Genomic DNA, 57,671 nt, shown 5'->3' with positions numbered 1-57,671 from the left:
CTTTCAGGCTGAGTTGACGGCGCGAAGGGTACGGGGATTTTATCCGTTGGTGTTTGGTTTGTTGGCAGCTGCGTTGCAGTTGGATAAAGCTGCTACTCTACAGGCATATTATTACAATGCCGTTGTCGGCTTGATTACCAATGGTGTCAAATTGATTCCTCTCAGCCAGATGGCTGGGCAGGAAATTTTGATCGAACTGCATGCCACAATAGCTCACACCGTTGCAGCCAGTTTGCAGCCATCTCAAAAACATTTGGGAGCAACCACGCTGGCTACCGATATTAGAGCCATGCAACATGAACGATTATATACTCGTTTGTATATGAGTTAGATTCATCATTATGGAGAATGCCATGAAAAAAATATTAGCTCTATCCTTATTTACCCCAGCATTGGCTTTTGCCCATCCCGGTCATTTATCCGAAGGCTGGTTAGCAGGAATTCTACATCCGCTCAGTGGCTGGGATCATCTGCTGGCGATGCTGGCGGTTGGGTTGTGGGCCGCCACTTTTCAAGGTAAAGCGCGTTGGCTGATCCCAGTAACCTTTGTTGCTGTAATGATTGTCGGCTTTATCGCTGGCTCCCAAGGGATAGAGATACCGATGATGGAACAGGGAATAGCTGCTTCGGTTCTGGTATTAGGATTGGCTGCCGCATGGCTAAAAAAAGTACCGGTGTCTGCTTCTATGATTTTGGTCGGACTGTTTGCATGGTTTCATGGCGAAGCACATGGCGCAGAAATGGGGGCACATGGTGCATTTAGTTATGCATTTGGCTTTATTTTGGCTACCATTGCGCTGCATGCTTCTGGTTTTATTTTGGGCACAATGATGAACAAACAGCAATGGTTATTACGTTTATCAGGTAGCTTAATTGGTCTGATTGGTCTGGGCATGTTGTTGACTGCCTGAACGATTTACTGAATCAAATTTTCTACTCCAAAACGGGCAATAAGTTTTTATTAACATTTACCAACAGCGATTAGATTCCACCGTATATTTGGATTTAAAAAAACCTAAATCTGTAGCTGATTGCCTAAGTGCACAGCTTCATGGGAAATACCATGCGTCAATACATTAAAATCGGCGTCGCCGGTCCGGTAGGTTCCGGTAAAACTGCCCTGATTGAAAAGCTTACCCGCCAAATGGCTCAGCACTACAGCATTGCTGTGATTACCAACGATATCTATACACAGGAAGATGCAGAATTTCTGACTAAAAATAGTTTGCTGCCACCTGAGCGCATTATGGGAGTGGAAACCGGTGGTTGCCCACATACCGCCATCCGCGAAGACGCCAGCATGAATCTGGAGGCAGTAGATGAAATGATCGCGCGGTTTCCGGACGTCCAGATTGTCTTTATCGAAAGTGGTGGCGATAATCTTGCTGCCACCTTTAGCCCAGATTTAGCCGACGTAACGCTGTTCGTTATCGATGTGGCTCAAGGCGAAAAAATTCCGCGTAAGGGTGGTCCAGGGATTACCCGTTCTGATTTACTGGTGATTAATAAAACCGATTTAGCTCCATATGTTGGTGCCAGCCTTGAAGTCATGCAGCTTGATGCGCAGCGGATGCGGCAAGGACAACCCTTTGTTTTTACCAATCTGATGGCTGAAGAAGGAGTAGCAACCGTAATCGAATGGATCAGAAAATACGCCTTACTGGAAAATGTGCTCGAACCAATAGGCCTTATCCGTTGATGCATAGCCAATTACAGCTTACTACTCAGCTTAATCAGAGCGGACAGACTATCTTAGCCAGCTGTTTTTACACCCCGCCTCTGAAAATCCTGACCTTGCCGCGCATGACAACACCAGTGTGGCCGCAGGCATTGCCGGCGATTCAGATGAGTTCCTCACCTGGTTTGTTGGCGGGAGATCACATAGATATTGCCATCGAGTTGGCACAGCAAACTCAGTTATACTTGTTTACGCAAGCCTTCACCCGCGTGCAATCTATGCCGGCCGCAACTGAAGCGCAGCAACATACACATATCTGCCTGCATGAACACAGCCGCCTGTGTTATCTGCCTCATCCATTAGTTTTACATCGCGATGCTGCCTTAACCCAAACTATGCATATCAATCTGGCGGATAACTGCCAGCTAATTTTGGGCGAAATCATCGCCTGCGGTCGCGTACTGAATCAAGAACGATGGGACTTTCATTACTTATCGTCAACATTAACCCTTGATTATCAGCAACAGCCACTGCTCCGTGACACTATTTACTGGCAGCCGTCGTTACAACCGCTGAATGTATTAGGGCAGATGGAGCACTACACCCATCAGGCCAGTCTGTATTATGTGAATACCGGCGCCAGCAAAGCAGAAATACAGCAACTCATTAACCAGATATACACTGCCTTGTTGCCAAACTGGCCTTTTGAAAACAAGGCTTGCCTGTGGGGGATTACTCAAGCTGCCGATGGTGCTTTATGTGTGCGTGCTGTGGGAATGAGTGCGGAAAATTTGCAACGACTTTTATTAAATATTGTAAGTCATCTGTCATAAATAAAGATGATAACAATTTTGTAACAGTCTTGTTTACCAAACAAATGTTAATTTAAAAAATATATTTTATAATAAAAGCATAATTCAACTTTGCCCAAAAAATCTTCATCAAAATACTTCAGTGTTGAATTAGGTTTAAAGGCGACTAAGGAGATGGAAGAGGGTTTATGGATATCTTCAAATGGCAACTTGATACACTTTTTTCTTCAGAAAAATAAAACGTATGGCTTTCTATCTCAATCTTTTTACAACAGAAACATATCAGGCTTTTTCTCATTCAGATAGAACAATTCCTGCGTTCCCAATTCGACAAGAAAGAGCAGCAAAACGGCTCAAAGCAGATGATATGCTGATTTGCTATATTACTCGTCTATCTCGCTGATGTGGCCTACTTAAAATCATCGATAATTCATTTTTGGATAACAAACCCATTTTTGTGGAAAACGATGATCCCTATATAGTGCGCTTCAGCGTTCAGGCTAAGGTATGGTTGCCTTTAACTGAAGCACTGCCTATTCATCGTGATGAAAATTTGGCAACATCTTTCGTTTACCCAATCATTGAATAAAAATGAACAGGGTTGGACAGGCATGTTACGTCAAGGTTTGAATAAGTTTAATCATAAAGATGGTCTATTCCTAGCAGATGCTTTATTAAAACTATCAAAACATTGTGTGAGTTATCCTTTAAATGAAAAGGAGCAGAAAAAACTAAAAACGCATACGGTTAATCGGATTGATAAAGTCGTTGAAGTTTCAATACCTGACAATGTCGATGAAACTTTAACAGCTAATGAGCAACTTCAAACACAGAAAGTCCGTGAGTCGATTAAAATGCAGGCATTACTGGCGCAGATAGGTGCTTGTATGGGGCTAAGTGTCTGGCTGTCAGGAAACAGTATTTCATGAAATCCGCACAGCGGTTTTTTCTCTTCTAGATAAAGGTACTTTATCAGAAAGCTAAAGTTATATTTCTGACAAAATATAATTTAATTACTTATGAACTTCATGGAAAATTATGATTTCAAATGCATGATCATTTTGGTTTAGATTATCTGGACTTTAACAATATAATTAGGATATTTCATTACTTAGTTTATTTGACAACTTTTTATAGGCTATAAATCTTTATAACAAAAATATCATTTACCAGCGAATTTAATTTATGAAAGCTTTTTTTTATCTACTTACCAAGAGGAATTTATTAGAACTGTTAATTATCCTGATCATTTCCTTTATGCTGTTTATGTTATATTTGGGTGGATTTCCTTCCGGAGAATGGATTGCTTTAAATCTATATCCTATTATGGCAGGGATAAGTTCCTGGATAATTGTTCAATTAATAGCTTTTATATTTAAAATAAAGATTACTTTAAAATATCATTTATTGATGTTTTTAGTTAATATTCTATTAAGTATGGTTTTTATATATATTTTAATAAAATTATAAATTTTACTAAACCATTTGAAAGAGTTAAGCAAACAGAAACATTTGGATAGGATGACTGATGCAGTAGTTGATGATTATGCTGAATATGCAGAATTATAGTGTTTTTATGGAACATAAAAAAATAATTAAGAATGCTCAATAGCAGCACTAATTTTAAAACTTGAATCATTGAAAAAATGTTTAAACACTCATGCATACAAAATTAAGTCTGATTTAACGTTTATTTATTTTATTATTTTAAAAATATTAATTTAAGCTTCTGCTGAGCAAATTGTGAGTGCCATCAATGATTAGGCCCGCTTTATCTTGGGTAAATGGCTAGGCTAACTCATAATTACTTTGTACTACTAATCCATCATAAGCCGGCTCACAGTTTTTAGGGCAGCGCTGCTTTAGGTGATGATATTCCTGCATATGGGTCATGTGAATAAAATAGGTCTGTTTTGCTTGTATGCGTTCGGCGTAATGAAAAGCTTGTTCAGTACTGAGATGGCTTGGATAGGGCGTGTCCATCAGACAGTCGAGAAACAAGTAGTCTAGACCGTGTAAATGCGGAAAAATGGTTTCGTCGATATGATTGAGGTCGGTAAACCAAGCGATGTTGCCAATGCGATAGGCACTACTCATCCAGTTACCATGCGGAACGGTAAAATGCCACACTGGAACATCTTCAATATTGAGCACACTGCATTCACCCTGATTAAGCGGTAATTCCTGTGCAGTTAATACCGGTCGATTCCAGTGACTATTCTGGGGCAAAAATGCGTAGTCAAAACGTGTACATATATTGTTAATGGTTTGATGATGTCCATAAATCGGGATGGCAGCCTGCTGTTGATAACAAAATGCGCGTAAATCATCAATGCCGTTTAAATGGTCAGCATGAGCATGGGTGTAAAGCACCCCATCGATGCGAGGTAGTTGATGGTGTAAAGCCTGATGATAAAAATCCGTGCCGGTATCAATCTGCCAATGCTCTGCACCAATTTGGATATGCGCACTGCAACGTGTGCGCCGATTTTTGGGGTCATGGTTGCTACAAGTAGAGCAATGACAACCGATTACTGGTGCGCCAGATGAGCTGCCACAGCCGAGTACAGTCAAGGTAATTTGCGTCATGATTGGCTGATCAGCACTGGAAGTTTGCTGAATAGGCGATAGGTATTGGCAGTCGTGGCTTCTTCTATTGTAGCCATACTGTCGCCACGCAGTTGGGCAACAAATTCGGCGGTATAACGGACATAAGCTGGCTCATTTTGTTTGCCTCGTTTTGGTACCGGCGCCAGATAAGGGGCATCAGTCTCGACCAGTAGGCGGTCTAAAGGAACGTATTTGCAGGCTTCTTGTATCTGCTGAGCATTCTTGAAGGTGACAATACCGGAAAAGGAGATGTAAAAGCCTAGATCAAGTACCGCTTTGGCAAAGGCTTTATCTTCGGTAAAGCAATGAATGACGCCTTGCTGTGCATGATTTTCCCGTAACAGGCGCAAAGTATCATGACCGGCATCACGAGTATGGATAATCAAAGGCAAACCGGTGTGATTAGAAGCCAGTATGTGGGTGGTAAAACGTGCATGCTGCCAAGCCAGATCACCACTGCACCAATGATAGTCAAGACCGGTTTCACCGATACCCACCACTTTAGGATGTTGTGATGCTTCGATCAGTTCATCCACACTCATTTCTGCAGTGTCTGGATTTTCAGGATGAATGCCGACGCTGGCATACAGGTTGGGATGCTGCTCAGCTAATTTTAGCACTTCAGCAGCACTGTCACGGTCGACGCTGATCGCGATAGCCTGTCCGATATCCGCCTGAGACATATGCGCCAAAATGTCAGATAAGCGTCCAGCCAGTTCAGGCATATTCAGATGGCAATGGGAATCAATCAGCATGATTAAAGAGTATAGGTGGTACGTTCGCTCAAAAGTAAACCGGGTAAAAGCTCCTCTATCGCCTGTTTGATGGCGACACTTTCTTCATCCTTTCCGAAAGCCAATCCAACACCTTTTGGCTGACCGGTGGATGTGGGTGCAGAGTTGATCCAGACAACATTGGTACGCAGGAATTTAGGTTCGTTAAATTCTGGTAAATTGGCGGCCAATAAAACCTCATCACCCATTTGAAATTTATCATTGGTTGGGGCAAACAGTCCACCATGTTGCAGAAAGCCCATGTAGCTGCGATAAAGTGCTGGTTTATCAGGAATAATTAAATTGAGCATTTTGCCCGGAATGTTATTAGGTGTTTCAGCCATGAATTTCTTTCTTTATTGGTTGTTATGGTGTTGCCACAATTGCAGATAGTCAATAAATAAATCTTCTAGCTGCATTTTAACATTGAGGGTATGTCTACCGTAAGGGGTCAAGGCGGTTAGTTTATCAATTAATGCAAACAGTGCCAACGGATCCAGCGACGCGCTGATTTCAGCCAAGGTTTGTTGCCATTGAGGGTAAAACTTTACTGGAATTTTTTGTTGCGCTAATGTCATATCTATTAGCCATTTGCTCATCCAGTCTAAAAAGGTAGCCAACGCCAGCTTCTGCTTATCAAATGAGGCGGCATAATCCATTAAAGCCAATAACCGTGGTTTGGCCAGTAACGGTAGTAACTCCTGTCGCAGTTGGTTATGCGCTGTTTCTTCCTCAAATAACGGAGCCCCACCATGAAAAGCAAGTAGATCCGCAGCCTGATCGCCATGGTGCTGTTCAACATAGGCTAACGCCTGTTGGTGATTGGGTTTAAGTAGTGCCACTTGGCGACAGCGACTTTTAATAGTGGGTAATAAGCGATCTTTATGATGGCTGACCAGAATGAAGGTCATGCCAGCAGGGGGTTCTTCCAATATCTTTAATAAAGCATTGGCTGCCTGCGTATTCATACTTTCCGCAGGATAAATTAAAGCAACGCGTCGGCCACCTCGATGGGCACTCAGATGGGCAAAATCAAGTACTTTACGCACCGTCTCAACCTTGATTAACGCCAGCTTACGTTCGCTTTTGCTTTCATCCGCTTCTTCCGGACTTACGAGTAAAAAATCTGGATGGCTATGTTGATTGAACAAGTGACAAGAAGGGCAGTGACCACAAGGCTGATGCCCAGACTGAAGCGATTCACATAATAAAGCTTGAGCCAAGTGCTCGGCAAAAGCCAGCTTGCCGATACCTGGCGGACCATACAGCAGCCAGGCATGTGGCTGTTGCTGCCAGTAGCGATCGATTTGTTGCCAGATAGGGGTTAGCCATGGATAAATCATGAATGGTATCCAAAAAGTTGGCTTAAAGAATGACTGATCTGAGCGGCAACATCGGTTAATGGTTGATCACTTTGAATAACGCGATAACGTTCTGGAGCTGATGCCGCACGATTCAGATAAGTTTGTCGTGTGCGTTCAAAGAAATCATTATCAAGCTGTTCAAACCGGTCTGGATGTTCATTCTGGGCTAAGCGCTGTTGTGCAACCGTCAATGGGATGTCGAGCAATAAAGTTAAGTCAGGATGCAGCCCTTGTTGCACCCAATTTTCCAACACAGCTATGTCGCTCAATGGAATATCTCTACCGCCACCCTGATAGGCAAAAGTGGCATCAGTAAAACGGTCACTGACAACATGTGTTCCGGCAGCCAGTGCTGGTTTAATCACACTATCCAGATGTTGCTGACGCGCAGCAAACATCAACAATGTTTCTGTACGGGCATTCACTTCGGTGTGAGGATCAAGCAGTATCTGGCGTAAAGCTTCACCTACTGCCGTACCACCGGGTTCGCGGGTGAATAAAACCGGCAACTGATGTTGTTCAAACCATAGACGAATGGTGTTCAGATTAGTGGATTTGCCGGCACCATCAATGCCATCTAAGGTGATAAATTTTGCTTTCATGACGATATAAACAACTTTAAAATCGGATTATTTTTTCAATATATACTGGCGTACCGCAGCATTGTGTTCCTGTAAGTTCTGACTAAACTGGCTGCGACCGCTACCGTCATTTCGGGCTACAAAATAAAGGTAACTGTTACTGGCCGGATGAGCCGCGGCTTGTAAGGCAGCCTTGCCGGGTAGAGCAATAGGAGTTGGCGGTAAGCCATTTCGAGTATAGGTATTATACGGGGTATCACGCCGCAGATCAGCTTTGCTGATTTTGCCTTGATAGGCGCTACCCATGCCATAGATAACCGTAGGGTCGGTTTGCAAACGCATGTTTATTCTTAGTCGATTGACAAATACTGCAGATACATTGGTTCGGTCCTCAACGTGACCTGTTTCTTTTTCAATCAGACTAGCCATAATGAGCAGTTCATAAGGAGATTGATAGGGTAGATTTTTTTGGCGCTGATCCCATGCAGTTTGTAACTGATTTTGCATGGTTTGATAGGCTTGTTTATAAAAGTTTAAATCACTGCTTTCAGCACTGATGTCGTAAGTTGCCGGAAAGAATAAACCCTCTGGGTTGGTATAAGGCGTATCGGCAGCGATGGCTTGTAATAATTGTTTGTCTGACCAATCCCGCGTGATGTGTTCGATATCAGGCGTACTGTTCACAATTTTGCGCATCTGAGCAAACGTATAGCCTTCGATCACTTGAATACTGATACTGTCCGGCTTTCCCTCGCGCAGACGCTGGAGTATATCCCAGCTGGATAAAGAGCTCGGCAAGCGGTAGTTTCCGCGGTGAATTTTATCACTCATGCCCAGCATATAGGCTGTTCCCACAAATACCCAGCGGTTATAAATGATGTTATCCGCCGCCAAAGTTCGACTCACGCCACTGATGCCGTAACCAGCCGGTACTTTAAGCCGGTATGGCTTGATACTGCGAGGCATAAATAATAAAGCTGTCCATACCATAATCAGAAGTAATACCATTGCAATAATTATAAAAGGTAACTTCCGTCGTTTAGTACGCGGCATAAATGTTCCTTGCTTGCAGACTAGATGTATATTAGAAAAGCGTAAGTATAAATTCAATTAGTCGCAGCGACCACTCATCATTTACATTAAATTTTTTTTCGCGCTACGGGAAAGATTTTAGAATCAGCAACAGTGGATAAATTTAGCAAGTCGATGTAATAGGCTTGCAAAAATTTTTAATTCAGGTAGAATGCCCAGCCTGTCTGCTAAAAAAGCAAGGCAATTATGGGGGTATAGCTCAGTTGGTAGAGCGCTTGCATGGCATGCAAGAGGTCAGCGGTTCGATCCCGCTTACCTCCACCAATTTATCACACAGATTCAAAGATTTAAGTCGCATTGCCCTGCGGCTTTTTTTATTGGGTTTGTGTTGGTGTCAATATGGTGTCAAATTGTGAAGAATTTCCAATGCATGACGACATATGTACTCTACGAGTGGTTTGTTTGGCGTGCTGGTGAAATTTTATTGACTCCAGCTGTGTGCTAAATACCCTGTTCAATAATCCATTTAAGATTAAGCATCTATGCTTTGAAAGACTTTCATCAATAAACCAATGATGATTGATAAACTTGAAGGGATAAAATCAACTGTTGCGTTGAAATTCGAAATCGTCGTCTGCATACATTTTGCTGATCTCTTTTTGGTAAACCCATGTCGCTAGGATCTCGTCATTCTCCCATCCTCTTTCCACTCAATGTTCTTTGATGTCAATATTTAATAGCTAGGGTTCATGGACGTCTTTAAAGTATAAAAAAACTGTAGGTGAAAATACATTCCAAATCCGGTTGCTTATTTTGCTATGCCTTTATACTCATCACAAATAAATGCAGCCAGTCTTGAATGATAAAATGGATGCGCTCAGGGTAGCTGTGACATGGCAAAATCGGTTGTTGCGCCTTTCAGAGTAGGCAACTCGTCGATAACGGGAAGATTGGCTGCGCATAAACCAAATGCTGAAAAAAGCAACTTTAATGTGGACGCCGCAACTGAATTTCATAGCTAAATCATCCATTAAAAAAAAATTCTGCAGCAAACTATTAAAATGTAGAGCAGATTATTCTATATCATGATAAATGGATATCATTACCTTTAAAGCATCTGTATTACAGCAAAGATGAATCATTTTTGTTGCCATAGCCGATAAACATCATCCATGGCTATAGCAAAATGATATTTTGCCTTAATCATTCTTTCATTTGATAAGTATAAAATGCTTTTCAATTTTCAATAGCAAATCATGCTTTTATGCTCAATTTAATTCTAGAAAATTTCCATGAATCTGCATTTATTCGTTTTTGACCATCATATTGCGTGAATAAATCAGCAATATATGTTTCATTAATAGATAATTTGCTATCGGCTATTTTTATCCAACCATAACTTATCAATGTTATCTAAAAGATAACATTTTGCAATATTGTCTATATCTTTCTTAGATCAAATTAGCACCTTGATTGATGTTTAGCTGTAAATGATTCATGTTTGCATTGAAAACGCCCCAAGCATGGTTGAGGCGAACGGATCAATTTTGCAGCGGATGCAATAGGGTCAGGCCAATACTGACCACCAAAAAACGCGACCGATAATATTAATTTCCTCCAAGCTTGCCTCTTCATCAGCATATTCAGCTGAATTAAAACTTTGAATAAGAAGCTTATTGCCTGGTCTTTTTTTCAGAATTTTAATCCGCAAAAGACCGTCATGATTAATCGCATAAATTTTGCCATCTCTGATTAGAGTATCGTCTGTATTGATACCAATGGTGCTGCCATCAGGTATAACGGGGCTCATGCTGTCTCCATCTGCCGTGACACAAACCACATGAGCTGGATTAATGCTGTGTTTTTTTAGGGTTGAGCGGGCAAAACGTAATCTGAAACCATTGTAGTCTTCAATATTGTCAGCAAAACCAGTGCCAGCCGATAAGCAGATATCTTTATAAAACGGTACTTCTACTTCATCCTCTTCTATTGGTGTCGAGTTATCCCATACTTCCATTGTGCCCAAAAAAACCGCATTAGCTTCGGTGAGTTTTTTGTGTTCCTGATCCATCCAGCCCTTGGGTTTATTCATGGCAGTTTCAAGCTTTGCAGCCATAATAGCACCAATATTTTTGGCCTTGCCGTTTTGAACGGGGGTGCGATTAATGATTTGATATAAGTAACTTGGTTGCTTATAGCCAGCCTTTTTGGATAGCTCAGTGACCCCACCAGCTTCAGTAACCAATAATTTCAAATTTTCGAGCCTGATTTCGGAAGTGAGTTTCATATAAGTACTCTTTTGTGCAATTAGGTAATACTGTACCGCAAAAAGAATACAAAAACAATTGCCAAAAGATAATAAATTAGATACAATAAAGTTATCTAATAGGAAATATATAGTTTTATAGATAATTAAAGGTTCTTAAATTGTTATTTAGATAAAGTTTTGGAGAAATGGAGGGAAAACTTTATTAGCTCAAATTGTTGCTTTCATCGTCCAGCATCTGATTATCTTTGCAAAAAATGATGAGTGGAATTTAAAAGTTACTTTGAGCAAGGCGTGGATTGTTTATACAAAACTATAAATGTGAACGTTACCAGCTTAGGTGGTTAGGACTGGTATGTCATAGAAAGGTGAAAAAATGTCTGTAGATATATTAGAAGAGTTAATTGAGACCAATAAAATAGATCAGGAAGAAGCTTGTAAACATTTATGGGTAATGGTGATTATCCACGCCTTACAGGAAGCAAATGAGGCGATTATTCAATCGCAAAATAAAGAACAGACTATTGCAAGAGAAATGGCGTATTTCCGCAGTCGGGATTTTCAGCTTGTTTGTGCTCTGGCGGATATTTATATAGACCTGAACCTAATCGAAGAAAAATTACGTTTAGGTAAAAAATGGGGAACATCTAAAGCCGAGTGCCATGAAGAATTAAGTCAAGCCACTCTTTTAGATTGAAATAGTGGGTTATATAAATGCTTATATCATAATTTAACCATGAGTAAAAGCTCGAGCAGTAGCAGTTTTAAAGCAATGATCACCCTAGTTAATTATGCTTAATACATATCAATTAATAGATTAACAAAATGCCATAATATGCTAATGAGATTTTTATTGAGAAGTTGCCACTATCTGCAATATCAATGTTGTTTCTGACCATGGTAGAAAGATGAACATATAAAGCGTGATAAAGCAGATATCCAACTTAAATCAGCAAATTCAGAATGTTCAGTAGTTATCGAATGATCATACAAATCAATAATGCTGCTGCAAGTGAGAAAGCGTCCAGTCTGGCGGCAAAGGGTAGGCCGGACTATGAAGACAATTTTAATTAGAAAGAGTGAAGAGAATGAGCACAGTTTATCCATCTAATTTTATTGATACCGCTGAAGATGTGTTAAAGACATATGAAAGGGCGATGCGTGACCGAAAACGGCAAGGACATTGTTTGAGTGCAGAATGGCGCTATAAGCATGATAAACAAGTCAAACCAAGAGCGTTTGTGCTGCGCTATCGCGCCGAAGTCTTCGATATGGTAAAAGATGTGCTCAGCATCATGGCAACAAGTGATCGAGAAATATTCGCTATTTTACGCGTGGAATATGCTTATACCAGTCCATATTTTAAAAAATCCAGTCGCGCAGCCACCCAGAAAAATCAGCGGGCACGACGCAACAGTGCAAATTGGTATCGCGAAGTGGAACGCGCATTGATGATTTTCTGGCGATACATGCAGCAACACCAAGATTTTGAAAAATATTTTAAAAATATAGCTTGACAGGCCTTTTTTGTATATTAAACTAATATTAACACTACAGGTATGCTTCCCTTTAAAAGCACCAGTTATTTGCCTTTCATAAATTGGCAGCGTTGTGCTGACCATAAGAAAGGCAAAATAAAATTAGCGACATCAGTGCATAATTTTTAAAACTCATTATTTATATTTTAGTAATAAATTTCTTTAACCCGTCAGATAATTGGCGGGTTTTTTTGTATCCACTGCCAGAACATATGCCAAAAATCTCAAAATTGTTAGTCTGACATTTAAATGACATTGTTTGACGAGAATGATTTTATGTATCTGTCAATGTTACTTTGTTAAGCATGAGAAAGGAAAAAATATGACATAAACATCTTATAACCTGAATTGGTAATATTAATGACTCTATTGATATGAATAATTTAACCCGTCCTTAACTGGCGGGATTTTTTTTGGGTAGGGTAAATGACTAAGGCTAAATTAATGTGTCTAGCATGATATCAAAGTCATATAGATACGTTCTGGGATGGTTTTCAAGGCAATAGGGAATAGTAGTGTCATGCAATCATTTATTGTCTTTTGTAGGCCTTTGATCTTACCTGATGCATTTTTACATTAGTGGTAACACAAGGAGTCTAAATGAAATATAAAAAAGCACAAGGACGCTTTAAAAAGACGCTGTTAAGTTTATGCACAGCGGCAATACTTGCCAGTCCATTGGCATTTGCAGATAGTTTTACGGTGGACAGGTTAAGTCTTTTTATCAATGATGGCACATCCACATACGAGGATCGTCGCTTAAATCAAGAAAAAATTAATCTTCCTTCTAATTTAAGTTCTACTTTTAGCCAAAGCACAGGAGCTCATGGAGAATCTATTTGGCGCTGGCAAATCAAAAACACCGGTAGATCAACTTTTAACAATTTGCGTCTCACTGGTCTGATTGATTTGGATATTGATGCTCAAAACAATACTTTTTTTAATGAGCATGGTGAATTACTTAGTCTTGATGTACCACAAGGTTATCTTGCTCCAGACCGTTGGGAGGTAGGTGAACCTGGTTATTTTAAAGGCGATCTGGTCCATCGTGCAGCTAAAGGAAACTTACAAAATCGTTCAGACCTCACGTCTAATAACCCTGATGACCCTTCTATGGCTTTATCCCTTCCTCTGGATCGTCTCTATGCAGGTGAAGCAGTGGAAGTGACTGCGGTTTTAGGCGATAAAAATTTAAAGAATGGTCTGTTGCAAACTGATGGGATGAGTTTAAAAGACTATCCGAATGTATTTCAGTTTTATGCAAAAAAAATATTTGATCCATATGGTGTTATCGGTATTTCCCAAAACTCTTTAATCACAACCGGTACTCTAGTTAATGATGCTGGTGAAGTGTGGATGTGGGGCTTTAGAAATTCGGGACAACAGGGTAATGGATCCCGTTCCTGGGCCAGTAACGCTGCTCCAGAAAAGGTAAAAGGACTGCAAAACATTAAGTTTGTTACCGGTGGAGCTTATCACCTTTTAGCTTTGTCTCGATATGGTGATCTTTATGGCTGGGGACAAAGTGGTTATGGCGAAACAGGCTGTCAGCCTACAACCAGTATTTATGTTGCCTCACCCTGTAAAGTGCTTGGCGATATTACCCAAGTAGGCGTTGGAGAATACTTTTCGGTCGCTCTAGATAACCAAGGACAAGTATGGACCTTTGGACATAATTTGTATGGTCAGTTAGGTAATGGAGAACGCAAAAACAGTCAAAAACCGGTGGCAGTCAATCTAAATGGTGAAAAAGCCCGTTTGATTGGTGGCGCCTATGAAGGTGCTTTTGCTGTAACGGAAGAAGGACATGTTTGGGCATGGGGAGACAACGAAGCCAGCGGTTTAGGTTTTCAGGGATCAAAATATGGTGTGCAGAGCATTGTTCGTACGCCCACACGTGTACCTAATCTAGAGCCTTACGCCAAACAAATCGTGTATATCGCCGGAGGTAATGGTTGGGGTGAAGCGTTATTGGATGATGGAACGGTAATCGGTTGGGGATTACATGCCTCTTTGGGGATTGGAGTGCGCAAAACGAATATCTCATCTCCTGAACCTGTGGTCATCATGAAAAACGTCAAACAGTTATTTGCTCGTTATGTGGGTTCTTTTGCCTTAACTCACGATGGTGAAATTTATACATGGGGACAAACTGGTGGCAGTGCATTTCCAATGATTTACGGCGATAAAGCAACGCTGCGTGCGAATACACATGGCAAAGTAGTGGCCATTGGTGGTGGCAAAGAGCATCTGTTTTATCGAAGTGATGATGGCAATCTTTATGGGGTTGGTTATAACGACCTTTATAAAATTAACCAGTCTAAATGCTGTGCGCCGGTGGTTGATTGGCCTGGTGTGAAAATCACAGTTGATAAGTAATTAACAGGAAAAATAAAAGCGAGAATCATGAAACGATACGATAAAAAATACGATCATCTCTCACAGCCGAAGCCCAAAAAAAATCGGATGTTGATGAAAGATAGATTTAAAAAAAGCGTTTGTTCCTTCGTCGTGGCTTCGATCACTATGTCATCAATGGTGCCTACGGCCAATGCCATTTATTTGAATGGTGACTTTGAGAATGGTGACTTTAGCCACTGGACAGAAGGGTTTGGTTATAACCCAGGATTAAAGGGCTCTCCTCCGTTTACCCATAAAGATATTAAAATAAATCGTGGTGGAAAGAGAATTCTAAATATGGTAGGTGCCACATCTGATCCTAGAGCACCGCATTTAACTTTACCGCGGCAAGGGAATTATACAGCTAAGGTTAACGATGAATTTAATGGAGCACATCTTAACCATATCAGCCAAAAAGCGAGTATTACTGAGGAAGACCGCGACCCATCTGATGGCAAATTACATGTGCGTTTTAATTATGCTGCGGTATTGGAAGATCCTGGCCACATTGCCAATAACCAACCTTATTTCCATGTACAACTCAAAGATTTAACTACTGATGAAATTCTCTATGAAGATTTTGCCTATTCCAACCAGCCTGGCAGAGAATTCTACACCACCATCACTTATGGAAACGATGGATCAAACAGTATTTGGCGATCAACACCATTTATTGATGTGGATATAGAAGTACCTGATACCAAGGTTGGACACGAACTTGAAGTACGCGTAATTGGCGCTCAATGCGCTCAAACTGGACATGGTGGTTATGTGTATGTCGATGCGTTTGGTGCCCATAAAATATCACCACAAACATCTTGTATCACCAACCTTGAAGCGCGTCCTAAGCCAGGCAAAGTTCAGCTTACATGGGATGATATTGGGGTAGAAAAATACCGTGTCTATCGCTCAACCGCCTACGACGGACCTTATGTACTTCTAGGTGAAACCAAGTCTAATTATTCAACTTGGCTGGATGACACAGTAAGCAATGAACAAAGTTATTTTTATACGATTCATCCTGTTGATGCAGAAGGTGTAGAAATTTGTTCGTCAGGTAAAGTGATTTCCGTTGTTCCAGAACACTTAGATCCTGATAAAGAACTGAATCGCCCTCCTTACTTTACTACTAAGCCTAAATTGGGTGGGGATATTAGGGCGCCTTATAGTTACCAACCTGTGGTTGAAGATGCAGATGGTGATGTACTTAAATACCGTTTGCTGGAAGCACCTACCTCAATGACCATTGATGAAAACACAGGTGAAATTAAGTGGGCACCTAAGAATATAGGCGTTTACAGTGTCAATATCGAGGTAGAAGATACCGCTGGTCATAAGGTGACACAACCTTATCATATTACGGTTGTGGATGGAAATTTACCGCCAAAAATTACCAATCAAATTCCGCAGCGAATTCCAGCAGAAACTTATTTTTCCCATCAAATCGCCGTAACGGATCCTGAAGGGGAAGCCATCACCTATAGTTTGCAAAGCCAAGCATCGGGTATGAAAATAACTGCTGGCGGAAGAATTTACTGGTCTAAACCTTTACCTGGACGCTATCCTGTAACGGTTGTGGTATCAGATCCACATGGCGCTAAAGATAAACAAAGTCTGGTGTTGGTGGTAACCAGCAAACCTGAGTTTGTGAGTACACCAGTAATCAACGCAACAGTCAATAGCCCTTATCAATACCAAGCTAAGGCTTTTGATGTGGATGGTGATGCACTGACCTATGCGTTGTTAAAAGCGCCTAGCGGCATGAGCATTGATGCAAAAACCGGAGTCATTACCTGGACACCAGCCGCAGAAGGCATCGAGCAGGTAATCGTGGAAGTGACCGATGCAGATAATAATAAAGTTAAGCAAACCTATCAGGTTAAAGTAAGTGCTGAAGCTAACCATATTCCTGTCATCACCAGTTCACCGGTTACTTATAGCCCTATTAATGCAAAATATCAGTATAACCTAACGGCAACCGATGCTGATGGCGATTATCTGGAGTGGTCATTGCTGGATGCGCCAGACCATATGGAAATCAATGCTGGCACAGGGGCATTAATATGGAAAAATACCGAAGCCGGTGCCCATAAAGTTGTAGTACAAGTCAGTGATCGCCGCGGCGGGCTAGCCAAACAAGAGTTTACCCTACGTGTGGGCGAGGATGCCAATCATGCGCCACAAATCACCAGCATTCCCAATACCATCAGTAATCTGGGTGCAGCTTATAGCTACCAGCTCATTGCTAAAGATGAAGATGGTGATGCATTAAAATTCAGTCTGACTGAAGGACCAAAAGGTTCAAGTGTTGACGCCAATGGTTTATTTAGTTGGGCTAAACCAGTGCTTGGTGAACATCAGATCAAACTGAGAGTCAATGATGGCTTGGCTTGGGTAGAACAGCATTACACCTTGCACATTGTGGATGCTGATACACCGATACTAAATAATCCTCCAAGCATCACCAGTACACCAACCACATTAGGTGTGGTCAACGAAGCTTATCAGTATCAGATGGTGGCAACCGATCCTGATGGCGATCACTTAACCTATACCTTGGTTAAAGGACCAAAAGGGGCTAGCCTCGATGCCAATGGTTTGTTTACTTGGGCTAAGCCTAGTCTTGGCGAACATATTGTCAAACTAGCGGTCAGCGATGGCAAAGCACAAATGGAGCAAAGCTTTACTTTAGTGATCACCGACAAACCAGTCATCAATATGCCACCACAGATCGTGAGCGATCCAGCTAAAGATGCAGTGATTGATCAATCCTTCAATTATCAGCTTGTGGCTACTGATCCTGATGGAGACTTACTGATCTATGGCATGGAAGAAGGTCCAAAAGGGGCGAGCATAGATTCTAGTGGATTGTTTGTGTGGGACAAACCAGTACAGGGTTCACATCCAGTGAAACTGATAGTGAGTGATGGTTTTCATCAGGTTACTCAAAGCTTCACCATCAATGTGACTTCCACCCCTCCAAGTAATTTAGCCCCTAGTATTACCAGCGTACCCAAATCACGTACCACAGTAGGAGAAAAATATACCTATCAGATACAGGCAACCGACCCTGAAAACGATGTGCTCACCTACAAATTAGTAGAAGGACCAGCTGGTGTAACTATAGATGCCAATGGTTTACTGGTTTGGGAAAAACCTGCCTTAGGCGAATATACCATCAAACTGGAAGTGAGTGATGGAAGCAACCTGGTTTATCAAAGCTACCAACTGCAAGTGGTGCAAAGTGCAGTCAATAACCAGCCACCCAAAATCACCAGTATCCCTGTTACCCAATGGACTGAAAATCAGCCCTACAGCTACCCAGTGCTTGCCGTTGATCCGGATGGTGACAAACTTACCTATACCTTAGTAAAAGGTCCGGCTGGAATGGCTTTTGATCGCGATGGTATTTTAAACTGGCAAAAACCTGTTTTGGGTAACCACGAAATTGTTATACAGGTCGAAGACGGCAGATCCTACTATCAGCAACAATATAAACTGAATGTAAATAAACCAACCGCCATCGGTACCGGCACATTCAGCATAGATATGTCTGCCGATCCGCATATAGTGGCTCCTGGTGAAAATGTTTCAGTCAATATCGTTTTAGAGGGAGGCAAAAAACCTTATACGGTCAAATCTCTAACTTTAGATGGTAAGACTGTAGTCGTAAGCGGGCAAACCGCAAAGGTTAGCAGTACAGACATTGGATTGCATACCTTAGTTGCAACTGTGGAAGATGCTAACGGGGTAAAATTAACCAAAGAAGCATCATTCATCGTTAAAGATGTGGCGGATACCATACCGCCAGTAGTGGAAATTTCTGCTCCAGCGAGTTCCAATAATATCGGAGTAGCCGAAGTAACGACCATTACAGATATTGTGGGTACTGCTTCAGATGCCAATATAGCAGAATATCAGCTGTTTATTTCACCTGCTTCAGAAAACAACTGGACATCCATAGCCAAAGGGACCAGCTCAGTAGTGAATGCCAAATTAGGCAACATCAATCCACAAATCATGGCAAATGGATTGTATGATTTATTACTGGTTGCAACTGATAATGGCGGTAATAAGTCTAGTGCCGAAATCAGCGTGATAATCTCAGGTGAACAAAAAGTTGGGCAGTTCTCCTTAAGCTTTTTGGATCTGGATATTGATATAGGCAACTTACCCTTACGCCTAACCCGAACCTATGATACCCGCCGTCAACATGAAAAGCTGGACTTTGGTCATGGCTGGAGCGTGGATTATCAGGACGTCAAAATTCAGACCAATGGTGTACCCGGACGAGATTGGGATCTTGAACAAACAGGTTCAGGTTTGAATCAAAAATTCTGCCCACGTCCTGTTGGTTCCCGTATAGCAACCATACGTTTACCTGATGGCAAAATGGAACGCTTCAAAATTGGCGTTACTCCAGATTGTAATACCTGGATGCTACAACTGAAAGGTAACTTCTTCCAGATTAAATTTGAACCGATGGAGGGCACCACTTCAACATTGGAAGCGACAGATGTAGGCGATTTGCGCGTCCATGGTGGCAATTTGTTCGATTACTGGAATCTGGATAAAGTCGATCCACAGTCTTTCAAACTGACCACGCGAGACGGCACCGTATACCATCTGGATAAATCCTTTGGTATTAAACAGATTCAGGATCGCTTTGGTAACACCTTGAACTATACCAAAAACGGTATAACCCACTCAAATGGTGCTAGCCTGATCTTTACCAGAGATTCCATGGGTCGCATCACCCAGGTTGAGAGCCCAGATAAACGCGTATTGCATTATTCCTATGATAATGATGGCAATTTGGCTGTCAGTACAGATACACAAGGAGGTAATACCAAATTCACCTACCATCAAGCACCGTCGCAACGTCATCAACTGGACGAGATCATCGCACCTAATGGCAAGCGGGTCTTTAAGGCTGAGTTTGATGATAAAGGGTATTTGATTGGTCAAACCGATGGAGAAGGCTTTAAAGTTAATCTGGAGCATGACATTGACAACAAAACCGATTCCGTCACAGACCGTAATGGCAATACCACCGTGTATATCTATGATGACACAGGTAATATCATCGAAGAAAAAGATGCCTTGGGTAACACCACCAAGTACACCTATGACCAACATGGTAATGAACTCACCGTAACTGATGCCTTGGGTAACACAACCACACGCGAATACAATCGTTATGGTGAAGTGACTAAAGAAACCAATGCGCTAGGCTTCTCCACCGAATCTGCTTATAACGAAGATGGTAACATAACCGTTAGCAAGGATGAATTAGGCCGAGAAACCAAACACACCTACGAAAAAGGCACAGGTGCATTAACGGCGATTATCAATGCATTGGGTCAAACCACCCGTATTGGCTATACCGTAAAAGGTGATTTAGCTGCTATCAGCGATCCTTTAGGTAATAAAACCAGCTATAGCTATATCGACATCGGTGGCAAACGCTTAGTATCATCGCAAACCGATGCTGCTGGTAACAAAACCGAATATGAGTATGACGCCAAAGGCAATCAGACCGCGGTTAAACAGCGCGTCATCATCGATGGTAAAGCGACAGAAATCATCACCCGTTCAACCTATGATGATAAAGGTAACGTGCTCACCCAGACTGACGAAAACGGCAAAGTCACCAAATTTGAATACGACAAGCTGGATCAACTGATCAAAATTATTGAACCAAACAAGCGTGTCACCGTATTTAAATACGATAGCAACGGCAATCAGGTAGAAATGATTTCACCTGATGGACGCAAAGAACTGACAGAGTTTGATGGTAATGGTAATGAACTGAAATCTTGCATCGCTGGAGTTTGTACCGAAACCGTTTACGATGCTCGGAATTTGCCTACCGAAGTCAAAGATGCATTAGGTAACATTACCAAAACCGAGTACGACGCCAACGGCCAAGCAGTTAAAACAACCGATGCCAGAGGTAACAGTACCAGCATGGTATACGATGCCATAGGTCGATTGATTGAGCAAAAAAATGCCTTAGGTAATACAGTCAAAAGTCAATATAATGCAGTAGGTAATCTCGAACATTCAATTGATGCTTTGGGTTATGTCACTGAGCATATATACAATGATATTAATCAGCTAATCCAAACTGTTTTACCGAATGGCAGCACCATCAAATATGCCTACGATGCAGCTGGCCGAAAAACCGCGATTATAGATGCTGAAAATGCCAAAACCCAGTTTAGCTATGATGCGATAGGTCAGCTTTATCAGGTAACTGATGCACTAAACCACAAGACCAACTATGGTTATGACAGCCGCGGCAGCCTAATCTTGCAAACCGATGCCAATAACCATGTAACCAGATTTGGCTATAACAAGACTCGTCAGCGTTCACATCGGATCTTACCATTAGGTCAGAAAGAAAATTGGTCTTATAACCAACTGGGTCAGCTGGAAAAACATACTGATTTTAACAGTAAAACCAGTACTTACCAGTACAACAACAGCAATCAGCTGGAAAAAGCAGATTACGCTGATGGTCGAACTATTCGCTATGAATACGACCAACATGGCTATACCACCAAAGTAGTAGATAGCAGCAGTGGAGATTTACTGTATAAGCCCGATCTATTAGGTCATACACTGGAATTGACAACCCCAACAGGTCAACTTGCCTATACATGGGATGCTAATGGCAACAAAACCAGCCAGCGTATCAATAACAGTTCAGGCATACAGTATCGCTATGATGCCCTGAACCGTATCGAAAGCATCACCGCAGTTGATGGTAGCGTCACCAGCTTTAGCTATGATGCCAATGGCAATCGTACCCAAATTGTTAGAGCCAACGGCACAAGTAGCCATTACAGCTATAACGAAACCAATCAGCTCACATCCCTGATTCACCGTGATGCAAACAACAACATATTGGCAAGTTTTAAATATAGCCTGGATAAAAACGGCAGACGGACACAAGCCATAGAAAGCATCAATGGCAAACAACGTACCGTTAACTATAGCTATGACGCAACAGGCAAACTGCTAGAAGAGAAAATCACCGAAGGAGATAACACTACCCTTACCAGCTATACCTATGATGCGATGGGCAACCGCCAAAGCAAAACACATAACGGTGTAACAACAAACTATACCTACAACGCCAACGACCAATTGGTCAGCGAAGAGACAGCAGGTGTAGAAACCAAATATCAATGGGATGCTAATGGCAACTTAATTGGCAAAACCACAGACCAAGGAGAGATTAAATATACATGGAATAGCAATAATCGCCTGATCCAAATAGATGACCAGATCAAACAGGTCAAAGTAAATTATACCTACGACGGCGAGAATAACCGCATAGGTAGAACAATGGAGCAAGGTGGCAATATCACCGAGACACAGTACCTTGTCGATAGTGAACGGCCATTTAGTGAAATTACTGTTGAGCGTATCCGTATCAACAACGGAGCTTGGGAAGAACATAGCTATTTGCATACCCCTGATGGAGTAGGTGATTTGCTCACTCAGACCAAAGCTGGACAAACAGTGTACCTCTATCAGGATGGTCAAGGTTCAACAAGATTCGTGACCGATAACACAGGAGTAATCACCGAAACGCATAGCTTTGATGCCTTTGGTGATGAGGTTCAAGCTTTTGGACAAATGCCCACAACAACAGACATCAAACATCTGTATGTTGGCGAATACTTTGATCAAGACGCTAACTTCTACCATATGAGGGCTAGAGAATATGCTCCGGCAGTGGGTAGATTTACCAGCTTGGATGAATTTGAAGGAGAACACAATGTACCTCTAACCCTTAATAAATATATTTATGCTGTTAATGATCCTTTAAATGTTGTTGATCCGAGTGGTAGATTTTTTTATGTAATATCAATAACATATGCTAAATATCCTATCACCTCAACTCTTTTATTTGCAACATCGGCTATAGTTTTTGGCAAGTCAGTAAGAACAATTCTAGAATTAATATTCTTGAATAGAGAGATAAATTATGAAATAGCATCCTTCCCTGTAGAATCATCGCCTATGGCCTTAACTCCTGCGCAAGAGGCCCAAAAACAAATTCAATATGTTATAATGAAAAAACTGTCTGATATGTGGACACCTCCGTCGGGCAAAGATTGTAGTCAGATTTCTAAGGAAATTCACCGGGTGGCAGCAGTAATTTCGCGCTATAAGCTTTGGGATACCATGTGGCTATCGGGTCGGCATGCTGAGAAGATTCAGACATGGGAAAACAGGCTTAAAAAATTGAAAGAGAATCATCAAAAATATTGTGTAAAAAAATAAAGATCACTAATTGAAAATAAATCCCAGTAAGAAAATGTTTACTGGGATTTTATAAGAAAAAATTAAAATTTTTCTTCATCAATAAAATATTGAGTAAAGTGAGTAAAGTGAGTAAAGTGAGTAAAGTGAGTAAAGTGAGTAAAGTGAGTAAAGAAATATGAAAAATAATTTTGATAATATCCCATTGGATAAGGAATGGGGAAAGATTTCAAATAGTGACTTGGATTTGAAATATGTTTATGAAAAATTTCTTGGAAAAACTAATCTTGAAATGCAAAGAATTTATAACGGAGTCGTTGCTATAGAGTATGTCGATGCTTTAAGATGGATGCCTCCTGTGCCATTTTATTATTATATTCAAGGAGTTATTGATTATATAATCAATGAACATTATCAAGATATAGATTCTTATGATGCAGCCTATTCTTTTTTTGGTTTGATCAGAGAAAAGTTAGAAAAAAATCCTCAATTTTTAATACCCGTTAAAGATAGGGTTTTAACGACAATTAATTATATTATGGATAATCAATCAGCATTTTGTATAGATGAATATAATGACCAAGACGAATTTGCGTCATTATATGGTTATATCCATAAAGAGTTGGAAAAGATTTAATCTGGACTACTTAACTGCGGTACCTGTTTCCCAATAATGGATCAGATATCACCTATTGAGCAGATATAGCGTATATTTCAAAGCTAAATCTTTCGAACTCTAGCTTATTCATAAATTCTCATACCATTGAAACCCGTCTTATGGAAATATAGGGCGGTTTTTTTAATTAAACCTCACCATAGGAAAAGTAACCGAAAAAAATGGAGATAAAGTTGAAACCCAATACCTGATCGATAGTGAGCGTCCTTATAGCGAAATCGTTCTGGAAAAAACCAGAACAAATCAGGGAGCTTGGCGAGAAACCATATATCTGCATACACCAGAAGGTGTAGGTGACCTAATCACCCAAGATCCAACGGGGCAAGTAAACTATCTCTACCAAGATGGTCAAGGCTCAACCCGATTGATCACCGATGATCAAGGTAAACTACAAACCAGCTTTGATTATGATGCCTTTGGCAATGCACTCAATACAGCCCAGCCAAACAGCACAATTAATCATCGATACGTGGGCGAATATCTAGATGAAGACAGTGGCTTTTATCACCTAAGAGCGAGAGATTATGATCCGAAAATAGGGCGGTTTATTAGTAGAGACAGTTTCGAAGGGGTGAAGAACAATCCTATTACACTGAATCCTTATTTGTATGCTAATGCAGACCCTGTGAATGGTGTTGATCCGAGTGGACATATGGTATTACTAGAAATAAACATATCACTTTCAACTCGATCATGGGCTCATATTAATACGCTATTAAATCTATATAATAAAATAGATAAAGCATTGGTAATATATCAATCCGTAATTGCCCTTAAGAATGCATCTAATTATTTCAGCTCACCAATTTATCAAGGACTTTTAAAAGGAGCAAAAAAAGACAAAGGATTTATAAATGCTATGACTAACTATGATTTAGCGATGGCAAATTTGGGTTCCAATATTCCGCATATTATTGCTGGAATTACAAATGGAGAAGGTAAGGGTAAAGTGATAGAATTCATAAAAAGTCCCAAAAATAATTTATTAATATATGGACCAACACCTCTTAAAGGTAAGCCATGGATTCCTAGTGTAAAAATTAATATTGGAGAGATCACATTAGCGAAATCCCATCGCAAAATACAGCTTGAAATAGGCAAAGTTAAAAAACAAGGAGGTAGGCTAATAGGTTTAGGACATTCTCAAGGGGAGACAAAAAATGCAGGTCATAGACAATGGTTTAGAATGGATTGGCATCCTATTCATGGGAATGAGGATTTTGTATCGGGCGATTATCATTATCATTGGAACATAAATAAGAAATAGTTTTGGTAAGATAATCATTATCATTTGAAGTGGCTAAAAAAAACGTACCCTAAATATTTAGGGTACGTTTTCCAAAAATGGTATAAAATTAAATTGTTAAATAATTTTTAAATTGGGTTACTACATGAGTAATATATTTGAAGATAAAGGCTTAGTACTATACTGTGGTGGTTTAATAAAAACATTCAATATATTAAAACAATTGTATGATGAACATGGGAATCTTTATATGTTAATCAGCATAAGTGGCGATGATGATAAAAATTGTTTAATGGAATGGGTAAAATTTCTTTATGAATACTTACACGAAATACATGATGAAATCTGTATGATGTATTCTATAAAAGAACCAAAATTTGATATCCTAGGAATTTATAAATATGGTTACGATGGTAATTTTGCATTAATGGGAAATATTGACGAAAATTTTTTGTGGATTATTGCTCAGTTGCTATATTCTAATAATGAATATATTTTAATATTTTCAAATGAACCTGAAGATGATTGGCTGCATGATTATATCGAAGCGATGAGCAAGTATGAGTTTAGTTTAGTAACTTTATATTATTGGCAAACAATCGTACAACATTTTCATTTTAGTTTCTTCAACACGTTGCCTGATTGGGATTGTGATAGCAATACCTTGCTTATATCAAAAGATCAAAAACTATTCAATAAATTTATGTATAACAAAAATCGTAAATATAGTTGGGAAAAATTGAAAATGAATATGTTTCCAATGGACGATTTGTGTTAATATCACCAAATAAATAGAGATATTACAGAAAATGAAGTTAGCGCTTAGATTCAACGGGCGAGCATCATTTTGCTGAAATAAGGTTAAGAGGAATTTAAGACTAAGTTACACATATCATAAAAACAACAGCTATTTAGTATAAAAATCTTTAAAAATTTAATTTATATTATGACGATGGAATTAAATAGTAAAAATTGTATTATGAATGAATTGCTAGTTTAGAAAAATTCATTACGATTTAATTTAGGATATCTCCCTTATATATGAAATGTCTTTTTTATACCCAGTAAAAATTGATTATTTTTTTATAGTTTATATATTTAAGACATATAAAACTATAATAACCCCCAACACTTAGTCGTATAAGCTATTTATTTAGCTAAAATTAATGATAATAAACTAGGTTCACAAAACCTTAATGAGGTGGCATACTCTATACAGGGTAAATATAATTAAAACATTGACAAAAGGAGCGGAATAAATCCATGAATAATAATGTGGCGAGTAGAAAACAACCTGATTTTAGGGATATGGAACCATATTATAATCTTTCATTTATGTGCATGAATCCCCGAAATCAGCTAAAATATTTCTATATTAATCGGTTTGCAGCTGTTACAAAAGAAGAACATTTAAAATATCATTGGTTATATGCCGACGAAACATACAATTTCGAGATAATTAATCCTATTTATCAATTGTTTATTTCGATTAGCGAAAGAAGCGGTAGGATGTTTGATTTTTTTCCTAACGTACCCGACGAAATTGACTTTTCAACCTTTGAAGATCCAGAGGACATATATTACGATTTATTGGGAGACGGAGACTTCTTTGAAGAATTTGAAGAAAAAATTGAAATACATACCACAATAGAAGATTTTTTAAATGGTAAAGAGTGGAAAGAATTAAGAAGACGGAGTAGAGTTTTTTTAAAAAAGATCAATTTACCGATATGGCAAAAATTCGAAAAACCAATCCAGTTTTCATTATTTCTTTATCCAATCAATTTTGAAGTGTATGCACCTTTTCCTTACTGGAGTTACTATAAAGTATATGATAAAGAAACCTGGAGAATGTTAAAAAGAAAATATGATCTTCTCTACAAAGATGCACATCTTAATTTTTAAGTCATTTAATTTCCCAGTGTTTAATTTTTGGGGATTGCTATTTTTAGTAATATTCTATAATGTAATGAGAAACTGTTAGGGTCAGAGCAAAGAAAGTCTAGGGACAAGCTATAACCAACATCGAAAATGATTATTTATCTTCTTAGAATGGTTTAAATAAACTAGTTAAAATAAGCTATCTAAATTAATCCAGATAATTTAAATTTTCAGTTTCAATATAAATGTCTTTACATATAAATATTATATATAATACTTCAAAATTGATGGACAGAAGAAATATATTTATCAATAAAAATATATTGTTTAAAAAAGGTGGAAATAAATGGTTGAACGATTTTTAAACTGGGTCACTACATGAGTAATATATTTGAGGATAAGGGCTTAGTACTATATTGCGGTGATTTTATAGAAACATTCAATATACTTAAAAAATTGTATGATGAACATGGTGAACTGTATATACTAACAGACATAAGGGGTAATGATAAAGATGGTTTGATGGAATTGGGGGAGGAAACTTATTTTTTCATGACCGAAATTCTGCATGAAGCCAGTATAATATATTCTCCAAAAGAAGCAAAATTTGATATCCTAGAAATTTATAATTATGGTAACGATGGTAAATTTGCTTTGTTGGGAAATATAAACGAAAATATGCTGTTAATTATTGCTTATCTGATAATTTGGTGTTCAGATGAAATCTTTTTTATATTCTCAAACGAACCTAAACAAGAATGGTTGCATGATTATATCGGAGCGATCAACAAGACTGCTGATCCCAATCAGTATTGCATAGTAACTTTATATTATTGGCACACGATCGTACAACAATTTCATTTTTGTCTTTTTAACATGTTGCCTGATTGGGACTGGAGTAGCAATCTACTAATCGTATCAAAAGATCAAAAACAATTTAATAAATTTATGTATAACAAAAATCGTAAATATAGTTGGAAAAAATTAAAATTGAGTATGTTTCCAATGAACAATTAGTATCAGCGAATAAATAGCTATATTACAGAAAATGAAGTTAGCGCTTAGATTCAATGGTCGAAATCATTTTACTGAAATAAGGTTAAGAGGAATTTAAGACTAAATTACTCAAATCATAAAAACAACAGCTATTAAGTATAAAAATTTTAAAAAATTTAATTTCTATTATGACAATAGAATTAAATAGTAAAAATTGTATTATGAATGAATTGCTAGTTTAGAAAAACTCATTACAATTTAATTTAGGATATCTCCCTTATATATGAAATGTCTTTTTTATACCCAGTAAAAATTGATTATTTTTTTATAGTTTATATATTTAAGACAGATAAAACTATAATGAACCCCAGCACTTTGTCGTATAAACCCTTTTCTGGCAAGAATTAATGATTAAAAACTAAGTTCACAAAACACTAATGAGGTGGCATACTCTTTACAGAGTAAATATAATTAAAACGTTGACAAAAAGTGCGGAATAAATCCATGAATAATAATGTGGCGAGTAGAAAACAACCTGATTTTTTTGATATGGAACCATATTATAATCTTTCATTTATGTGCATGAATCCCCGAAATCAGCTTAAATATTTTTATATTAATCGGTTTGCAGCCGTTACAAAAGAAGAACATTTAAAATATCATTGGTTATATGCCGACGAAACATACAATTTCGAGATAATTAATCCTATTTATCAATTGTTTATTTCGATTAGCGAAAGAAGCGTTAGGATGTTTGATTTTTTTCCTGACGTACCCGACGAAATTGACTTTTCAACCTTTGAAGATCCAGAGGACTTATATTACGATTTATTGGGAGACGGAGACTTCTTTGAAGAATTTGAAGAAAAAATTGAAATACATACCACTATAGAAGATTTTTTAAATGGTAAAGAGTGGAAAGAATTAAGAAGACGGAGTAGAGTTTTTTTAAAAAAGATCAATTTACCAATATGGCAAAAATTCGAAAAACCAATCCAGTTTTCATTATTTCTTTATCCAATCAATTTTGAAGTGTATGCACCTTTTCCTTACTGGAGTTACTATGAAGTATATGATAAAGAAACCTGGGAATCATTAAAAAGAAAATATGAGCTTCTCTACAAAGATGCACATCTTAATTTTTAAGTCATTTAAATTACCAGCGTGTAAAATTTTTTGAGGATTGCTCATTTCAGTAGCAGTCTATAATGTGATGAGATCTTGTTAGGTCTAGAGCAAAGATGGTATATAGGCAGGCTATCATATCTTAATGAACTATATTGAATAAACCATTTACATAGTTGTAATAAAAACAGAAGACATAAAGCCTGATGCGTTTATATAATGAATTAAAATTGAATATAATCAATTTGTTTACAAATGGAAAGAAGCAAATCAATGAAAATGACGTAGCTAGTTGAAAACATATAAAATTTTTGGATATTGAACCATGCATATAACTATATGCATGAAAATCAGAAATAAACAAAGTATAATGCCATCGATAAGCATCGATTATCTGATTTTAAGAGGATCATTATCACTGTAAATAAGAAAATAAGCTTTTCAGTCGAGATATCCGGAGAAAACCATTATCAGATGTAATTTTACCTTAAAACTGACTGTTACAAGGAAGCAAAAATGGATAAGGTATTAATTGAAAGTACAGGATTAATTTGGCACAAAAGGCGAGCATATGCTGCATATTCTGTAATGAAAGCTTTATACCAAGAAAGTAAAAAATTTTGTATTTTGCTTGGAACAGCGAAAGAATATGAGTTGTCTAGTGCTTATTCAGGCTATAATTATATTATTTCGTGGTTTCCAGAATTTAAAGATTTGATTTCTCCAGATTGGCCAGATTATGAAATAGTACAGAAATTTAATTATGGCCAGAATGGCGAATATACCTTAATCAGCTCCATCAATGACAGTATGTTATTGGCAGTGGCATTGGCATTTTGTTCTGCACTTCCATGGCATACCTTTCTTTTTTCTGATCTACCAGATAATACTTGGCTAGAAAAATATCTACAGGATTTATATCAAAGTAATAATCTAACTTCCGTAACATTAAAACATTGGCAAACACTATTAAATAATTTCAAATTTTCTTCATTTGCCTTATTGCCAGATTGGGACATATTTGCAGATATTTTATTGATATCAAAAAATGAAAAATTGTTTAACACATTGATGGCTATTGAACCCAATCTTAACCGTTGGAAGAGTGTAACAATGGATATGTTTGCGCCAGATTAACCTGCAAAAAATGATGGTTTTGAATGGTTAAAAAAGGATATAAACAAGATTCCTATATTGGTATTAGCATGATTCCACCATCCAATGACTAAGTCTTAAAATATAGGAGACTTTATGATGAGTTTAAGTTATGTAAAATGTTATAATGATTACACTGAAAATTGGGAAAACGTACCCATATTAGTATGGGCTTCAGATATTTGCTATAGCTTTTTTAATGGATTGCATATATTCCCACCTTATGAGGTAGCTAAAAAATTTACTTTAAACCCAAAATTTTCTTATGATGTTATATTAGGAAATGAACCTGTTGAATGGGAACCTTTTGAATTAACAACAAAAGATTATAATTCAATTAAAAATTATTTTCTGACAAAGTTTGGAAGCCATTATTTTGAGTTAGAAAATAATATCAATAGCTCAAGAGAATATATAATGTGGCGTAGAGAAAAAAAATATGGCATCCCGATTAAAATACAAGAAGAATTTTTTACTCGATTTGATGCTGCAGAAAAAAAATTCAAATCGCTTGAAAATAAGCCAATAGAATATATAGCTGCATGGGAAGAATTGAATGAAATAATTGCAGAAGAACAATCTTTATATAAGTTATATAAAAAGAAATTCTAATAGATATTGTATTAAGAATCTTTTTATAAAAAATAAATTATACCTAATACTATAATAGATATGCGCAGTAAAACGTACCTTAAAAATTTAGGGTATGTATTCTAAAAATGCTGTAATTTTAAATTGTTAAGTAATTTTTAAATTGGGTTACTACATGAGTAATATATTTGAGGATAAGGGCTTAGTACTATATTGTGGTGGTTTAATAAAAACATTCAATATATTAAAACAATTGTATGATGAACATGGGAATCTTTATATGTTAATCAGCATAAGTGGCGATGATGATAAAAATTGTTTAATGGAATGGGTAAAATTTCTTTATGAATATTTAAACGAAACACATGATGAAATCTGTATGATGTATTCTTTAAAAGAACCAAAATTTGATATCCTAGGAATTTATAAATATGGGAAGTATGGTAATTTTGCTTTAATGGGAAATATTGACGAAAATTTTTTGTGGATTATTGCTCAGTTGCTATATTCTAATAATAAATATATTTTAATATTTTCAAATGAACCTGAAGATGGTTGGCTGCATGATTATATCGAAGCGATGAGCAAGTATGAGTTTAGTTTAGTAACTTTATATTATTGGCAAACAATCGTACAACTTTTTCATTTTAGTTTCTTCAACACGTTGCCTGATTGGGATTGTGATAGCAATACCTTGCTTATATCAAAAGATCAAAAACTATTTAATAAATTTATGTATAACAAAAATCGTAAATATAGTTGGAAAAAAATGAAAATGAATATGTTTCCAATGGACGATTTCTGTTAGTATCAGCAAATAAATAGAGATATTACAGAAAATGAAGTTAGCGCTTAGATTCAATGGTCGAAATCATTTTGCTGAAATCAGGTTAAGAGGAATTTAAGACTAAATTACTCAAATCATAAAAACAACAGCTATTAAGTATAATAATTTTAAAAAATTTAATTTATATTATGATAATGTAATAAAATATAAAAATTGTATTATGAATGAATTGCTAGTTTAGAAAAACTCATTACGATTTAATTTAGGATATCTCCCTTATATATGAAATGTCTTTTTTATACCCAGTAAAAATTGATTATTTTTTTATAGTTTATATATTTAAGACATATAAAACTATAATGAATCCCAGCACTTTGTCGTATAAACCATTTATCAGGCAAGAATTAATGATTAAAAACTAAGTTCACAAAAAAATGATAAGGTGGCATACTATATACAGGGTAAATATAATTAAAACGTTGACAAAAAGTACGGAATAAATCCATGAAAAATAATGTGGCGAGTAGAAAGCAACCTGATTTTTGGGATATGGAACCATATTATAATCTTTCATTTATGTGCATGAATCCGAGAAATCAGCTCAAATATTTTTATATTAATAGGTTTGCAGCTGTTACAAAAGAAGACCATTTAAAATATCATTGGTTATATGCCGACGAAAAATACAATTTCGAGATAATTAATCCTATTTATCAGTTGTATATTTCGATTAGAGCAAATAGTTATGGAATGTTTGATTTGTTTTCTGGCGAAAATCCAAAGATTAACTATTCTTCAGATGAAGATCTGGAGGACTTATATGACGATTTAATAGAAGACCATTGCTTTGGTAGTGATTTTGAAGAAAATATTGAAATTCATACCACAATAGAAGATTTTTTAAATGGTAAAGAGTGGAAAGAATTAAGAAGACGTTGTAGAGTATTTTTAAAAAAGATCAATTTACCGATATGGCAAAAATTCGAAAAACCAATACAATTTTCAGCATTTCTTTATCCAATCAATTTTGAAGTGTATGCACCTTTTCCTTACTGGAGTTACTATAAAGTATATGATAAAGAAACCTGAAGAATGTTAAAAAGAAAATATGAGCTTCTCTACAAAGATGCACATTTTAATTTTTGAATCATTTAAATTCTCTGGGTGTTAAATCCTTTTGGGATTGCTAATTTCAGTAACATTCTATAATGTAATAAGAAACTGTTAGAGCCAGAGCAAAGATCGTATAACGGTAAGCTATAGCAGCATCAAAAATAATTATTTAGCTGACAAAAATGGTTTTAAATAACCTAATGTTGAGGTGACAAATTATGTAGATGATAATTAAATATAAAAATGTCTACAGCCAGAAAGGGAATAAATCATTGAAGATAATTTGGCTAGTAAAAAAATCATATTTTTTAATAAAAAACCACATGTTTATCCTTCTTGTGCAGGTATGTTCTTACGAAAAAAGAAAATAATTTTATATAAAAACATAAGTTTATAAAAAATAGGAGCATTATGTTTATTGGACGCAGGAATGATTATAAAGTTTAAAAATTTATGAAAAGTCTAAATTTCACAAAGGCTCTACAACACCATTTTATTGGAATAGGATTACCAGTTTTTACTGTACAAAACAATCTAAAAACTATCTTTTTAAATCAAATGGGATATAAAAAGTAATTTAAGAATTTATAATAAATATTGAGTAAACCGTATATTTGAGTTTTCCAACCAAATTAGTAAAAATGAAAATATGGGTGTATACGGATTTATATATTGTCTGGATTGATAAAATTATGAAATTTAGAATTAGTTAATCACTATATTGTAAAGAAATTAGGGTGAAAATTAATCATGGCAAAGATTTTTAAGCTGTACTTCAAGAATATTGGGGCTATACATAATGTACTCAGAGAAATTGGAATGTTCAAAGGCTTATTCTTGATAAGAAACGTTTATGGCAGAGGAAATGGTATTGATACAAGTAAAGCTAAATTAGTATTTTTATCTGATCATTCACAATTAGCTTTTATGGACAATATATATTTTAATGATATAAATAGTCATGGTGAATTAGGATTTGACTGGACGAAAATATATTTTTTTGAAGGTCATTTTTTTGACAAAAATCTTAATATCTACCTGAGTACCGAAGATATTGTATTAGAGAAAAGTAATCTTTTGTACTATTTTAAAAAGCGTTGTGATTTTTGGGCGGCTAGCATTGATGGTGATAATCTATGGCTAATGTCTTCCAATAATTTATTAATCCAAAATCTTTTCTTGTCTCTGTCTAACAAATTTGAGGAACTAAAAGATTTAAGCTTTTTTAAAATGGTATGTAATGAATTGTTGAATTTAAACTTTAAATTCTAAGGTTTTCACTTTTATTTGTCGATTAATATATTAAGGTAATGATCTTTTAGTCTCTTAGTTGGTCAAAAAGTTGATTTATTGTTGCTCTATTTGTTATGCATTTTTTTTATTTCTCTTATTGTTCAGAAATTCAAATCAAGCTATTTGCCAAAAGGGATTTTTAGACAGATGTGGAAATGGTAGCTGTTTTATGGGGTAGGCATTTTATCTTTAATGAAGAAGCTTATATTAAGGAATCGCTGGTTGATAAAAGCAAGAATGATTTCATTTAATTTTTTTGATTTTTTGTCCAACTTTGAATCATTGTGGAAAATATTAGCAATATGTCGAGCAAGGATTTTGGCTGGAAAAAAATTTGGCGAATTTTTAAATTTAGTGCTTGACAGGTCTAGTTTGTATATTAAACTAATTATACAGTGTAGGTATGCTTCCCTTTAAAAGCACCAGTTATTTGCCTTTCTTTAAGTTGGCAGCTTTGCTGTACCTATAAGAAGGGCAAAGTATGACAAAGCAGGTATGCTGCATCAAATTAGTTTATTCATGTCTCTATTGAAAAAAAAGTTACCCGACGGTTTTCTGGCGGGTTTTTTTTTAATCGCTCATTAGATGAGGTTGATTTCTGCTGTGCAGAAATACAAACCCGGCAAGAAAAATGAGAGTCTGTATTGCAGAGGATTCGATGGTTTTCACTGAATGTTGATTATTAATAGTTGATTTGTTTGGTTCACGGCTCTATTGTAATGAGGTACTTAGTTTAGACTGGCATTTTAGGGCGAGTCTAAAGGCAATGATGATGTGAGTGCATTGAGATGTTGTTTGGATTTTATGTTGGTTTTATTGGTAGTAGGCATGTTGAGCAGCTCAATGGTTTTTTTCATGTGTCAAAATATTTAATGTAACCAGTTAAGAAGGGTATGGTCAAATGTTAACTCTTTTTGCCTGGTAAAATTAATGAGATATTAAATATTTTTCTGCGAAATCAGTTTAATCAAAAACGGACTTGCTGAACTGGTGAGGTTATTTATTTAAGCTGGATTTGAAGTTTGAATGAATGTATAAGGCTTTCTATTAATTTATCATATTTGGTTAAAATGATTTTTGGGTAATTATTTTGGTAATAAATGATGATTTTAAGTTTTGATGATTATATTTATTTTGGTAAATATAGAGATTTCCAATAGATTTTGCATATCTGACCGCCTGATGAGGCGGTTTTATTTTAAGGTTTTTAATATGGCATATAAGATGGTTACGATTGGGTGTAAGTTGCCAAATGGGATACTTTTGCAAGTGGGGCAGGAAGTAGTGAATATTAATGGGATGGATCATAGCGGTAATGATGAGTTTGCTATGACTGCCAATGTAGCAGAGTATTTTTGGTTGGCCTGGTTAAATAGCAATAAGGATCTGGATATAGTCAAGAATGGGCAGATATTTGCTCATGCAGATTGTAAACATATTGAGGTTAAGTCCAAGAATAGAAGGGCAAAAAAAATCAGTAATAAGTCTCTTGCAAATGTTAAATAGATAAGCCTTTAAGTTGAGGTGAGTAAGAAGTCAATGGCTGGATTACTCTTGCTATTGGCTCTGTAAATCACTTTGTTCAAGAAATCAGTATTAAAAAGGAGAACCCAATTTTTGATTTTAACAACCCTATTTCTTAAATTTAGCCCAGTCCGACAAGGACTGTTTCACTGTATGACAGCTGGAAAAACTGTTTTTCAATGCAGTAGTGCGGAAGGTTTTGTAGATTCTGTTTGCAAGACGAATTATGGCAGTGAAATGCATTTAATACCACGAAGCAAAGCTTGGGCAGTCAGGTGGAAGGGGAGATTATGGCATCGATAACACATGCGGATATTTATGCGGAAGTCCGGGCATATATGCTCGGGCTTTTTTCATGTCCACCAGAAACGATTATTCAAAGCCAGCAGCAGTATAAAGCTTTCCCTGATGATGCAATTGTGATGTCCATTTTATCGGAGCAAGCTTTGGATATGGCTAATAGTTATTATCAGCCAGCAAATGATAAGGTCATTGTACAGCAATCGGTTCAGGTAAATATGCAAGTAGAGTTTTACGGTGAGATGGGGGCTGAGAGAGCACGTAAACTCTGCAATTTATGGCAAAACCACTATACAGTGGATCGTTTGCATTGCTGTCAACCATTGTATTGTGAATGTACGCCGCAAAGAGATTGCGCTCCTGATAAGAAGCTGCAGCAGGGATGGCAGGTGGTCTTAACGTTGCAGTACAACCCTGAATTTGAATTAGATCAAGTTTATCTGGAAAAACCAGAAATTACTTTAATAAACCTATAGGAATGAATATGTTACCATCTATACCAGTAAATAATGTCGTTCGTGTTAATCCAGCCGTGATCAGTGCCGGCGGTGATGCGCTCGATTTGAATACTGTAGTATTAACCGATAAAAGTGTGTATCCGGTTAAGCAATATCCAAGTGCAGAAGATGTTGGTCAGGTTTTTGGGTTCGATAGTGACCAATATAAATTCGCCCAGTGTTATTTTGATGGCTATGTCGGCTCAACGATTAAGCCAGCATCACTTTTTATCGCCCGTTACAATATGGCTGATGCCAGTGCCAAGTTGATTGGTGCCAGCGTGAAGAATCTTGATCTGGAGGAGCTGAAAGAAATCAGTGGTGATTTAGTTTTGACGATAGATGGCACGGCTGTTTCCGGATCAGTTAATTTAAGTGATGTAACCAGTTTTAGTGAGGCTGCAGTGAAATTGTCTGCTGCTTTGTCGGTAGCAGTTTCTTTTGATACCCAGTTACAAGCGTTTATTATTAGTTCGGCTAAATCCGGCGCAAATTCAGCTATTTCTTTTGCCGCTGGTGTTGTGGCAGATTCTTTAAAGCTGACTAAAGATTGTGGTGCTGTTGTTGATAATGCGACGCAGGCTGATAGCCCAGATACGGTAATGGAACGGGTAGCGGCGTATACGCTGAATTTTGCGGTAATTACCACGGTTGGCACAACTTTTGGTCTTGATAAGCAGAAATCTTTAGCAAAATGGAACAGTAAACAAAATGACCGTTATTGGTTTGTCTATCACGGTCAGGAGCCAACAGCTCTGATTGCCAATAATAATAATTGTTTTGCCGCTTGGTTAAAAGAAAATGCCATTTCGGGAACAACGGCTATTTATGGCACTTTGGAACAGGCTGGATTGGCGTGTGGTTATGCTGCTTCAATTAATTTCCGTGAAATGAATGGTCGTTCTACTATGGAATTCAAACGCCAAAGTGGTATAGCTGCTGCGGTAACGGCGTTAAAGGATGCGGATGCGCTTGAGAGTAATGGTTATGCTTATTATGGCGCATGGGCTACCGCTAATGAAAGATTTATATTTTTCCGCAATACTAAGGTCAGCGGTGATTTTGCCTGGGTCGATACTTATCTTAATCAGGTTTATTTTAATGCTCAATTGCAATTAGCGTTTATGAATATGCTCATCAGTTATAAAGCTATTCCTTATAATGCTGATGGTATTGCTATTCATCGCGCTGCTGCTGAAGACCCGATTCAGGAAATGATCAATTTTGGTGGAATCCAAAGTGGTATCAATCTGTCTGAAGGGCAAAAATCTCAAATTAATTATGAAGCGGGTTTTGATGCAGCACGTCAAATTGAAACTACGGGTTATTGTTTGTTGATTCAACAGGCTGCTGCACAAGTTCGCGGTCAGCGAGGTTCGTTACCGATCAAGCTTTGGTACACGGATGGTGGCAGTATTCACTCGGTGAATCTGGCCTCTATTAATGTGCAGTAATGTTTTCTCTCTATGATCTAGCCCGTGCATTTGCGCGGGTTTAATTTTTAAGTAAAGGATTAGTTATGCCTATAGGACACAACCCAAGAACAATTACTTCAGCCAATGCTGTTTTGATGCTGCGTTGTAAGGGAGTTTACGATAATTTTATTAAATTACAAGGCTTTCAGGCGGATAATGCATGGAGTTTTGGTGATGCCAATTTGAGCGAAACTCGCGTTGGTGTGGACGGTAAACAGTCCATCGGCTATACACCACATGAAGTTGAGTGGTCGCTTTTTCTGGAAGCCAATAGTCCGTCGGTGGATATTATGGAAAATATCCGTAAGGACTTTAATGCCAATATGGAGTCACGTTTGATTGATATTGTGGTGGAAGTTCCATCCGTGAAAAAACGCTTTAAAGCTTCTGGTGCATTAATTAAGCTAACTGGTGGTATTTCTGGTGAGAAGTTGTTAGCCGGTAGTCAGTATACTTTTAATTTAATGTTGAATGGGGCAGAGGAATTTAACTGATGGCACGTAAAACAAAAACGGTCACTATGGACTCTGGTCGTGATGCCGGTAAAACGTTTTTAATCACCGAAATGCCATTATTACAGGCTGACAGATGGGCACAGCAAGCTTTATTTGCTTTGGCAAGAAGTGGGATTGAAACGCAGCAGTTCGATGAAGATGAAGGTATGCTCGGTATGGCTAAAGTTGCGTTGAATGCCATCAGTCATATCGATCCGCTGGTTGGCAATGAGTTGATGAATGAATTGCTCACTTGCGTACAGATCGTTCCCAGCGGGGGAGTGGCACGAGATTTAATATTTGATGATGATTCCGGTGATATTGAGGATGTTAAAACTTTATTTATGCTGCGTAAGGAAGCCCTGATGATTCATCTGGATTTTTTAACCGCAGGCAGTTCCCCAGATACGAACAATTAGCGGCGGGACTGCCATTTAAAGATGGTGTATTAGCCAAAAATGTAAACGTTTCTATGTTAGCCAGTCAGGTGATGTTGTCCGGGCTGGCTTCTTATATTGAATTGGATACGGTTTTAAGTCTTGAGGATGCATTAAATATTCTGGAGGTGCATCAGGTGGCAGAGTACAACAAACAACTGGTACAGAAATATGGCAAACAATAAAGCAGGACGAGACCTTGGCAAGACCGGACAATATTTGTCCGGTTTTTTTGATCAAAGCTATAAAGTTATGCAAAAGTATAAGGAACTGGAAAGATCTTTGATTAATTCAATATATGTAGATAAATTAAATAATGGTATTGAAAAAAAATTAACTAAAAATGTTCACATTACTGTTGAACAAACAGCGAGATTAATTCAATCAATGTCAAATATGTCACAGGGCACTGGAGGAGATTTGGCAGCTAGGTTGAAAAGTATTCAACGGGCTATTCAGGGCAATTTAGAGTGGTTAAATCTTCAATCAAGTCAATCGAAAGAAAGATTAAAATCTACTCATGGTAATGAGCTCGTTCAGATAAAATCACAGGTTCAAAAAAATACTTCTAATAACAGTCAAATAAATCATAAAAATGAAGCAAATGAGGCTAGTAAAATTCAACAAGAAATAAATAAACATATTTCAACTTTGAAGTGGGTGTTGAGTAATAATCCTGATTGGTATTTAGAAACGAGTAATTCGTCTAAGATGAATGTAGCTGCGAATTCAACAAAACAATCTGAGGCTGGAGGAAGGACTAAAAATCCAAGCACGAGCAATGAAAAAATACCCGGGGCTGCAATATTTGTTAGAGGAAACCCTGTTAAGCGAAATAATGGTTATTGTCGTAGAGCGGATTTTTCAAAGGCAGTCAATTGGTCTCAAACTCTACCCCGTAATGCGTGTATGACCGAGTTTGGAATAGCTCTCGGGCAAAGGGTCAATTTAACAAACCTCCAAAAACCATCAACAGCTCGTCCAACAAATTCCGCTGGGAATACACCAAAAAAAGGCCAAAACTATTGGATTCAACAAGTTTATGAGTCACTTCGAGAACACGGGTTATCAGTACAGCAAGCCAGAATTATGACGGCAGAGGTAGGACGGGAAAACTCATTTTTTAAAGAGAAACTATTTTCGTCGCATTTTGACCCACAAAATAAAAAAATTAACATTGGAATGATTTCCTGGCAAGGAGCCCGAGGTAAGAAATTAGTTGATTCTCTAAAATCGAAAGGATTATGGCAAAATGGCAAAATGCCCGAATCCAGAGCCTCAATTGATGCCATGGTTGAATTTATGCTAGACGAAATAAGAACCACAAAAGATTATGCTAGAACCAAAAAGGAATTTTTAGATAACCCTGATGTCGATTACCATACCGGTAATCGAGCGCTCGGTGAAAATTATATCCTTTGGAGGATAAATGATCCTAAATATAGTAAGGGGCATCAAAACCGAGATGACTTCTATAAAAAGACCGCAGATTCGGAGACAATTTATAACGCAAAACGCTTATCCAAGGAAGTTATTCGCACTCAACAATCTGGAGCTAATACTGTTAACCATAGTGACAATAGAAAGCTGGTTAATGTTAATATAAACGCTGTAAATGTTAATACTTCCGCAAAAACGGTTAGCGGTAATGTTGTCGCTGCCGTTAAGGGAGTTAATAACTATCTAATTAACCAGATTGGAGCTTCAATGACATGAAAAAAATATTATTAATTGCTCTACTGCTACCCTCCTTGGCTTTGGCAACTGATTTTAAACAGGTTGTATCAGGAAAGAAGCTTACTTTTGTAGGTGCGACTTGTGCGGGAGTATCTTTTTCGAAAGATGGCTCAATTGCGAATATGTATGATGAACAGGTATCTAATTGTGAGCTAAATACGCCGTTCCTGTTGCGCGTTAGGTGGCTCAATGTAAATACAGCTATGCTGGTAGAGAAAGTTCAGCAAAATAAAAGTGCTCCTCCGCGCGTTTTTGTAATGCAGTTTCAGTCTTTGAATGGAAATAAAATTACTGTTAAGGATGTATGGGTAGGCTGGGGGAATCACCCAGACCAGATTCAAAAATACACGATCAAGTAAAAAACGCAAATTAATCACGACATCAAAGCTGGCGTGTTAGCGGCGCAAGTACCCAAGCGCAAAGGATGTAAATAACTATTTGATGAATCAAATTGGAGCTTCGATGACATGAAAAAAACTTTTTTATTATTCTTGCTAGCAATTTCCTTACCCAGCTTTGCTGAAAGTATTATTTTCTCTTGTAAAATAGACAACAATAGAAAGTTGTCAGTAACGCGCAAACATCAGGAGTATCGTTATCAGTTTGGTCGGGATGATAAGCCTGAACTCGTCTTTTTCAATAAAGCCGAAGATGTTGATATGGGTGCAACTACAGATGGTTACACGGGGCAAAGAATGGGGTCAATTGAAATGACCAACAAGGGCTATGGATATTCCATCAATGGAACTAATAAAAAAGGTGGTGTAACTGTATTTGATGGGAAAACCTATACAAGTTATACATGCAAATCAGGTACTATTATCAATAATATACCGAATCGAATTATGTAAGATAAAAATCATATATAGCAATACTGGAGCTGTCAAAGAATAAGGAATTACCTATTTAACCAACTTGGAGTATTAATAACATGATGAAAAATGTTATCGCCTTCGTGTTGATGGCATAAATAGCTGGGTTTTATGTATACAACCAATCTCTTTTTTTCGCAGGCATATAAAGGCTAAAGGAAGCTCTGTTGATTCATCTGGATTTTTTAACCGCAGGCAGTTCCCCAGATACGAACAATTAGCGGCGGGACTGCCATTTAAAGATGGTGTATTAGCCAAAAATGTAAACGTTTCTATGTTAGCCAGTCAGGTGATGTTGTCCGGGCTGGCTTCTTATATTGAATTGGATACGGTTTTAAGTCTTGAGGATGCATTAAATATTCTGGAGGTGCATCAGGTGGCAGAGTATAACACTCAACTGATTCAGAAATATGGAAATAAATAGAAAGAGACAGCAATCTGGCAAAACGGAAAATATGTCCGTTTTTTTACACATAAAAAGAAGTTTAAAAGAAAGATGACATGAGTGAAAATAAGTTATCTCATCGTTCACTGCGATACAAATATTACAATCTATCTAAAAATGTTACAAACGATTTATTACCATTTGTAATAGTTTATAACAATCTAATTGAAAATTTAAGTACAGGAGATATAGCTGACGCGATAAGAGGTACTGAAAAATTTATCCACATAAATAAGAAAAATATTTATAGTATAAAGCAAGAATTAGTATCTAAATCTGGCAATTCATTTAAGCTTAATGGACCTGTAAATTCAAATAAACAAGTTGTTCCTGGTCCAAACCCATCAACTAAAACTAAGGAGAGTAACAGCAGAACAGCGGGAGGGGTAGGGAAAATAAATAAAAATGCAATGAATTTAACTGAGAAAGTAGAAAATAAAACGAGTTCTAGAAATGTAGCATGGTGGAAAATGGAAGGAAATGGTATTACCCCTCTTATGTGTAAAAAACCAGATATCAAAATTGGAGGTATACCCTTTTCATCAAGTGGAAAATTATTATTTTTTTCAGATAATAATAATTTAAATAAGCAGAACAAAACTGTACGAAGTGATGCCAATAACCCCGTAACAATAAAGGGGACAAATTTTTCCAATAAAGCAGAGTCGGAAAAAAAAAGATTTGTTGAAGAATTGCATAAAGCAATGAAAAAACATAACATCAATGGGCCAGAAGTAGAGGCAGCATTCTTATCGAATGTGCATACTGAAACAGGGGGAGGGACTTCATTTTTTGAAAGTGGGAATTATTCTTTAAAACGTTGGAGAGAACTTGCCAGGAGTCAAAAAAATATTAGGAATTGGTTAAATTTGCACAAAGACAATCAAGAAGCAGTATTTGCAGGATTAACCCCTAAAGAAAAATGTAATATTATGTATAAGGGTATGAATGGTAATATAAATCCTGATGATGGATGGATGTTTAGGGGGCGAGGAGGAATTCAACTTACAGGACGGGCAAATTATCAAGCTTATGCAAACTATTCAGGTCGACAAGATATTATGTCTAATCCCGATTTGATAGGTACGGACCCTTATTTGCGTGCTGATTCTGCTGCCTGGCATTTTGTGAGGAGTGGAGCATTGAAGAGAGCTCGTGAAGGAAATATAGCCGCAGCTAGAAAAAAAACTAATGGCGGGGATATCGGCATGACTAAGTCTATGAACTTATATGAAATATACTTGCATGGGAAAGGCCCCCTCTCCAAAAATTATTTGCAACAACAGGGTAAAAAGGCTCAAGGAATGGTTACACATCCACAATCAATGAAAACGTCATCCATTAATAATTATGATAATAGTAGGCTGGTTAATGTTAATATAAACGCTGTTAATGTCAGTACTTCCGCAAAAACGGTTAGCGGTAATGTTGGTGCTGCTGTTAAGGGTGTAAATAACTATTTGATGAATCAAATTGGAGCTTCGATGACATGAAAAAAGTATTTTTAGTTTTATTAAGCTTATTTTTCAGCTCTTATGTTCTCGCAGAAAGCCTACAATTGCAATATATAAAAGGAATGTATAAAGAAAGCGTAAAGTTTGAGAGTCGAGAAACAAATAATAATCCGTATTATTATTTAAAATACTTTGATAGTAATATTAAAAAAGTATACGCAAGAGATAATAAATATGGAGAAATAACTCAAGGCACTACAGGCTGCATTGACCATGGTGTTTTATGGCAGGGGCAGGATTTAAATCCAAAAGCCAAGCTAACATTTACTGAACCAATGCCAGGCAGGGTTAAGGTAACAATTGGAGCTACAAAGGGGTTAGAAAAACGTTCGGTTGCTTATCAGGTAAAATGCAAAAAAGATGGTGATTGCAGAATTACAGAAATCTTTGAAAGGGGTAAACCTTTCACTAAAGAAATGACTAAATGCCTTGATGATTTTTACCACAGCGAAATTAAAAAGGGCTGAGTTATTATTGTTTGATTATTGCAAATCCAAGCCAGCAATCAGCTGGCTTTTTTATTGGAGTAATTTATGCCATTAATAGAAGGAATGCCCAATGTTCCTGTTTTAAAGGATCTGAATAAGGTGGACACGAAAACAGTTATGACATTGGGTGGGCTAGCATTGCTGAAAGTGGTGTTTGGCAATTACTGGGGCATATTTAATGAGTATGGGGTGCCGATTTTATTGGCAGATAGTGTCATCTCTCTCAATTTTTCAAATTCTTACTCAATTTCTCAGGCTCCGCTTGAACGAGGATCTTTCGTCAGTTATAACAAGGTAGCCGAACCGTATAAAGCGACAGTTCAGTTATCTAAGGCAAGCGGGGGGACTTTAATGCGCGGTGTCTTTCTGAAACAAATTGATATGCTGGCAGCCAGTACGTTGAAATTCCATATTATTACACCTGAATATGTTTATACCAATGCCTGTATTGCTGGGTATGATCTTGTGCGTGAAGCGCAAGACGGAGCGCAGTTGATAAAGGTTAACTTGCATTTGGAAGAGGTCAGGGAAGTAATGGTTATGTATAAGTCTGATGAAATGAAAAATCCAGATGATACTCAATCAAAGGATGGAGGCGAAAAGCAGCCACTAGGTGCGTCTGAAATGGTTATGAAAAAGATGGAAGAGGTGGTGTCTTCTGTCAAAGGATGGTTTAAATGACTTTGATGACTATTCCATTGGAGAAAGCTGCAAATCAACGGATTTCTTTTATTGTTGATAATCTGCGCTGGGTTTTAACGTTGAGAACTCGTTTGGGCAAATTATATGCCAGTGTGGAAAATAATCGTGACGGGGTAATTATCCAAAATCGTGTTTGTCTTAATAATACGCCAATTATAAAACAATTGGTTTTTATTGATCTAAATGGGCATGATGATCCAGTTTATTCCGGCTTAAATAGCCGGTTTTTTTTGGTATATAACGATGAAGCGTAAGCAAATTAGGTTAACGATTACTTTATTAGGTAGGGATGATGAGGGCGAAAAGTTTGTATTTGTTGATGATGCTAATCAATTAAGTGCAACCGGATTGAGGGTGCAATGCAATATGCAATTTGGTTTTGGGGCTGTTATGCCTACGGCACAGATTCGAATTTATGGGCTGGCACTGGATAAGATGACTAAGTTGCTGCGCATTAGGTGGAATACGCTAGAAGCTCTTAACAATTTGGTTAAGGTGGAGGTAGGGATTGATGGTGAAATGCATACGGAATTTGAGGGCAATATTACTTTTGCTTCACCAGATTTGTCGGCTATTCCGGATGTCTGTCTGCTGTTAGAAACCCAAGCTGCAGCTTATGATAGTAAAAAGCCGGTTTTATCTTATCAACGAAAAGGTATTGTTGATTTGGCTGATATTTTTGAGGCTATCTGTGGTGATATGGGTTTTCAGTTTGAAAATAATGGGGTGTCGATTAAAACTGAAAATATGACTTTAAATGGGTCGAATTTGGAAAAGTTAGCCGCTTTGGCGGATAGGTATCCTATTGATATGTATATTGAAAACAAGATTATTGCTATTACTAATCAAGGTGAGCCTAGAAATCTCATGATACCAATTATTAGCCCTAAATCTGGTTTGATAGGCTATCCGACACCTGATGTTAAGGGGATAACTTTTCAATGTTTTTATGATCCGATGTTACGTTTTGGTGGTATGTGCCGTATGCAAGATAGTCTGATTGATGTCTGTAATGGTGAATGGCGGATTTATGGTTTGTCCAAAAATCTGGATGCTAATCTACCGAATGGTAATTGGTATTGTGACGTAGCCGCAACATGGAGGAATAATTGAATGGAAGCATCAGCCAATTATGAAAATTTAAGTCCTTTTAATATCAATCATTCCTTAGGCGGCGCAGCAGAGTTTAATGCTGTTATTCATAATTTATTGTCCAAATTGCAGACGGTTACTTTGGTGCAGGTGGTGGCGGTAAACGGAGCTGGTGTTGCGCCGGTGGGCACGGTGGATGTTCGGCCCTTGGTACAGATGGTTGATGGCGCAGGGAATGTTTATGCGGTGGGCACAATATTCAGTGTGCCTTATTTGCGATTGCAGGGCGGGGTAAATGCGATTATCTGTGATCCGGTGGTGGGTGATATTGGTTTATGTGCGTTTGCTTCCAGAGATATATCCGCAGTGAAACGCAATAAAGCAGAATCCGCACCAGCCAGCCGCAGACAACATGACTGGAATGATGGTTTATATATCGGTGGTTTTTTAAACGGAACACCGCAGCAGTATGTGCAATTCGCCAGCAATGGCATCGTGATACATTCACCCAAGAGCATTACTTTAGAAGCGCCAAACATCAAGTTGCAAGCGTCATCAGTAACCACCCAAACCGGCAGCTTTGCCGTTAATGCTAGCCAAACAGCTCAATTTACCGGTGGAGGGGGAATTAGCTCAGATGGTGATGTTAAAGCTGGCTCCGTAAGTCTGAAAAATCATACTCATGGAGGAGTTGCCTCGGGTAGTGGTCATACAGGAAAGCCTAATTCATGAAGACTTTATTTTTAATGCCAAATAGTTGGGACTTGGCGTTGGATGCCAGTGGAAATATTGCCATAGCTAGCTCAACTTATCAGCAGGCACAAGATATTGCTTGTGCTTGCCGGACAATTAAGCAGGATATGTACTTTAACCAACAGGATGGCATTCCTTATTTAACTGATATTTTAGGTAAGGGTAAATACCCACTGGCTTTATATCGTAAGTATTTACAGGATGCAGCTTTAACTGTACCTGACGTGGTATCAGCCGAGGTTGAATTACAACTTACTCATGAACGTATTGTGAGCGGACAAATTAAATTCACTAATGATAAGAATATAACGGGGGTGATCGGGTTATGAGTATTCCAGCTTTGCAGGTAACGGATCAAGGTATTGTGGCACCTGCGACTAATGATGTCATCAAGGGTTTATGGGAGATGTTTAAAGAGGCTTTCGGGCATGATTTAAACACGGCGATGAATACGCCACAAGGACAGCTGGTTACTTCACTAGCTGCAATCATCACTGATGAGCGCAATCAAATGATCAATCTGCTCAATCAATTTGATCCTCGCTATGCGCAGGGTATCTGGCAGGATGGTCTTGGTTATATTTATTTTATGACGCGCAAACAGGCTACGCATTCTAATGTGGATTTGTTGTTAACCGGGTTGGCAGGTACGACAATTAAAGCAGGTACTCAATTTGTTGATGATAATGGTCAGGCATGGCAGCTAACTCAAGCGACTGTTATAGCCAGCAATGGACAGGTGACTGCCCATGCGCTTTGTACGGAAGCAGGTAATATCAATGCAGCAGCAGACACCATTACCACTATTCCGAAAGCCATTTTCGGTTTAGATCGGGTCACTAATCCTAGTGCCGCGATGGCGGGAGTTAAGGAGGAAAGCCGCTTAGACTTTGAAAAGCGGCGTCATGCTTCGGTTGCTATTAACAGCAAGAATACCAATGCATCCACTTATGGAGCTATAGCAGATTTGCCAGATGTTAAGGATGTGTATGTTGTTGACAATCCAACTGATGAAACGATTAGCGTAGGGGCAACCCACTATCCAGTTATCCGTAACAGTATTCTGGTTGCGGTGATGGGTGGAGATGATGAGCAAATTGCCCGTACGATTTTGACCAAAGCGGGATCAGGCTGTTCTTTTAATGGCAATACGAGTTGTGTTATTGCTGATACGGAAAACTTTCCGGTTCGACCACCTACTTATACGGTGAAGTTTTTAAGACCGGCCATGGTGCCGGTTTTTTTTCAGGTGGTTGTTGATGATAAAGATCAATTGTCTCATCAAGACAGTGAAGCGATCAAAGCGGCGATTATTGATGCGCTTGCTACTGGAACAACCAGAGCAGCAATTGGACAAGCGGTGATTGCTTCGAAGTTTATCTGTCCAGTTGCTGCAGTTATTCCCCATCTATCGATTGTTGCACTGCGAATCAGTAAAGATGGGCAGAATTGGCAGGATATGCTCCAAATAGGTGTTGATGAATTTCCTACAACCACGGTTTATCAGATAAAAATCCTATGAAAAATATTCAAGATACGTTGATGTCGCAATATGCAAATAGTCCGATTATTGTTAAGTTGATTGAAAGTATCAATGATTGTGTTGATCCAACTAAATCGATAGATGATTTTTTTCAGCTCGCTTTTAATGTACGGACAGCAAAAGGTTTTGGTTTAGATATTTGGGGTAGGATTGTAGGCGTTAATCGCAATATCAGTATTCCACCGGATGATCTTAATATGTTTGGCTTTAAGGCTGATCCGCAATCTTTTGCACCATTTAATAATCAGCCGTTTAGTTCTGCAGGTGCGCGTTTTCATGCTTATAGATTATCCGATGAACGTTTTCGAACGCTGATTATGATTAAGGCTGCGGCTAATATTCTTTATGCTACTGCGCCTAATATTAATAAGTACCTGCGGATGATATTCCCCAATAAAAGGGTTTATTTTTTAATCACCGGTCATATGAAAGGCCGGTATTTTTTTGAATTTATCCCGAATAAATTTGAACGACACCTAATTTATAACCTTGGCCTTTTGCCTCGCCCCAGTGGGGTACAGATTGATTACCGAGAATCCCCGCCACAGGGGATTTTTGGTTTTTCCGGAACAGGCTTTCAGCCATTTAATCAAGGAAGTTTTGCATGAGTGAGAACCCGATTTTAATCCCGCAAGCATTTGCGAGTAATGGCAGTAAAAACACAATTCAAAATACTCGCCAGACAGGTCAAGATCCTGAAGATGCGACATGGAGCGAAGGCTTTCCAAATGTCACTATGCAACCGATGGAGTCAGGTGGATTGCCACCTAAGGGAATGGATTTTAATGGTATTTTACATGCTTTATCAGCGTCGATTGTTCATCAGCAAAAAGGTGGTTTTTTCTACTTTGATTCAAATCATGCTAATGCAATAGGTGGATATTCTACTGGGGCGATTTTAATTGCTGATGATAACCGTCGATTATTTATTTCTACAATTGATAAAAATAAAACGAATCCGAATCAAAATCCTACTGGATGGAAAATTTTAGCAGGAGAAGGGGTTAATGCCACCACTGCTACAAAATTACAAACACCTCGATATATCAATGGGGTTCTGTTTGATGGCGGTTCAGACATCAATGTAACACCACCGGGGGCTGTACAGTTTTTTGCTCAGCCATGGGCACCAGTTGGCTGGCTAAAGGCTAATGGTGCAGAAGTTTCCAGAACAACTTATGCCAATTTATTTGCAGCGATTGGCACTCACTATGGCGCTGGGAATGGATCGACTACTTTTAATTTACCTGATTTACGTGGTGAGTTTTTGAGAAGTTGGGATGATGGCAAAGGCGTTGATAAGGGGCGCATATTCGGATGCGAGCAGGGCGACGCAATTCGCAACATTGTTGGGCAAAGTGAAGTATTCCATGTACAGACTCTAGGAAATCGTTACGGCACAAATGGGGCGATTCAAACGGTCAAAAGCGTGATGATGGGCGCGGGTGTGAACACGGGTTCTTCAAATAACATATCGAGCATAAATTTTGACGCATCCCGAGTGGTTCCAACGGGTTCAGAAAATCGACCACGAAATATAGCGTTATTGGCCTGTATCAAAATTTGAATAAGGAATAAATATGAATTTAGATCAACAATTTAAATGGGTTTGTCAGTTGGATGAAAACAATTATTTTCTGTGTATGACTAAGGCAGATTTAGACCCATTAGAAAATGCTACACGTTACTTAATTCCTCGTGGCGCAGTTGAAGCACCGGAACCTAAATTAAAAAAAGGTTATGCGTCTCGTTGGTCTGGTAGTGCTTGGGAGTATGTAGAAGACCATCGCGGCAAGATTGTGTTTGATAAAAAAACAGGCGAGCAATTAACCCATCATGAGCTAGGAACGTTACCGGAGGCTGTTACTACGATCCCGCCAATACCTTACTCCAAGTGGTCAGAATCAAAAAACACGTGGGTGGAGCTAAGCAATGCAGATGAGCTGCGGCTAATGGATCGGCGTATAGCTGCAGGAAGTCTGAGCAGAAATCAGTTTCTGACTGGAATTGAAATCAGCCGCGGCGAGAATAAAGGAAATTTGCTTGAAATTGTCGAACGCGAACTTGTAGGCACGCATTTGATTAAAGTACGCAATGCCATTAATGAAGCAAGTGAGTTGAGTTTGATAAATGATGATATCTGGAAATTTTTAACTCAAACCTTGAATATGCAAATAGATAAACTGTTTGAGTTTTGGGAAGAAGCTAAAGAAATCCATTGATTAATACCCGCTTTACAGCGGGTTTTTTTATAAAGGCAAATAACATGTTTAAAGCATTTGACTGGCTACATTGGCTGCTGGATCTACGATTTTTACCAGATAAAATTCAAAATTGGTTGTTTGAAACAGGGACAAGGGCGATAGAAGTGTTTTCGGGATTGGCGATGCTCGGCTTTGCGTTTACTTTTCTGCTGGCAGGGGATGAGTTGTACAAAGCTGATTTGTACGAAAAATTTCAACATCTGCACAAGCCCAGTTTGATTGGTATTTTGGTCGTTGTTTCGATATTGCAGCTAGGGTTTGCTGTGGTTAAATCTTACCATTTAAAGTTAGTGAGCAGTTTCTTATTAATGTTTTCATCGCTGATCTGGGCGGTAATTACTGGAATGTTTATTGCCGGTTATCCACCTGTCTCAACCGGTATGACAACGTATGCTGTATTAACGATTGTATGTAGTTTTGCTGGTTTATATTTAAACCGTCATGCAAAACATTTAGAAGATAAAAAGCAAGGCAAAGGGCTATGACATGGATTTATTTGAAGACGCTTTTAGTGTTGCAATTGTCTTTGCGATTGGAGGTAGTTTGTTGGGTTCGCTTATTGCCACGGATGTGAAACGTTATGGACGAACTTTATCAGGATTAATGGTTCTGGCAGGAATTGTTTTATCTGTCAGTGTGGCAGATTATTTCTTTTCTCCTGTCCATCCTTGGCTTTATGGTGGAGTAGGTGTTTTTTGTGGCATTGTTTCGCCGGCACTATTAGATGCCTTAAAAGGCATGGCACCTAAAGCGATTCAGCGACTAATTAATGCTTTATGTAATCGAGCAGAAAAGATGATTAGCGATTCAGAGAAAAAGTAGTTTATGAACTTAGCGTGTTAAATCGCTAAGTATTTTAAATAATCGGATTAATTTGGAGCGTTTAATTTTGGGAGGGCAGCTGAATAAGCTGCTTTTTTTTATTTCTGAATAGAGATTTTATTTAGGATTTGCATTGAAGGATCTTTTCGATGAGTGAATTAGCTTGGATTGCGGAGGGACGTAAGTTTTTGGGCTTACGTGAGATTAAAGGATCGAAGCACAATCAGACATTACTTCGATGGCTTGAGGATATGGGGCAATATAGTCATGAAAGTAAAGCATGGTGGCGCGATGATGAAACTCCATGGTGTGGTCTGTTTGTTGGGCATTGTTTGGGCGTAACTAATCGGTATGTGGTTAAGAATTGGTTTCGTGCAAGTGCATGGGCTGATTCTCTAGTGATGATGAGACTTGATCAACCTGCCTATGGATGTATTGTGACGTTTACCCGACAAGGAGGAGGGCACGTTGGATTTGTTGTGGGCAAAGATACCAGAGGGAATTTAATGGTGCTGGGTGGTAATCAAGGTGATGCAGTCAGTATTGCTGCTTTTGCCATGAGTAGGGCTACTGGATTTTATTGGCCCAGTAAATGGGTGGGAAAATTGGTTAAATCTATTCCGTCAGCTACTCGCTACACGCTGCCGGTACTATCTTCAACCGGCAAGCTAAGTACGAATGAGGCGTAAGGATGTTGGCTTGAGAAACGTTAATTATATGATTTTTAGCGCTGGAATTTTGTTGGTGCTGATTTGGTTATTTAGCCTGGTTACATATGGTCATGATCAATATCGAAGGGGATACAACCAAGGGAGGCTGGCTGAACAGCAAATACAGCAAAAAGCTCGAGCCAAACAGCAAGCAGCTGCCAATAAGCTCAGTCAAGACTATGAAAAACAAAAAGCTGAAAATGAGGTAAAACGAGATGAACAGAAAAGGCAAATTACTAAAATTGTTAAAGTACCTGTCTATAGTAATGTGTGTCTTGATGCTTCAGGCGTGCAGCTCATCAACCAAGCCATCAACGAGCGTTAATATTCCAGCTAATCTTATTGCACCTTGCCCCGCTCTTGAAAATTTGAATGGTTCGAGTGGTCAGGATGTGTTGCCTTGGGCTATGGCGGTGGTAGGACGCTATAATGATTGTGCGCAACGCCATGAAGCTTTAGTTAATACTCTTATCACTATTGGATATTGATTTTGCAGATAACTATTCGTCATTGCAATGACTACAGGTTATTGTTTTTTTGATGGTTTACTCGGTTTTAAATCAACAAGCCAGACCGTTTCGGTTTAGCTTGTTGATTCAAAATAAAATTATATTTTATAACCGTTTAATTCTTGAATTTTCTTTTCAGCTTTGTCGCTGATGCATTGATACATATTGATTTTGGTTTGGGGAACATTTTTTGCCGTTGGTCTGGACAAACAATATCCTGTTGTTTCTTCGATCCATTGTAAATAAGTTTGGTTTAAGTTTTGCTGAACGTCCTGTGGAATTGTTTTCCAGGTGATTTCTAAGCGTTGAATAGCGTCTTTAGATTTTTGTTCGGCCTGATCAACCATTTCTTCTTTAATATGGGCTAAATCTTCTTTCTGTCTTTCAAGCAAGGTTTCTGCACGCGAATTTATTATGCCTGACTCGCAGTATAGTTTAGCGACTTGCAGTGCCTCTGGGCTTTTATAACCCTCTAAGGTGCAGTTTTCTTCTAAAGCGGTATTGTCCCAGATTTTTTGCTCATCTAATATGGAGTTTTTAAAGTCTTCATCAAGCCCCGTCCAAACTTTGCGTAATCTGGCCTCGGCGCGACTGCGTTGCTGCTGATATTTAATTAGAAGATTATTTAATTCTTCCGGTGTCCTGGTGTTCAGACTCAAGCCTGTAGCATCTTCGCTAATTTCTTCTTGTTGATTAGTTTGTTTGGCTTCACTTGCAGTCTCACTTCCCGTCTCACTTGCAACTTGCGGTGCAGAGGCAGGCTGGATGTTGCTTGCCATGTTGGTGCTAGAAGCTGCAACGGCAACAGGTGCGGTTTTAGGCTCTTCTTTAGACCTAAAGATGAAATACATCGCTACCAAGATAATCAACCCAATAACTAAAATTAGAATTATTTTTACGCTATTGCTTTGTTTTTTTGGTGTTACAACAGATTGTGTCGCTGAGTTGGTACTAGGGTTGGGTTCGGGCGAGGCTGAATGTTGTTGTGGTTGGGACGGAGTAAAACTGGGTTGTTGCTGATCTTGTCTGTCTGGATCTTGGGCTATGGTTTCTTCTGTGCAATTTGTCTCATCATCGTCATGATGAGATGCCAAGATGGCTTTCTTTTGCATATCATATTCATCTTTAGTGATGGCGCCTTTTTCCAGTAATTTAAAAAGTGTTTCAAGTTCTTCAATCTGAGCAGATGGTTTATCCATGCATCAACCTCTTAAAAAATTAATCGACCCAATAAATGAGTTATTGTAAGTATGATGCTAAATTTATTTCAACTATTATTTGGGCATAATATTTTTTATGCAAAATGGCTGAAATTTGCCTTGACTGAGTTTTAAATTAAATAGATAACATAAAAAAATAAGATATTTTTTTATAAATAACAATAATTTGATGAAATATTTTAATTAATTGTTTTTAATAATTAATTTTAATTTGCTTATAATGCAAAAAGTTTGTTGTGATTTTGATCTGAAATCTGGAATGTATGCAGTTTGATGGCGAAAAATTGCCCAGCATTTACTTTGATATTGTAGATCATGGCTGGGCAAAATTTTAAATCATTTAATGGCGATAACCTTTGTTATATTTTTTCTCCAACCAGGAAAACAACCAACTTAAAGCCATGGTCATGAGCAGATAGATCACCGCGATGGTATACCATGGTGTCTCATAATTAAGATAGCGCCCCGCCACGGTGCGTGCGGTGAATGCCAGCTCAGCTACGGCGATAGCGGACAATAAGGAGCTGTCTTTAAGAAGGGTAATAAATTCATTACCAATTGGTGGCAGCATGCGATGAATTGCTTGTGGCAAAATCACATAGCGCATGGCTTGGGTATAACTTAGTCCGAGTGAGCGTGCCGCTTCAAATTGACCGCGATCTATTGACTGAATACCTCCGCGGAATATTTCGGTAATATAGGCTCCGGAATTGACCGATAACGCTAGTATGCCGGTAATCAATGCCCCATAATTACGCCGTAGTTCGACGGCATAATCACCATTAATAATCAGCCCGCTAGTTGGATGAATAAGAATCGGAAACCAGACGTAATACCAAATAAATATCTGTACAAACAGTGGCGTGCCCCGAAATAGGGTGACGTATAACAGTGAAATTTGACGTAATAACCACGTCAGTGCACGCATGAACAAACCGCCTTTTTCCACGCGGATAATACGAGCTAGAGCAAAAAACAGACCTAAAAAGGTACCGAATAAGGTTGAAATCAGCGATACGCCCAAGGTAATAAGGGCGCCGTAAAAGAACATTTCGCGATATTCGTAGATGATGTCAAAACGAAAGGTCATTGTTTTACCTAATGTGTTTTCAATGTTTAGTGCCGGGCTCTGTTCTGCCTGAGCACGATATGACCGGTTATTTTAACAAGAATTAGGGTCATGGCTGTATCAAATTTTGTTTAGTTTTGAGAATAAGGTGAATTTTATTGAATTGCTGGTCTGCAACTTACTGTTTATTTACGCTGGCTAACGCAGGCTGAAATGTTTACAATGCGGTGTATTATTATTTGAATTATTCAAGATTTATATGCAAGTTTGGTTGGGAGAACACCAGCAGCCGGATTGTATGAAAGGTGCAGCAGTCACAATCGGTAATTTTGATGGGGTACATTGTGGACACAGGCATATTTTGTCGTGTCTGCGTCAGCAGGCACACAATCGCGGTCTGATATCTGTTGTGGTGGTTTTTGAACCGCAACCACAGGAGTTTTTCGCTCGAAAATTAGCCCAACCTTTGCCATATAGGCTAACGCCATTGTGTGACAAGCTGGCTTTGTTAGCGGAAAGTAGCTGTGTGGATGCAGTTTATGTGCTGAACTTTGATCAGTCTTTTGCTGATACACCAGCGATGGAGTTTGTGAGAAAGGTATTGATTGAGCGTCTTAATACGCGGTATCTGTTGGTGGGTGATGATTTTCGCTTTGGGGTAAAACGCAGTGGTGATTTTGCTTTATTGCAGGCACAGTCTGAATTTACGACAGAAAACACACCTTCAGTACTCATCAATGATGTTCGAGCCTCTAGCACAGCAGTACGTCAAGCATTGGAAGCGGGTAATTTGACCTATGCACAAATGTTATTGGGCCATGAATATACGCTTAGTGGTAAGGTAAAATATGGTCAGCAATTGGGCCGAAAGCTGGGTTGTCCAACAGCAAATGTGGATTTACCACCTTTGCGCTATGCTCTGAATGGTGTGTTTGTCGTGGATGTTAGCGGAGATTTTGGTCGTAAACGTGGAGTAGCCAGTTTTGGTTTGAATCCTACGGTTTCTACAGACTGTCAGCAAAAGCTAGAAGTTCATATTTTTGATTTTGACGCTGATTTATATGAACAAAAAATAAAGGTTCATTTTTTACATAAGCTTAGAGATGAACTCAAATTTGATTGTTTGTCTGCTTTACAGGCGCAGATTGAGGCAGATATGGCAGCAGCACGAATATGGCAGGCTGCCTGATTGGTTGATATGTTTCAGGTAGCCTCAATGTACTGATTAATGTTTAACAAGATTATTAGATAATTATATTTTTGAAGAGAAGGTCATGACTGACTATAGTAAAACAGTAAATTTATTGGATACACCCTTTCCGATGCGCGGAAATCTGGCTAAACGCGAAGGCGGGTGGTTGCAATCTTGGTATGAACAGAGACGTTATCAGAAGTTGCGTCAGCTTGCTGCTGGTCGGCCGAAGTTTATTTTGCATGATGGCCCACCGTATGCTAATGGTGATATTCATATTGGACATGCTGTTAATAAGATTTTGAAAGATATTATTATCCGCAGTAAAACGTTGGCCGGATTTGATGCACCTTATGTGCCTGGATGGGATTGCCATGGTCTGCCGATTGAGCTGATGGTTGAAAAAAAACATGGTAAGAATATTCCGGCAGCGAAATTTCGTGAATTATGTCGTGAATATGCAGAAGAGCAGGTTGCCAAACAGAAGAAGGATTTTATGCGTTTGGGGGTGTTGGGCGACTGGGAACACCCTTATTTGACTATGGATTTTAAAACTGAAGCTGATATTGTGCGTACGCTCGGTAAAATTCAGCAACAAGGCTATTTGTATCGAGGAGAAAAACCCGTTCAGTTTTGTTTGGATTGTGGCTCTTCTTTGGCGGAAGCTGAAGTGGAATATAAGGATAAGGTTTCGTCAGCTATCGATGTCGCCTATCAGTTCAAAGACAATGCAGCTCTGGCCCACGCTTTCGGATTGAATGAAATTATTGGTGAAGCTTATGGTGTCATTTGGACCACCACTCCTTGGACATTGCCAGCCAGTCAGGCCATTTCTGTAGGGGCTGAAGTGGTTTATCAGTTGATTGATACCCCAAAAGGTAAGCTTGTATTGGCCAAAGATCTTGCTGAGGATGCTTTACAACGATACGGTTTGGATGAGGATAAAGTTGCGGTTTTGGCTGAAACAACGGGTAAAAATCTGGAAAATCTGCATCTGAATCATCCCTTTCTTGATCGTGATATTCCGATTTTATTAGGCGAGCATGTCACGACTGAAGCAGGTACTGGTTTGGTACATACAGCGCCGGCACATGGTTTGGATGATTACTTTGTGTGTTTGCGCTATGGAATCAAATTATATAACCCAGTAAATTCTGAAGGTCGATATAACAGTGATATGCCTCGGCTAGCTGGTATGACTGTGTGGGAAGGTAATTCTCACGTCATCGATTGGGTAGCTGAAGAGGATAAGTTGTTGGCAAATGGTAAGATTACCCATAGTTATGCCCATTGTTGGCGGCATAAAACGCCTCTGATTTACCGTGCTACCGGACAGTGGTTTATTGGTATGGATAAAGATGGCAGTGATGGGGAAACTTTACGTGACAAAGCCATGACGGCGGTGGAAGCCACAGAATTTTTCCCAGCGTGGGGTAGAGCGCGATTAGAAGCGATGATTGAAGGACGTCCAGATTGGGTTGTATCTCGTCAGCGTTACTGGGGCACTCCGATGGCGTTTTTTGCACATAAGGAGACCGGTGAGTTGCATCCACGTTCAGCTGAATTGCTGGAAGAGGTAGCAAAACGTATCGAACAACACGGTATTGAAGCTTGGTTTGCTCTGGATAAAACAGAACTTTTAGATGCGGCTGATGCTGAGCAATATGAAAAGTTGCCAGATACGTTGGATGTGTGGTTCGACTCGGGTAGCACGCATTATGCAGTGTTACGTCAGCGTCCAGAATTATCCTGGCCAGCTGATCTGTATCTGGAAGGTTCGGATCAACATCGAGGTTGGTTCCAGTCTTCTCTACT

57 protein-coding genes and 1 tRNA gene (2 of these 58 only partly in view) are annotated in these 57,671 nt (G+C 38.3%); 49 read left to right on the top strand and 9 right to left on the bottom strand.

Going from position 1 to position 57,671, the window contains the following annotated elements:
• From J3U68_RS08445 to J3U68_RS08425, 5 genes are all read left to right on the top strand, one after another.
• Window positions 1-331 carry the 3' portion of an urease accessory protein UreF gene (locus tag J3U68_RS08445; protein WP_267376072.1) on the top strand. Its footprint begins 389 nt before the window's first position, so the window shows 331 of its 720 coding nt (coding positions 390-720); its start codon lies off the left edge, out of view; the stop codon is at window positions 329-331.
• A 22-nt stretch (window positions 332-353) separates the two neighbouring features.
• Complete coding sequence (locus J3U68_RS08440; RefSeq protein WP_267376070.1) at window positions 354-911, top strand: HupE/UreJ family protein; 558 nt, start codon at window positions 354-356, stop codon at window positions 909-911.
• Between the two features lie 152 nt (window positions 912-1,063).
• On the top strand, window positions 1,064-1,699 hold the full coding sequence (ureG, locus tag J3U68_RS08435) for an urease accessory protein UreG (protein ID WP_267376068.1): 636 nt from the start codon (window positions 1,064-1,066) through the stop codon (window positions 1,697-1,699).
• Window positions 1,639-2,511: an urease accessory protein UreD gene (locus J3U68_RS08430; RefSeq protein WP_267376066.1), complete on the top strand. Its 873-nt coding sequence runs from the start codon at window positions 1,639-1,641 to the stop codon at window positions 2,509-2,511. The genes ureG and J3U68_RS08430 overlap by 61 nt, the downstream gene beginning before the upstream one ends.
• A gap of 521 nt (window positions 2,512-3,032) precedes the next feature.
• Entirely contained in the window at window positions 3,033-3,419 is a 387-nt protein-coding gene (locus J3U68_RS08425) for a hypothetical protein (protein ID WP_267376064.1), read from the top strand.
• A gap of 859 nt (window positions 3,420-4,278) precedes the next feature.
• Here J3U68_RS08425 and J3U68_RS08420 read toward each other — a convergent pair.
• Genes J3U68_RS08420 through mltG form a run of 6 tightly spaced genes read right to left on the bottom strand, consistent with a single transcriptional unit; the run spans window position 4,279 to window position 8,826 of the window.
• Window positions 4,279-5,079 (bottom strand): MBL fold metallo-hydrolase, encoded by an 801-nt coding sequence (locus J3U68_RS08420; RefSeq protein ID WP_267376062.1) that lies wholly within the window; start codon window positions 5,077-5,079, stop codon window positions 4,279-4,281.
• A complete protein-coding gene (locus tag J3U68_RS08415) occupies window positions 5,076-5,858 on the bottom strand; it encodes a TatD family hydrolase (protein ID WP_267376244.1) in 783 nt (260 codons plus the stop codon). The genes J3U68_RS08420 and J3U68_RS08415 overlap by 4 nt, the downstream gene beginning before the upstream one ends.
• Window positions 5,858-6,217, bottom strand: coding sequence for a PilZ domain-containing protein (locus J3U68_RS08410; RefSeq protein WP_267376060.1), 360 nt, complete (start codon window positions 6,215-6,217; stop codon window positions 5,858-5,860). Before J3U68_RS08410 ends, J3U68_RS08415 begins: the two co-directional genes overlap by 1 nt.
• Before the next feature lie 12 nt (window positions 6,218-6,229).
• Window positions 6,230-7,216, bottom strand: coding sequence for a DNA polymerase III subunit delta' (gene holB / locus J3U68_RS08405; protein WP_267376058.1), 987 nt, complete (start codon window positions 7,214-7,216; stop codon window positions 6,230-6,232).
• On the bottom strand, window positions 7,213-7,839 hold the full coding sequence (tmk, locus tag J3U68_RS08400) for a dTMP kinase (RefSeq protein WP_267376056.1): 627 nt from the start codon (window positions 7,837-7,839) through the stop codon (window positions 7,213-7,215). Before tmk ends, holB begins: the two co-directional genes overlap by 4 nt.
• Window positions 7,840-7,866: 27 nt before the next feature.
• Window positions 7,867-8,826, bottom strand: coding sequence for an endolytic transglycosylase MltG (mltG, locus tag J3U68_RS08395; RefSeq protein ID WP_267376243.1), 960 nt, complete (start codon window positions 8,824-8,826; stop codon window positions 7,867-7,869).
• Window positions 8,827-9,098: 272 nt separating this feature from the next.
• Between mltG and J3U68_RS08390 the strand changes: the two genes are divergently transcribed.
• Window positions 9,099-9,174: transfer RNA gene (locus tag J3U68_RS08390), tRNA-Ala, on the top strand.
• Between the two features lie 569 nt (window positions 9,175-9,743).
• Complete coding sequence (locus tag J3U68_RS08385; protein WP_267376054.1) at window positions 9,744-9,872, top strand: hypothetical protein; 129 nt, start codon at window positions 9,744-9,746, stop codon at window positions 9,870-9,872.
• 545 nt (window positions 9,873-10,417) lie between these two features.
• Here J3U68_RS08385 and J3U68_RS08380 read toward each other — a convergent pair.
• Window positions 10,418-11,137, bottom strand: coding sequence for a S24 family peptidase (locus tag J3U68_RS08380; protein ID WP_267376051.1), 720 nt, complete (start codon window positions 11,135-11,137; stop codon window positions 10,418-10,420).
• A gap of 355 nt (window positions 11,138-11,492) precedes the next feature.
• On the opposite strand from J3U68_RS08380, the gene J3U68_RS08375 reads away from it, so the two are divergent.
• From J3U68_RS08375 to J3U68_RS08180, 40 genes are all read left to right on the top strand, one after another.
• On the top strand, window positions 11,493-11,813 hold the full coding sequence (locus J3U68_RS08375) for a hypothetical protein (protein ID WP_267376049.1): 321 nt from the start codon (window positions 11,493-11,495) through the stop codon (window positions 11,811-11,813).
• 391 nt (window positions 11,814-12,204) lie between these two features.
• Entirely contained in the window at window positions 12,205-12,633 is a 429-nt protein-coding gene (locus J3U68_RS08370) for a hypothetical protein (protein WP_267376047.1), read from the top strand.
• Window positions 12,634-13,254: 621 nt separating this feature from the next.
• Complete coding sequence (locus J3U68_RS08365) at window positions 13,255-15,033, top strand: RCC1 domain-containing protein (RefSeq protein WP_267376045.1); 1,779 nt, start codon at window positions 13,255-13,257, stop codon at window positions 15,031-15,033.
• Between the two features lie 93 nt (window positions 15,034-15,126).
• On the top strand, window positions 15,127-23,355 hold the full coding sequence (locus J3U68_RS08360) for a putative Ig domain-containing protein (protein WP_267376043.1): 8,229 nt from the start codon (window positions 15,127-15,129) through the stop codon (window positions 23,353-23,355).
• Between the two features lie 157 nt (window positions 23,356-23,512).
• Window positions 23,513-23,971 carry a hypothetical protein gene (locus J3U68_RS08355; RefSeq protein WP_267376041.1) on the top strand — a complete coding sequence of 153 codons (459 nt, stop codon included), beginning with the start codon at window positions 23,513-23,515 and terminating at the stop codon, window positions 23,969-23,971.
• A 403-nt stretch (window positions 23,972-24,374) separates the two neighbouring features.
• Window positions 24,375-25,277, top strand: coding sequence for an RHS repeat domain-containing protein (locus J3U68_RS08350; RefSeq protein WP_267376038.1), 903 nt, complete (start codon window positions 24,375-24,377; stop codon window positions 25,275-25,277).
• Between the two features lie 124 nt (window positions 25,278-25,401).
• Window positions 25,402-26,034, top strand: a complete 633-nt coding sequence (locus J3U68_RS08345; protein WP_267376036.1) for a hypothetical protein — start codon at window positions 25,402-25,404, stop codon at window positions 26,032-26,034.
• Window positions 26,035-26,519: 485 nt separating this feature from the next.
• Window positions 26,520-27,161: a hypothetical protein gene (locus tag J3U68_RS08340; RefSeq protein WP_267376035.1), complete on the top strand. Its 642-nt coding sequence runs from the start codon at window positions 26,520-26,522 to the stop codon at window positions 27,159-27,161.
• Window positions 27,162-27,515: 354 nt separating this feature from the next.
• Window positions 27,516-28,154 carry a hypothetical protein gene (locus tag J3U68_RS08335; protein WP_267376034.1) on the top strand — a complete coding sequence of 213 codons (639 nt, stop codon included), beginning with the start codon at window positions 27,516-27,518 and terminating at the stop codon, window positions 28,152-28,154.
• Between the two features lie 483 nt (window positions 28,155-28,637).
• The gene (locus tag J3U68_RS08330; RefSeq protein ID WP_267376033.1) at window positions 28,638-29,279 is read left to right on the top strand and encodes a hypothetical protein; all 642 of its coding nucleotides are present in this window, start codon (window positions 28,638-28,640) and stop codon (window positions 29,277-29,279) included.
• A gap of 495 nt (window positions 29,280-29,774) precedes the next feature.
• A complete protein-coding gene (locus tag J3U68_RS08325; RefSeq protein WP_267376031.1) occupies window positions 29,775-30,395 on the top strand; it encodes a hypothetical protein in 621 nt (206 codons plus the stop codon).
• Window positions 30,396-30,509: 114 nt separating this feature from the next.
• Window positions 30,510-31,025 carry a hypothetical protein gene (locus J3U68_RS08320; protein WP_267376030.1) on the top strand — a complete coding sequence of 172 codons (516 nt, stop codon included), beginning with the start codon at window positions 30,510-30,512 and terminating at the stop codon, window positions 31,023-31,025.
• 154 nt (window positions 31,026-31,179) lie between these two features.
• Window positions 31,180-31,812, top strand: coding sequence for a hypothetical protein (locus J3U68_RS08315; protein ID WP_267376029.1), 633 nt, complete (start codon window positions 31,180-31,182; stop codon window positions 31,810-31,812).
• A gap of 483 nt (window positions 31,813-32,295) precedes the next feature.
• Complete coding sequence (locus tag J3U68_RS08310; RefSeq protein WP_267376028.1) at window positions 32,296-32,880, top strand: hypothetical protein; 585 nt, start codon at window positions 32,296-32,298, stop codon at window positions 32,878-32,880.
• Window positions 32,881-33,654: 774 nt separating this feature from the next.
• The gene (locus J3U68_RS08305) at window positions 33,655-34,176 is read left to right on the top strand and encodes a hypothetical protein (protein WP_267376026.1); all 522 of its coding nucleotides are present in this window, start codon (window positions 33,655-33,657) and stop codon (window positions 34,174-34,176) included.
• Between the two features lie 1,233 nt (window positions 34,177-35,409).
• The gene (locus tag J3U68_RS08300; protein ID WP_267376025.1) at window positions 35,410-35,703 is read left to right on the top strand and encodes a hypothetical protein; all 294 of its coding nucleotides are present in this window, start codon (window positions 35,410-35,412) and stop codon (window positions 35,701-35,703) included.
• A 308-nt stretch (window positions 35,704-36,011) separates the two neighbouring features.
• Window positions 36,012-36,497 carry an LIC_12616 family protein gene (locus J3U68_RS08295; protein WP_267376023.1) on the top strand — a complete coding sequence of 162 codons (486 nt, stop codon included), beginning with the start codon at window positions 36,012-36,014 and terminating at the stop codon, window positions 36,495-36,497.
• A gap of 8 nt (window positions 36,498-36,505) precedes the next feature.
• Window positions 36,506-37,972 carry a DUF3383 domain-containing protein gene (locus tag J3U68_RS08290; protein ID WP_267376021.1) on the top strand — a complete coding sequence of 489 codons (1,467 nt, stop codon included), beginning with the start codon at window positions 36,506-36,508 and terminating at the stop codon, window positions 37,970-37,972.
• A gap of 65 nt (window positions 37,973-38,037) precedes the next feature.
• Window positions 38,038-38,487, top strand: coding sequence for a phage tail fiber protein (locus J3U68_RS08285; RefSeq protein WP_267376020.1), 450 nt, complete (start codon window positions 38,038-38,040; stop codon window positions 38,485-38,487).
• Window positions 38,487-38,906, top strand: a complete 420-nt coding sequence (locus J3U68_RS08280) for a hypothetical protein (RefSeq protein ID WP_267376018.1) — start codon at window positions 38,487-38,489, stop codon at window positions 38,904-38,906. Before J3U68_RS08285 ends, J3U68_RS08280 begins: the two co-directional genes overlap by 1 nt.
• 53 nt (window positions 38,907-38,959) lie before the next feature.
• Complete coding sequence (locus tag J3U68_RS08275) at window positions 38,960-39,109, top strand: hypothetical protein (RefSeq protein WP_267376016.1); 150 nt, start codon at window positions 38,960-38,962, stop codon at window positions 39,107-39,109.
• The gene (locus tag J3U68_RS08270; protein WP_267376015.1) at window positions 39,096-40,640 is read left to right on the top strand and encodes a hypothetical protein; all 1,545 of its coding nucleotides are present in this window, start codon (window positions 39,096-39,098) and stop codon (window positions 40,638-40,640) included. Before J3U68_RS08275 ends, J3U68_RS08270 begins: the two co-directional genes overlap by 14 nt.
• Window positions 40,637-41,020, top strand: a complete 384-nt coding sequence (locus J3U68_RS08265) for a hypothetical protein (protein ID WP_267376014.1) — start codon at window positions 40,637-40,639, stop codon at window positions 41,018-41,020. The genes J3U68_RS08270 and J3U68_RS08265 overlap by 4 nt, the downstream gene beginning before the upstream one ends.
• 108 nt (window positions 41,021-41,128) lie before the next feature.
• Entirely contained in the window at window positions 41,129-41,512 is a 384-nt protein-coding gene (locus tag J3U68_RS08260; protein WP_267376012.1) for a hypothetical protein, read from the top strand.
• Window positions 41,513-41,807: 295 nt separating this feature from the next.
• A complete protein-coding gene (locus tag J3U68_RS08255) occupies window positions 41,808-41,957 on the top strand; it encodes a hypothetical protein (protein WP_267376011.1) in 150 nt (49 codons plus the stop codon).
• Between the two features lie 77 nt (window positions 41,958-42,034).
• On the top strand, window positions 42,035-43,471 hold the full coding sequence (locus tag J3U68_RS08250; protein ID WP_267376010.1) for a glycoside hydrolase family 19 protein: 1,437 nt from the start codon (window positions 42,035-42,037) through the stop codon (window positions 43,469-43,471).
• Window positions 43,468-43,959, top strand: a complete 492-nt coding sequence (locus J3U68_RS08245; RefSeq protein ID WP_267376007.1) for a hypothetical protein — start codon at window positions 43,468-43,470, stop codon at window positions 43,957-43,959. Before J3U68_RS08250 ends, J3U68_RS08245 begins: the two co-directional genes overlap by 4 nt.
• Before the next feature lie 66 nt (window positions 43,960-44,025).
• Window positions 44,026-44,661 carry a phage baseplate protein gene (locus tag J3U68_RS08240; protein ID WP_267376005.1) on the top strand — a complete coding sequence of 212 codons (636 nt, stop codon included), beginning with the start codon at window positions 44,026-44,028 and terminating at the stop codon, window positions 44,659-44,661.
• Complete coding sequence (locus J3U68_RS08235; protein ID WP_267376004.1) at window positions 44,658-44,936, top strand: hypothetical protein; 279 nt, start codon at window positions 44,658-44,660, stop codon at window positions 44,934-44,936. Before J3U68_RS08240 ends, J3U68_RS08235 begins: the two co-directional genes overlap by 4 nt.
• A complete protein-coding gene (locus J3U68_RS08230) occupies window positions 44,926-45,795 on the top strand; it encodes a baseplate hub protein (protein WP_267376002.1) in 870 nt (289 codons plus the stop codon). Before J3U68_RS08235 ends, J3U68_RS08230 begins: the two co-directional genes overlap by 11 nt.
• The gene (locus tag J3U68_RS08225; protein ID WP_267376000.1) at window positions 45,796-46,506 is read left to right on the top strand and encodes a Gp138 family membrane-puncturing spike protein; all 711 of its coding nucleotides are present in this window, start codon (window positions 45,796-45,798) and stop codon (window positions 46,504-46,506) included.
• Window positions 46,503-46,856: a hypothetical protein gene (locus tag J3U68_RS08220; protein ID WP_267375998.1), complete on the top strand. Its 354-nt coding sequence runs from the start codon at window positions 46,503-46,505 to the stop codon at window positions 46,854-46,856. Before J3U68_RS08225 ends, J3U68_RS08220 begins: the two co-directional genes overlap by 4 nt.
• Complete coding sequence (locus tag J3U68_RS08215; protein WP_267375996.1) at window positions 46,853-48,049, top strand: baseplate J/gp47 family protein; 1,197 nt, start codon at window positions 46,853-46,855, stop codon at window positions 48,047-48,049. The genes J3U68_RS08220 and J3U68_RS08215 overlap by 4 nt, the downstream gene beginning before the upstream one ends.
• Window positions 48,046-48,678 carry a DUF2612 domain-containing protein gene (locus tag J3U68_RS08210; RefSeq protein ID WP_267375995.1) on the top strand — a complete coding sequence of 211 codons (633 nt, stop codon included), beginning with the start codon at window positions 48,046-48,048 and terminating at the stop codon, window positions 48,676-48,678. The genes J3U68_RS08215 and J3U68_RS08210 overlap by 4 nt, the downstream gene beginning before the upstream one ends.
• On the top strand, window positions 48,675-49,637 hold the full coding sequence (locus tag J3U68_RS08205) for a phage tail protein (protein ID WP_267375993.1): 963 nt from the start codon (window positions 48,675-48,677) through the stop codon (window positions 49,635-49,637). Before J3U68_RS08210 ends, J3U68_RS08205 begins: the two co-directional genes overlap by 4 nt.
• Window positions 49,638-49,650: 13 nt before the next feature.
• A complete protein-coding gene (locus tag J3U68_RS08200) occupies window positions 49,651-50,292 on the top strand; it encodes a hypothetical protein (protein ID WP_267375991.1) in 642 nt (213 codons plus the stop codon).
• Window positions 50,289-50,819 carry a hypothetical protein gene (locus J3U68_RS08195; protein ID WP_267375989.1) on the top strand — a complete coding sequence of 177 codons (531 nt, stop codon included), beginning with the start codon at window positions 50,289-50,291 and terminating at the stop codon, window positions 50,817-50,819. The genes J3U68_RS08200 and J3U68_RS08195 overlap by 4 nt, the downstream gene beginning before the upstream one ends.
• 1 nt (window position 50,820) lies before the next feature.
• Window positions 50,821-51,156 carry a hypothetical protein gene (locus tag J3U68_RS08190; RefSeq protein ID WP_267375987.1) on the top strand — a complete coding sequence of 112 codons (336 nt, stop codon included), beginning with the start codon at window positions 50,821-50,823 and terminating at the stop codon, window positions 51,154-51,156.
• Window positions 51,157-51,305: 149 nt separating this feature from the next.
• On the top strand, window positions 51,306-51,845 hold the full coding sequence (locus tag J3U68_RS08185; protein WP_267375985.1) for a TIGR02594 family protein: 540 nt from the start codon (window positions 51,306-51,308) through the stop codon (window positions 51,843-51,845).
• A 55-nt stretch (window positions 51,846-51,900) separates the two neighbouring features.
• The gene (locus J3U68_RS08180) at window positions 51,901-52,191 is read left to right on the top strand and encodes a hypothetical protein (RefSeq protein WP_267375983.1); all 291 of its coding nucleotides are present in this window, start codon (window positions 51,901-51,903) and stop codon (window positions 52,189-52,191) included.
• Between the two features lie 282 nt (window positions 52,192-52,473).
• Here J3U68_RS08180 and J3U68_RS08175 read toward each other — a convergent pair whose 3' ends face one another.
• The gene (locus tag J3U68_RS08175; RefSeq protein ID WP_267375981.1) at window positions 52,474-53,574 is read right to left on the bottom strand and encodes an SHOCT domain-containing protein; all 1,101 of its coding nucleotides are present in this window, start codon (window positions 53,572-53,574) and stop codon (window positions 52,474-52,476) included.
• Between the two features lie 361 nt (window positions 53,575-53,935).
• Window positions 53,936-54,685 carry an amino acid ABC transporter permease gene (locus tag J3U68_RS08170; RefSeq protein WP_267375979.1) on the bottom strand — a complete coding sequence of 250 codons (750 nt, stop codon included), beginning with the start codon at window positions 54,683-54,685 and terminating at the stop codon, window positions 53,936-53,938.
• A 238-nt stretch (window positions 54,686-54,923) separates the two neighbouring features.
• On the opposite strand from J3U68_RS08170, the gene ribF reads away from it, so the two are divergent.
• Both ribF and ileS read left to right on the top strand, forming a co-directional pair.
• Window positions 54,924-55,853, top strand: a complete 930-nt coding sequence (ribF, locus tag J3U68_RS08165) for a bifunctional riboflavin kinase/FAD synthetase (RefSeq protein WP_267375977.1) — start codon at window positions 54,924-54,926, stop codon at window positions 55,851-55,853.
• Between the two features lie 85 nt (window positions 55,854-55,938).
• Window positions 55,939-57,671, top strand: partial view of an isoleucine--tRNA ligase gene (ileS, locus tag J3U68_RS08160; protein ID WP_267375975.1) — the 5' portion only. 1,057 nt of this gene lie beyond the right edge of the window; the window shows 1,733 of its 2,790 coding nt (coding positions 1-1,733); it begins with the start codon at window positions 55,939-55,941; the stop codon falls past the right edge of the window.

This window comes from Snodgrassella sp. B3882 (genome assembly GCF_026535915.1).
Lineage (GTDB): Bacteria > Pseudomonadota > Gammaproteobacteria > Burkholderiales > Neisseriaceae > Snodgrassella.
This window is presented reverse-complemented; position numbering and strand designations above follow the sequence as displayed.

What these genes read in the sequence shown, in the direction of transcription:
- J3U68_RS08440 (WP_267376070.1), top strand. Translation starts at nt 354, where the DNA reads ATGAAAAAAATATTAGCTCTATCCTTATTTACCCCAGCATTGGCTTTT.
- ureG (WP_267376068.1), top strand. Translation starts at nt 1,064, where the DNA reads ATGCGTCAATACATTAAAATCGGCGTCGCCGGTCCGGTAGGTTCCGGT.
- J3U68_RS08430 (WP_267376066.1), top strand. Translation starts at nt 1,639, where the DNA reads ATGGATCAGAAAATACGCCTTACTGGAAAATGTGCTCGAACCAATAGG.
- J3U68_RS08420 (WP_267376062.1), bottom strand. Translation starts at nt 5,079, where the DNA reads ATGACGCAAATTACCTTGACTGTACTCGGCTGTGGCAGCTCATCTGGC.
- J3U68_RS08410 (WP_267376060.1), bottom strand. Translation starts at nt 6,217, where the DNA reads ATGGCTGAAACACCTAATAACATTCCGGGCAAAATGCTCAATTTAATT.
- holB (WP_267376058.1), bottom strand. Translation starts at nt 7,216, where the DNA reads ATGATTTATCCATGGCTAACCCCTATCTGGCAACAAATCGATCGCTAC.
- tmk (WP_267376056.1), bottom strand. Translation starts at nt 7,839, where the DNA reads ATGAAAGCAAAATTTATCACCTTAGATGGCATTGATGGTGCCGGCAAA.
- mltG (WP_267376243.1), bottom strand. Translation starts at nt 8,826, where the DNA reads ATGGTATTACTTCTGATTATGGTATGGACAGCTTTATTATTTATGCCT.
- J3U68_RS08385 (WP_267376054.1), top strand. Translation starts at nt 9,744, where the DNA reads ATGGCAAAATCGGTTGTTGCGCCTTTCAGAGTAGGCAACTCGTCGATA.
- J3U68_RS08380 (WP_267376051.1), bottom strand. Translation starts at nt 11,137, where the DNA reads ATGAAACTCACTTCCGAAATCAGGCTCGAAAATTTGAAATTATTGGTT.
- J3U68_RS08375 (WP_267376049.1), top strand. Translation starts at nt 11,493, where the DNA reads ATGTCTGTAGATATATTAGAAGAGTTAATTGAGACCAATAAAATAGAT.
- J3U68_RS08370 (WP_267376047.1), top strand. Translation starts at nt 12,205, where the DNA reads ATGAGCACAGTTTATCCATCTAATTTTATTGATACCGCTGAAGATGTG.
- J3U68_RS08365 (WP_267376045.1), top strand. Translation starts at nt 13,255, where the DNA reads ATGAAATATAAAAAAGCACAAGGACGCTTTAAAAAGACGCTGTTAAGT.
- J3U68_RS08360 (WP_267376043.1), top strand. Translation starts at nt 15,127, where the DNA reads ATGAAAGATAGATTTAAAAAAAGCGTTTGTTCCTTCGTCGTGGCTTCG.
- J3U68_RS08355 (WP_267376041.1), top strand. Translation starts at nt 23,513, where the DNA reads ATGAAAAATAATTTTGATAATATCCCATTGGATAAGGAATGGGGAAAG.
- J3U68_RS08345 (WP_267376036.1), top strand. Translation starts at nt 25,402, where the DNA reads ATGAGTAATATATTTGAAGATAAAGGCTTAGTACTATACTGTGGTGGT.
- J3U68_RS08340 (WP_267376035.1), top strand. Translation starts at nt 26,520, where the DNA reads ATGAATAATAATGTGGCGAGTAGAAAACAACCTGATTTTAGGGATATG.
- J3U68_RS08335 (WP_267376034.1), top strand. Translation starts at nt 27,516, where the DNA reads ATGAGTAATATATTTGAGGATAAGGGCTTAGTACTATATTGCGGTGAT.
- J3U68_RS08330 (WP_267376033.1), top strand. Translation starts at nt 28,638, where the DNA reads ATGAATAATAATGTGGCGAGTAGAAAACAACCTGATTTTTTTGATATG.
- J3U68_RS08325 (WP_267376031.1), top strand. Translation starts at nt 29,775, where the DNA reads ATGGATAAGGTATTAATTGAAAGTACAGGATTAATTTGGCACAAAAGG.
- J3U68_RS08320 (WP_267376030.1), top strand. Translation starts at nt 30,510, where the DNA reads ATGATGAGTTTAAGTTATGTAAAATGTTATAATGATTACACTGAAAAT.
- J3U68_RS08315 (WP_267376029.1), top strand. Translation starts at nt 31,180, where the DNA reads ATGAGTAATATATTTGAGGATAAGGGCTTAGTACTATATTGTGGTGGT.
- J3U68_RS08310 (WP_267376028.1), top strand. Translation starts at nt 32,296, where the DNA reads ATGAAAAATAATGTGGCGAGTAGAAAGCAACCTGATTTTTGGGATATG.
- J3U68_RS08305 (WP_267376026.1), top strand. Translation starts at nt 33,655, where the DNA reads ATGGCAAAGATTTTTAAGCTGTACTTCAAGAATATTGGGGCTATACAT.
- J3U68_RS08300 (WP_267376025.1), top strand. Translation starts at nt 35,410, where the DNA reads ATGGCATATAAGATGGTTACGATTGGGTGTAAGTTGCCAAATGGGATA.
- J3U68_RS08295 (WP_267376023.1), top strand. Translation starts at nt 36,012, where the DNA reads ATGGCATCGATAACACATGCGGATATTTATGCGGAAGTCCGGGCATAT.
- J3U68_RS08290 (WP_267376021.1), top strand. Translation starts at nt 36,506, where the DNA reads ATGTTACCATCTATACCAGTAAATAATGTCGTTCGTGTTAATCCAGCC.
- J3U68_RS08285 (WP_267376020.1), top strand. Translation starts at nt 38,038, where the DNA reads ATGCCTATAGGACACAACCCAAGAACAATTACTTCAGCCAATGCTGTT.
- J3U68_RS08280 (WP_267376018.1), top strand. Translation starts at nt 38,487, where the DNA reads ATGGCACGTAAAACAAAAACGGTCACTATGGACTCTGGTCGTGATGCC.
- J3U68_RS08275 (WP_267376016.1), top strand. Translation starts at nt 38,960, where the DNA reads ATGTTAGCCAGTCAGGTGATGTTGTCCGGGCTGGCTTCTTATATTGAA.
- J3U68_RS08270 (WP_267376015.1), top strand. Translation starts at nt 39,096, where the DNA reads ATGGCAAACAATAAAGCAGGACGAGACCTTGGCAAGACCGGACAATAT.
- J3U68_RS08265 (WP_267376014.1), top strand. Translation starts at nt 40,637, where the DNA reads ATGAAAAAAATATTATTAATTGCTCTACTGCTACCCTCCTTGGCTTTG.
- J3U68_RS08260 (WP_267376012.1), top strand. Translation starts at nt 41,129, where the DNA reads ATGAAAAAAACTTTTTTATTATTCTTGCTAGCAATTTCCTTACCCAGC.
- J3U68_RS08255 (WP_267376011.1), top strand. Translation starts at nt 41,808, where the DNA reads ATGTTAGCCAGTCAGGTGATGTTGTCCGGGCTGGCTTCTTATATTGAA.
- J3U68_RS08250 (WP_267376010.1), top strand. Translation starts at nt 42,035, where the DNA reads ATGAGTGAAAATAAGTTATCTCATCGTTCACTGCGATACAAATATTAC.
- J3U68_RS08245 (WP_267376007.1), top strand. Translation starts at nt 43,468, where the DNA reads ATGAAAAAAGTATTTTTAGTTTTATTAAGCTTATTTTTCAGCTCTTAT.
- J3U68_RS08240 (WP_267376005.1), top strand. Translation starts at nt 44,026, where the DNA reads ATGCCATTAATAGAAGGAATGCCCAATGTTCCTGTTTTAAAGGATCTG.
- J3U68_RS08235 (WP_267376004.1), top strand. Translation starts at nt 44,658, where the DNA reads ATGACTTTGATGACTATTCCATTGGAGAAAGCTGCAAATCAACGGATT.
- J3U68_RS08230 (WP_267376002.1), top strand. Translation starts at nt 44,926, where the DNA reads ATGAAGCGTAAGCAAATTAGGTTAACGATTACTTTATTAGGTAGGGAT.
- J3U68_RS08225 (WP_267376000.1), top strand. Translation starts at nt 45,796, where the DNA reads ATGGAAGCATCAGCCAATTATGAAAATTTAAGTCCTTTTAATATCAAT.
- J3U68_RS08220 (WP_267375998.1), top strand. Translation starts at nt 46,503, where the DNA reads ATGAAGACTTTATTTTTAATGCCAAATAGTTGGGACTTGGCGTTGGAT.
- J3U68_RS08215 (WP_267375996.1), top strand. Translation starts at nt 46,853, where the DNA reads ATGAGTATTCCAGCTTTGCAGGTAACGGATCAAGGTATTGTGGCACCT.
- J3U68_RS08210 (WP_267375995.1), top strand. Translation starts at nt 48,046, where the DNA reads ATGAAAAATATTCAAGATACGTTGATGTCGCAATATGCAAATAGTCCG.
- J3U68_RS08205 (WP_267375993.1), top strand. Translation starts at nt 48,675, where the DNA reads ATGAGTGAGAACCCGATTTTAATCCCGCAAGCATTTGCGAGTAATGGC.
- J3U68_RS08200 (WP_267375991.1), top strand. Translation starts at nt 49,651, where the DNA reads ATGAATTTAGATCAACAATTTAAATGGGTTTGTCAGTTGGATGAAAAC.
- J3U68_RS08190 (WP_267375987.1), top strand. Translation starts at nt 50,821, where the DNA reads ATGGATTTATTTGAAGACGCTTTTAGTGTTGCAATTGTCTTTGCGATT.
- J3U68_RS08185 (WP_267375985.1), top strand. Translation starts at nt 51,306, where the DNA reads ATGAGTGAATTAGCTTGGATTGCGGAGGGACGTAAGTTTTTGGGCTTA.
- J3U68_RS08175 (WP_267375981.1), bottom strand. Translation starts at nt 53,574, where the DNA reads ATGGATAAACCATCTGCTCAGATTGAAGAACTTGAAACACTTTTTAAA.
- J3U68_RS08170 (WP_267375979.1), bottom strand. Translation starts at nt 54,685, where the DNA reads ATGACCTTTCGTTTTGACATCATCTACGAATATCGCGAAATGTTCTTT.
- ribF (WP_267375977.1), top strand. Translation starts at nt 54,924, where the DNA reads ATGCAAGTTTGGTTGGGAGAACACCAGCAGCCGGATTGTATGAAAGGT.